Below are 57,671 nucleotides of genomic sequence, written 5' to 3'. Positions count from 1 at the left end.
TCGATAGAGGTAGTTCCCATCCCAGTCTGGATCAACCTTTAAGATGCGATCCACCAGCGGCGGGTGCGTCGCCATCATATTACTGAGTGAGCATATGGCTTGACCAAAAAAGAGGTGACTGACTTCGCTCCGGTGCGCATCATTGATCTCTGTGCCACTGCTATAGCCACCAATGATCTTTAACGCATTACCAATACTGTCTGGATTTCGCGTAAATTGGACGGCACTCGCATCCGCTAAAAACTCCCGTTGACGACTCACGGCTGCCTTAATTAAGTTGCCAAAAAAGGTCCCTAACCAACCGATGGCTAACAGCGCGATACCCAGTACCGCTATTCGATTATCAGAGCGGCGACTACTGCTACCCCGTATAAGCAGCTCACCCACCAAACCAATAAAAACGATACCATGTAATAGGGCGATCAAACGTAAATTTAATCTCATATCCCCATTGAGGATGTGACTAAATTCATGGGCGATCACCCCTTGTAACTCATCACGTTTAAACTGCTGTACGCAGCCCTTAGTAACACCGATAACCGCATCCGCAGGTCCATTACCGGCAGCAAAGGCATTAATACCCATCTCGTGTTCTAGTAGATAAACTGCGGGAACAGGCATCCCCGCCGCAAGCGCCATCTCTTCAACCACATTAAGTACTTGAAGTTGGTCCGGGTCATCGGTATTGGGATAAAGACGAACACCACCTAAGGACTCAGCTACCGCCTTACCGCCTGAGCTTAATTGCAGCCACTTATATAAAATGGCGCAACCAACCGCGCCGCCGACGGCCAAACTCACTAAACCAAATGTATTCCAGGAAAAAAGCGACGCGATCGTTTGAGTATTCGTGTGCGACACGACACTCAACCCCCGCTGCATGGTTTCTTCCTGGGTAACAAAAAAGAGAGTGAGTCCGATCAAGAGATTCGTCAGCGCAATGAGACCTACCACAGCGCATATAAACAGAACGACAAGCCATCCCGTATTGCGCCGCGCTTTATCTTGCTGTGTAAAAAAATCCATTTATCGTTTACCTAGCTACGTCTCTAACCCAAATGCTCGGAATTACCCTTGGCCGCTTAAAAACTCACTTTAGGCGCTGCTTGAATCTCAGCACTGTCTTCAAACTCTAGTAAGGTGGCATCTTTTGGATGACCAAACATAGACGCGAAGAAAACGGGTGGGAACGACTGACGATAAATGTTGTAAGCGGTAACCGCATCATTAAAGGCTTGACGGGAAAAGGCAACGCGGTTCTCTGTGGTCGTTAATTCTTCCGTCAGCTGCATCATGTTTTCACTTGCCTTAAGGTCAGGATAGTCCTCCATTACTATATTCATACGCCCCAAGGCGCTCTGTAGTGCATTTTCAGCCCCTGATAGCTGCTGTATAGCATCATCGGTTAGCGTGGCAGCAGCCCCCTTTAAAAGCGCTGAGGCTTCATTACGGGCGTTAATAACCGCTTCTAACGTTTCACGCTCATGGGCCATATAGCCTTTGGCCGTCTCAACCAAATTTGGTATTAAGTCATAACGACGTTTCAGCTGCACCTCTATCTGCGAAAATGCATTTTGATGTCTATTTTTAAGCGTAACCAGCTGGTTGTAGATACTCACTACATAAAAAACAGCACCTAGCACTATGACCAAAAAGACAATCGTACCTACTTCCATCATTCAGCTCCTTTGTTATGGGGTCGTATAAGCATTTGACTATAAATCAGAATAGACAGGGAAGAAACCTACTTATGCGTCAGGTTTAACAGAATGAATGGCGTTTAATTACCCTCTTTTTTACCCATAAAAGAACGAACCGCTTGCAGCCACAGCCCTTCATGCCGTTATGCTAATAAATACAGCTAATTCGGCACAATGAAGGGACCGATCACTCTCGGGTTTATTTACCTTGTTTACGTCTTTCGGTAATCACTTCCCCACCGACACCCCAGTTATCAGTATTCACTTCATCGATCACGACAACCGTGGTCGCTGGGTTTTTATTTAACACATCCACAAGCAGCTGAGTCGCGCCCTCAATTAGTTGCTTCTTCTGCTCAGCGGTCACGGCTTCGTCGGTGATTTTAATGTTTACATAAGGCATTATTGCGCTCCTCAAATCAGTTAATAACGTAAAAAAGCAGCTTATCTTGCCGCTTGTTGTAACACTAGAAAATTATAAAGAAGCGTCTATTCTCTTTTATAGAACAGTCGAGCAAAGGGCTATCGATAAATCAGCCGCCCCCCAAAAAATAAAATGAACGAACCCGATTACATGGGGTCAATCAAGCCATCACTTATGTAAAGTAGCTAACAATGACACGCCCAAAAATAGACACCCCTCGCTTTATTTATGTACTAGATCCCATGTGTAGCTGGTGCTGGGCCTTTAGCGCGGCCGTAGATACATTAAAACAACATTATGCATTTCCATGGACCCTGCTGATGGGAGGTCTCGCCCCCGATAGTGACGAGCCTATGGATAAAGCGATGCAGCAAAAACTACAAGCGATATGGCAACATATTGAGCAGCAAACAGGCACCCCTTTTAACTACGATTTTTGGTCGAATAACACACCAAGACGCAGCACCTACCTCAGCTGTCGAGCCGTCATTAGTGCGGAAACGTTAGCGCCAGAGCGCGGTTTCGACATGGTTCGTTTAATACAAAAAGCCTATTACCACGACGCAAAAAATCCTTCAGACCTCGATACGTTGGTGCAATTAGCACAACAGATGGGTTTAGACACGTCGCTCTTTACGAGCCTGATCAACAGCCCTGATACCCGGTCGAAGCTAGAAGCGCAAATCAGCGAAGCGCACAGGTTAGGCGCACAAGGTTTCCCCAGTCTATTTATTGAGACCGAAAGCGGGCTACATGCATTAAGTTATGGTTACACTGATGTAGAAAAACTGACACAGCGCGTAGAGGCTGCACTGCAAAGAAAGGAATAGGCGAGTTAAAACGTGGGCAAAAAAAACGGCGAGACTGAATCAATCAGCCTCGCCGCTCGTATTACAAGCTAGTCACGAACGACTGAAACGTCCTCAGCCTGTAACCCTTTATCGCTTTCACGTACGTGGAAACGTACTTTTTGGCCTTCCGCTAACGAACGGTGACCACGACCACGGATATTACGAAAATGAACAAAGACATCATCATCTTCACCGCGGGTAATGAAACCAAAACCTTTAGACACATTAAACCACTTTACTGTGCCCTGTTCACGATCATCATTCTCATCAATATACTCTTCTTCAGCACCGTTAAATGCCGAAGCCCCAGATTGAGTATTGTTACCAAGTGCAGCAAAGAAAGACGCAGCAAATGTCACAACGAACACAACTGCTAATGCAGCAATATTAGATAACTCAACTTCTATACCAGCTACCGAACCCAACAAAACAGGCACCAAAACAGCGGCGATAGCACTCACAATCAGACTACGAATCAACTGATTAACCCTCATTTATTATATTGTCATTTATCACATTAAAAGCACTTAACATTGGTAGTATAAATAATTATTTCTACCTGCTAAAGATGTATAGCTAATTTTGTGATTTTATTCAATAGCTTATGCAAATAAAGCGAATAAAATTCAAACGGCGTTTAATCTCAAGGCCTGATAAACTATGCTAAGAGACTAACGAATCAAGACCTATAAGCCTTATTAGATCGAACACGGTAACATTTAGTCATTTTTAAACAACGGAAACAGTCATGACAGAGCAGGAACGTATTGATGAACTGGAAACGCGCGTTGCTTTCCAAGAAGATACGCTAGATAAACTTAACAGTATTGTTTCTACTCAAGAGTTAGAAATACTCAAGTTGACCCGAATGATGAAAATCTTCAGCCAACAGGTAAAAAGCATAACCCTTGATCTACCTGCAAATAGACCTGAGGATGAGCCACCTCCTCCCCATTACTAAGGTAAGCGCACATGATCCCATTGCTCGAACGCGGCATACACGCCTTAGGCGGCCTCTTTATCAAGTTAGTCACGCGCCCGAAGCTAGTTAACCCGCAACTGCTGTTGCCACAACAGTCAGCGTCAGATCATGTGTATTACATACTGGAATCAAACAGGCTCAGTCATAAGCTTTTACTAAAAAACCTACTCCGTAAGCAGCAGCGTCACATCAAAGATGAGCAGATTCTGTTTGCCGATTCCAAAGGTCAAGCTCCCTTACGCGAAGCTTTAACTGATCTGGTCAATGCACAAAAAAGCAACGACAAACTCAACACACTGATTATACCTATTGCCATTTTCCATGGCCGCCTACCGAACAGAGAGAAATCTTGGTTCAACCTTTTGTACGCCGAAGCGTGGCATGAAGCGGGCCCTATCGGTAGCTTTTTTCAACTACTGATCAACGGCAGACAAACCTTAGTTCGAATAGATGAAGCACTCGCACTTAAACAACTGATTAATAAAAACGAAGACAGCGAAGCCACCGCCCGAAAAACAGCACGGGTACTGCGCACCCATTTCAGCATTACTCGCCGCTCAATTATTGGACCCGACCTCTCACATCGACGCACCTTAATTAACTTGGTCATCAAAAACCCATCCGTACAGCAAGCTATTGACCAACAAGCAAAGGAACGGGGCACCAGTCGGCACCGTATCGAACGTCATTGCGTGCGCACGCTCGATAATATAGCCGCGGATTTCAGCCCCATTACAACGCGCATACTCGACCCTCTTTTAAACTGGGTTTGGGGCCGTTTGTACCGAAAAGTCAGAATTGCCAATATTGACCGCGTACAAGAGATCGCTAAAACCCACCAGCTGATCTACTTACCCTGTCATCGCAGCCACATGGACTACCTGCTGTTATCTTGGGTGCTCTATCGCCACGGTTTAATGATCCCCCATGTTGCCGCGGGCGAAAACCTAAACATTCCAATCATAGGGCCTATTCTAAAACGTGGAGGTGCCATTTTTATGCGCCGACAGTTCCACGGAGACCCTCTCTATAGCTGTCTCTATAAAACCTATTTAGAACAGATGACCCATCGTGGCCATTCATTGGAATATTTCATTGAAGGGGGGCGTAGCCGAACAGGTCGCTTACTCGCGGCGAAAACAGGGCTACTATCCATGAGCATCGAGTCTTATCGTGACAACCCTCAAAAGCCCGTCGCGCTGATCCCAGTTTGGGTTGGTTATGACCGACTGGTCGAAAGTAAAAGCTACCAAAAAGAGCTTTCGGGCGAGAAAAAACAGCAGGAGTCGATCTCCACGTTGCTCGCCACCAGCAAAATACTCAGCCAACAGTTTGGCAACACTCTACTAAGCTTTGGCGAACCATTGCTGCTAGAAGAGCACACCCACTGTGAGAACCCTGCCAAAGACGATGTAAAACAGATTGCCGCTAAAGTCATGCGTAGCATCAACCAAGCGGCAGAGGTTACGCAGAGCAGTTTACTGGCTACCTGTTTGCTGGGAGGCAGTCCATCACAATCGGTCGCGGAGCTCAGCGATAAAAGTACGCGCCTACTTAATCTGCTAAAAACACTGCATCCTGAGTTGCAACTAATACCCGAAGGAAAACCTTCCGATTGGATCAATGAAGCCGCAAAAATGGGGCAGATTGATCAAAAACTCAATCTAATTAAGATCAACCAACACCAAGCCCAAGAGCTTTGTTTCTATCGAAATAATATCCAGCACATACTGATCTTACCCAGCATGTACCTGCTCCTCGCCCACAGGCTAGAGAGCGGCAAAGCCCTAAGCATTAACCGCACCATTAAAATGATCTACCCTTTTATTCAAGCGGAGCTTTTCTTGCAATGGGAACTATCGGATCTTACCGACCTTCTAAAACAGATACGGACCGTACTGGTTGAACAAAATCTGTTAGAAAGCAATGCCGAGGGTGGCTGGAAAACCACATCAAACCCGCTGGTCAACACCCTGATTCTGACAGCTGAGCCGATACTGTTACGTTACTATATTGTGTTACGCACCTTGGCGCGCTACAACGAAATAAGCGCAGAAGACCTGATAGAAAGCAGCCAAAAAATAGCGGAACTGATCCACAAAGAATATGGTTACAGCACACCTGAATACAAAGATAAGCGAGTGCTCGAATCGTTTATTGAGCAACTACACGCACTGGACTTTTTAACCAAAGTGGATGGGCGCTTAAGCAGTAACTTTGATACAAGTGCACTCTTTACCCAAGCGAAGAAGATTTTAAAACCCCATATGATTTCACTCGTAGACGCAAAGCTTGGCAACAACAGTAACAGTCCGCCACTACCGAAGATCTAAAGCACGAAGGGAGATAACTGACAGGTTATAGTTTTTTTAACGGGTAAATATCATAACGGCTAGATTTTCCCTCAAACTGAAGAGAGGGTTTACGACCAGCAAGAAAAGGTGCCTTTCGTGGGCGCTTAACAACGACTCGATTGTCAGCAATAGCCAAAGCGGCATCCAACAACTGGTCAGCGTCAAGGTCATCCCCCACAACAGGTCTAAAGCTACGCATCTCTTTTTTAACTAATGCGCTTTTTTCGCTATGGGGAAACATGGGATCGAGATACACAACCTGATAGCGCACCCCTTGATCGGCCTGTGTCTGCATCCACTCAATACTATTGGCATGATGAAGCCTCATGCGCTGAATAATATCGCTAACCTCCGGCGAATTCGCTGCACGCAACAACCCATCTTCAAGCAATAGATGGATAATAGGCGAACGCTCTAGCAGGGTCATTTCACAACCTAAGGTCGCCAAGACAAAGGCATCTTTACCTAATCCCGCCGTTGCATCTAATATCTGAGGCTTAACGCCGCCCTTAATACCAACCGCTTTCGCGATCATTTGACCTTTACCACCGCCAAATTGACGGCGATGAGCAACCGCACCTGACACAAAATCAGCGTAGGTCGCACCGGGTGCTTTTTTACCTGTGGGCTGCAATCGAATACCCGATTCAGCCACTTGTAACAGTAGGTCGAACCCCACCTCTGCTGACATTTCGACTAAAGGCAGTTTAAGCTGGGCAGCCAACTGTTCCGCTTGCGAACAGGAGGAGTCATCCAACGCAGTAACCGCAATAACACCCTCACTATATACGGCACCACCAGAAAGGTCAGATACAGACATATAAACCCACTATTCCAAACAAAGAGATTAACGCCCCATAAACCAAACAGCCAACAGGAACACCCCCAAGACCATACGGTAGATAACGAAGGGCTGCATGCCGATACGGTCTAACCATTTAAGGAAAAAGTGGATACAGCTAAAGGCACTAATGCCCGCTATTACGGTTCCCAATAGCACCATCAACCAAGGTGCACTTTCGCCTTGCGCATAAAGGTCCAAACCTTTAATCAACCCCGCCCCTAGAATAACGGGGATCGAGAGAAGAAAAGAAAAGCGGGCGGCAGCCTGACGCTCAAACCCCAACATCAAGGCTGTCGAAATAGTGATACCGCTGCGTGACGTCCCAGGAATTAACGCCAACGCCTGCGAACACCCTATATAAAGGGCATCCTTAACCGTCAACGTACTCAACTGACGGGTTTCAACTCGAAACAGATCCGCCCAACACAACACCGCACCAAATACCAACGTAGTACCCGCAATGACTAAAATAGAACGCAGGTTATGGTCAATAAAATCATTTAATAACAAGCCAACAATCAGCGCAGGAAAGGTGGCCAATATAGTTAACCAAGCTAAGTTTGCATCCTCACTACGACCACCGCTACAACTTGTGCACCACGCACAAAACATAGAGCTCAAGTCCTTGCGAAAATAAGCAACCACCGCCAACAAGGTACCCACATGCACACCCACATCAAAAGCCAACCCCTGATCGGGCCAGCCTAAAAGCTGCGAAGGCAAAATAAGATGAGCGGAGCTGCTGATCGGTAAAAATTCCGTCAATCCTTGAAGTAAGGCCAGTATAACGACCTGAAAGAGTTCCATTTATTGCTGATCCTTCTTTTTCCATGCGACTTGGTCGCGGAGATAAACTGGCAGGGCTAGCTCGGGTGAGACGCCCTTCCCTTGCGCCCACGCGTCGAGCGCAAGTACAAGCATACTTTTTGATGATGGATAATATGTTTCAGTGCTCAATTGAACCGCACGTTTAACTGACTCAGGCATCGCTTCAAAATAACGCCACCCACTCCCCACAGCGAGATACCCTTCAGCATCAACCGCAAACGTACTGGGTGCCGCAACTTGTTCGCGCAACTCCATCACAGGCAGCCCATTTTCGATACGGTAACTCGCCACATAGATCTCATCCATACGCGCATCTAACGCAGCCACAATGTTGTCCGCACCTTCAGCCTTTGCCGCCGATACAGCTAGCGACTCTAAGGTAGAGATAGGTAGAACAGGCAGATCTGCCCCATAGGCGAGACCTTGCGCAACCCCTGTTGCTATGCGAATACCCGCAAAAGACCCTGGCCCACGACCAAAAGCGATTGCATCTAACGCGGATATAGCAATGCCCGCATCCGCCAATATCGCTTCAATCATAGGTAAAAGCTGCTGAGTATGTTGACGAGGAATGATTCTAAAATCTTCTTTAATTTCGCCGTTACAACTCAGGGCTACAGAGCAAGCATCGGTGGACGTATCAAGTGCTAGAATGTTTGACATTAAATTGAATCACTTAAAATAAGAACAGGGTAGACATGCAAATATAAAAACTTGCGCGAATTCTACTCCGGTGAAGCGCCAATTTCATCTATGGTGACGCTCCCCCTTTGTTAAATTAAATCCTCGCCCCATTTAGGCAGTAGGTTTTGCTCAATATTAAGCTGATTCAAAATCCGTGCGACCACAAAATCAACCATATCTTCGATCGTTGTCGGGCGATTATAAAAACCGGGACTCGCAGGAATAATCACAACACCCATGCGTGTCAGCTTTAACATATGCTCTAAATGGATCTCGGAGTAAGGGGCTTCCCTTGGAACCAGAATCAATTGACGGCGCTCTTTCAGTGCCACATCGGCCGCACGCTCAATCAAATTATTACTCGCGCCCGTCGCAATCGAGGAGAGTGACCCCGTGCTGCAAGGACAGACAACCATTTTGCTCGGTGCCCCCGAGCCGGAAGCAACCGGAGCCATCCATTGCTCACGACCAAACACGGTTAACTGGTTTGGCTTCGCATCATACAGCTGGCTTAAATATGAGGTTTGTTCTGACGGTGTACCCGGCAATTTTAGGTCCGTCTCTGTACTGATGACCACTTGCGCCGCACGCGAGATCATAACAAACACGTGTTTATCGGCAGCCAATAAACACTGAAGTAGACGTAATCCATATTGAGCGCCTGAGGCGCCCGTTATAGCGACGGTAATAGTCTCTTGCGTATCCGCTCCCGCTGCCTTTAGATTTGCCATGATTACTGCCCCTTTAGCGCGGCTAATAAGCGCTGATGAATACCCTCAAAACCACCATTACTCATAATGACCACGTGACACCCTGGCTCTACCGCTTTGACCAGATCATTGATCAGCAGATCCGTATTTGAATAGACCGTAGATGGCACAGAGCTTTGTGCAGCAATACTATCCAAGGACCAGTCCATACCTTGTGGCTGAAACCAATAAACCGCATCCGCATTGGTAATAGATTCAGCCAGTAACGCTTGATGCGTACCTAAACGCATCGTATTTGAGCGCGGCTCAATCACCGCAATCACCTTGGCGTGTCCAACCTGCGCCCGCACCCCTTGCAGAGTGGTTTCAATGGCGGTGGGATGATGGGCAAAATCGTCATAGACTTTAACCCCATCAACCTCGCCTAACAGCTCCATTCTCCGCTTAACCCCAGCAAAGCAATTCAACGCCTCAATCGCATAACAGGGCTGAACGCCAACATTTCTCGCCGCAGCAATGGCCGCTAAACCATTACTCACACTGTGTTGACCTGTCATGCCCCATGAGACAACACCAACCACCTCTCCCTGATGCAACACTTCAAACTGCGTGCCATCATCCGTCAGCAAGCGAGCTTGCCACTCCACACTAGACGACTGTGAATCAGTACTGATAGCGGTTTGAGCCACCTCGGTCCATACCCCCATATCAACCACCTTTTGTAGTGCAGCTTCCTTTTGAGGAAAAATAACCTGGCCATTACTAGGCACAATTCTGACTAAATGATGGAACTGGGTTTGAATAGCGGCAAGGTTAGGAAAGATATCCGCATGATCGTACTCAAGATTATTCATCACCAAGGTACGGGGGTGATAGTGTACAAACTTAGAGCGCTTATCAAAAAAAGCGGTGTCATACTCATCGGCTTCAATGACAAAAAAAGGCGAGTCACTCAAGCGCGCAGATACGCCAAAATCTAAAGGCACACCACCAATTAAAAAGCCCGGCTTCATGCCCGCTTGATCTAATATCCACGCCAGCATGGTCGACGTGGTCGTTTTACCATGCGTACCTGCAACCGCTAAAACCCACTTATCTTTAAGCAAATGCTCTGAAAGCCACTGAGGCCCAGAGGTATAGTTAAGCCCTTTATCCAACATATACTCTATCGCAGGATTGCCTCGCGACATTGCATTACCCACCACAATCAAATCAGGTTCAGGAGTGAACTGGGCAGGATCAAAGCCTTGAATTAATTCAATACCTTGCGATTCAAGCTGTGTACTCATCGGTGGGTACACATTTTGATCCGACCCTGTCACTTTATGCCCCAACTGTTTGGCTAAAATTGCCAACGATCCCATAAAGGTCCCGCAGATGCCTAAAATGTGAATATGCAACGTCCAAACTCCGGCTAATAAATAATAAAAAATGAGCAAATATATCGGTCTATCATAACAGTTTTGCGGGCGCGGTAACTTGTCCACCAAACATTATCCGCGATCCAGCGGAAAATCTTATAATAAAGCGCCTAAAATGCGCCACAAACAATGCATTTCCTCTAAGTTTCACGTAAAATTCTCGCCCAACTTTTCAACTATTCTATCTGCGAGATAATACGAGAATGCTGCTCCTGAGCCAGTTCCTGAAACAACAGGAAACCGAAGACAAATTAGTCGATTTGATTGGCACGTTAATGCTTGCCTGTAAAGAGGTTGCCATCCAACTTCGTGAAGGCGAATTAGCCGGGGTTCTAGGATCAACGGATAACACTAACGTTCAGGGTGAAACCCAGAAAAAAATGGACGTTATAGCAAATGATCTGCTTAAAAAGTTTTTACTCGACAACGCGCTCGTGGCGGGTATTGCCTCTGAAGAGGAAGATCACCCCGTTGGCGGTAACCCGAACGGTAAATACCTTGTCATCTTCGACCCGTTAGATGGCTCGTCCAATATCGACATCAATGTTTCAGTAGGCACCATCTTCTCAGTACTCGAGATTGAAGAAGGCATGGACCCAACAAAAGATGAAGCATACCTGCAATGCGGTCGTAAGCAAGTTGCCGCAGGTTATGTACTTTACGGTCAATCATCTATCTTATCCCTATCAACCGGTCACGGCGTAAACTTCTTCACATTGGCCCATACAGGCGACTTCATCCTTACCCGCCAACAGGTCACCATTCCTAAAGAAACCAATGAGTTTGCCATCAACATGTCAAACCACCGTTTCTGGGAAGATGAGATGCGTAACTACATTGGCGACTTACTCCAAGGCGAGGAAGGCGCACGCGGCAAAAACTTCAATATGCGTTGGATCGCCTCCATGGTTGCAGAAGTGCATCGTGTATTAACCCGTGGTGGTATTTTTGCCTACCCATGGGATAGCCGTGATTCCAGCAAACCCGGAAAACTCCGCCTTATGTATGAAGGTAACCCGATGAGTATGCTTATCGAGCAAGCCGGTGGCGTTTCAAGCACATGCTATAAAAATATTCTCGACTTAGAGCCTAAACATATTCACCAACGCTGCTCTGTAGCATTGGGCTCAAGTAAAGAAGTTGAAACCTTGCTCACCTACCATTCTGAATCTAGCGATGGTCGTGCGGCAAAATTAAATACTTAAAACGACCCGTTTCAGCTTTAAGTAGTATTCTAAGCGTCCCATGCTGCGCTTATAATCCGACTTAGATATAACTTTTTTAAAACAGTTTACAGGAAGACAATTATGGGCTTCGCACAAGTACCCGCAGGTAAAGACCTACCGAACGATCTGTACGTTATTATTGAAATTCCGGCAGATAGCTCTCCGGTCAAATATGAGATTGAGAAAGAAGAAGACGCAATCTTCGTTGACCGCTTCATGGCGGCACCAATGTTCTACCCAGCAAACTACGGTTATATCAACAACACGCTTGCTGATGACGGCGATGCTGTAGATGTACTGGTTATGACACCTTACCCCGTTATTGCAGGCTCCGTGATTCGTTGTCGCCCAGTAGGCGTATTAAACATGACTGACGAAGCAGGCGAAGACGCTAAACTTATTGCTGTACCTCACGACAAGCTAACTAAAGCTTACCGTGACGTTAAGGATATCGAAGACCTTCCACAGCTTGAGCTAGACCGTATCAAACACTTCTTCGAAAACTACAAAGGCCTTGAAGAAGGCAAATGGGTTAAAGTTGAAGGCTGGGGCAATGCAGACGCTGCACGCGCCGCTATTGTTGAAGGCGTAAAAGCTTACGAAGCCGCTAAATAATTTAGCCCGCTTCAGTATAAAAAACCTCGCCATGGCGAGGTTTTTTTATGTCTACAACCGTAGCCACACTAGTCAACCACCACACGCCTCCCCAAGAACGCTTAAATCTCACCGTCAATCGTGCTTAATTTTAAGTTACCACTTCACGTATCAGTAAAAATAGATATACTTAGCCTAGCTGTCTCAGGGAAAATATAAAAATAGAGGTGAATAATGACACTTCCCAAACTTTGCATATGCGTTATTAGCCTTTTAATGTCCAGCATGGCCATAGCTGATAAGAATAGTTTATTCGTACAAAACTACCTTAATTCCTTTGCCAGCCGCGATGCTCAAGGCATATTCAATCTCATCAATTGGGAAGGCGTTGATAAAGAATCCCGCCGTTCGCTGCAAAAGTACATTAAATCAAATTTTAAAGGCAAACAGATCCGCCGTATCTACATCGACCCTATTGCTAAAAACACCCCACCCTCCTACGTTCAAGATGGCAAAAAATATGAGCTCAATTTAAAACCATCGGGTCAGCTCAACATTGTCTACATCAATAACAAAGGCAAACGCACAACAAGCACGCTCTTTGTCGGAGAACACCAAGGGAAGTTAAAAATAGGCAGCGCGGTCCCTGCAGCGGAAACACTCGCTTGTAGCGGCGATAAGGGCTGTTAAGAAAGCAATCACCCTGCACCTAAAGAGCAAACGAATATGCTAATAAACTTTAGGTGCAGCGGCATTATTCACACACTTGAGCCTGATTTATCCACAGCTCCAGCCAGCATGAATCAGGCAACAAATAATCACATTTCCTTGAAAAACTTTCTATTGCCCCACTTTATAATCCAATTAGAATCGAATATCCGTACTTTGATTTGGAAGCTCAATGGCTGAAATTATTATACTGGCAGTAAGCATCCCGCTCCTTGTAGTTTGGATACTAAGCCTACGCAAAAATACTGAAGATATCGAAAAGCAAAGCTAAAAAGGCAGACGCCAGATACCCGCCTTACTGCCCTTTTGATAAGTTAGATGATTAGCGTGATAACTCTTCAAACAAATCAATAAACTGAAGCGTTAATTTATGCTTTGGCGCCATATGAATCAGCGGCCGCGTTTCGTCATGTGATTCTTTCATTTTTACCGAGGCCGATATTTTCGCTTCAAGCACGGGAAGGTTGTCATCTAACAACTCTTCAACAATACGCTTTGGCAAGCCCGCACGCGGCTGGTACTGATTTACCACAATTCCCTCAACCTTAAGCTCCCCGTTATGATCCTCACGCGTCTCATGCACATTAGCTAATAAGCTGTACAACGCTTGTCGAGCAAACTCATCACAATCAAATGGAATCAAACAACGTTCCGATGCAACTAATGCGGACAATGAAAAGAAATTAAAGGCGGGCGGCGTATCGATATAAACAGCATCGTACTGCTCTGACAGCGCATCGATAGCATCTTTTAGCTTATAAATTTTATGCTTAGACTCTAACTTAGACTGCAAATCACCTAAGTCTGAGTTAGAGGGCATTACACTTAAATTTTCATATGGCGTTGCATGTATATAATGCTCCGGTCCATTAGGCTTCATTTGAAAGGTCAGCGCCTGCTCAAAAAAGTCCTTAATATCAGGTGTTATATCTTGATAACCTTCACCCAATAAGTAATGACTCGAGTTACATTGAGGATCAAGATCAATCACTAAGGTACGAAGACCTCGCGCCGCACTAATCGCTGCTAAATTCACCGCAATACTCGACTTGCCAACGCCGCCCTTCTGATTGAAAACTACGCGCTTAACTATCGCCATTATTTTTCTCCACCAATCCCACACAAAAAACACTGCTACTGCATTGCAATATCTATAATTATGAAGTGAACGTCAACAATCTTGATGGCAAAAGGGCAAAACCATAGCCAAAAGGATTAATATCAAGAAATTCTTATACACATCTGCAGCAAATATTCATTTTATATTCAGTCTTAGCTTTGATTAAGAAGACATTTTCGGTAAAAAAGCGCTAAAACAGCAAAAACTTGCTAAATTATAGACAAGAGAAAAAGACTACGGCAAACTATAGCGGTTGATTAAGCTGCTCTGTCCATTTTCAGGAATAAACCATGGCAAAAATCCTGTTATTAAACGGCCCAAATTTAAATTTATTGGGCACCCGTGAACCTGAAGTTTACGGTACTGAAACCCTGGACGATATTTGCCAAAAGCTGATACTGCAAGCACAAGATCAAGGCCACGAACTATTACATTGTCAAAGTAATCGAGAATACGTTTTGCTTGAGCGAATACACCAAGCTCAGCAGGAAGCGATTGCTTTTATCATTATTAATCCGGCCGCATTTACGCACACAAGCGTTGCTTTACGCGACGCCTTATTGGGAGTGAACATTCCATTTATTGAAGTTCACTTGTCCAATGTGCATGCCAGAGAAACATTTCGCCACCATTCATTCCTATCGGATGTGGCACAGGGTGTTATCTGTGGCTTTGGCGCCCAAGGATACGAATTTGCTTTGCAGTCTGTCATAAAACAGATTGCTTAAATCACTAATTATTGTTGCTTTAGAGAGACTGAGATCAGAATGGACATTCGCAAAGTCAAAAAACTGATTGAGTTGTTGGAAGAATCCAACATCAACGAAATTGAGATCAAAGAGGGCGAGGAATCCGTGCGCATAAGTCGTGGCGCGGCCCAACAAGTAGTTGCCCCATATCCTACAGCCCCTATGCCTGCACCTGTTGCAGCGGCTCCTGTTGCAGCGGCTCCTGTTGCGGCGGCTCCTGCCGAAGCAGTAAGTGACGCGCCTATCACTGCAGGCCACGTTGTACAGTCACCTATGGTTGGCACATTCTACAGCGCGCCATCACCTAGCTCTCCTGCATTTATCGAAGTAGGTAAAACAGTTAAAGCCGGTGACGTTATCTGTATCGTGGAAGCGATGAAGATGATGAACCAGATTGAAGCGGATAAGAGTGGTGTAATTGAAGCTATTCTTGTCGAGGATGGTCAGCCGGTTGAATACGATCAGCCTCTTGTAACTATCGTTTAAGCCAATAACGCATAAGCAAGGATCACTTTCGATGCTAGATAAAGTAGTCATAGCGAACCGAGGCGAAATTGCGCTTCGTATTCTGCGCGCTTGCAAAGAGTTGGATATCAAAACTGTTGCGATCCACTCTCAAGCAGACAAAGATCTCATGCACGTCCGCTTAGCTGATGAAGCTGTATGCATAGGTCCTGCATCATCAGCAAAAAGCTATCTGAATGTCCCCTCCATCATTGCGGCGGCTGAAGTTACCGATGCAGTTGGTATCCACCCTGGGTATGGATTCTTAGCGGAAAATGCTGATTTTGCTGAACAAGTTGAACGTTCAGGTTTCACATTTATCGGCCCAAGAGCGGAAACTATTCGCTTAATGGGTGATAAGGTTTCAGCCATCGAAGCGATGAAAGAAGCGGGTGTACCTACAGTTCCCGGCTCTGACGGCGCATTAGATAATGATACAGAGCAAACCTATAAAATTGCTGAACGCATTGGCTACCCGGTTATTATCAAAGCGGCAGCCGGTGGTGGCGGACGCGGTATGCGTGTTGTCCATTCCGAAGCATCACTTATTAACTCCATTCACGTGACACAATCCGAGGCCGCTGCGGCATTCGGTGATGACACGGTATATATGGAAAAATATCTCGAGAACCCACGCCACGTAGAAGTACAGGTTCTGGCTGACGGTCAAGGGAATGCGATCCACCTTTATGACCGTGATTGCTCAATGCAACGCCGTCACCAAAAAGTGGTCGAAGAAGCACCCGCACCTCACTTAGACCCAGAGGCTCGCGCACAAGTACTTAAAGCCTGTGTCGATGCTTGCATCAAAATTGGTTACCGTGGCGCAGGTACATTTGAGTTCTTATACGAAAATGGCGGCTTTTACTTTATTGAAATGAACACACGTGTTCAGGTTGAACACCCGGTTACAGAGATGATTACCGGTGTTGATATTGTAAAAGAGCAATTACGTATCGCGTCTGGATTACCGCTTTCCTTTAAACAGGAAGATATAAAAATACAGGGCCATTCGTTTGAGTGCCGTATCAACGCAGAAGATTCTAAAACGTTTCTTCCAAGCCCAGGTACGATCAAGCACTTTCATGCTCCAGGCGGTAACGGCATTCGTGTAGATTCACACATCTACAACGGTTATACCGTTCCGCCTCATTACGATTCACTGATCGCCAAACTTATCAGTTATGGTGAAGATCGTGAGACAGCATTGAAACGTATGACCATTGCGTTAGACGAGATGTTTGTTGACGGAATACGAAGCAATATAGCGCTTCAGCAAGAGATTGTAAGAGACTGTAGATTCCAAGAGGGTGGGGTTAATATCCACTACCTTGAGAAGAAACTCGGCTTATAATCTCCCATGCCAATAAAAAACCCGCTACCAAGCGGGTTTTTTATTGCTCCAGCACAACGTCTAACTATTCATCCAACCCTTGATCACTGATACTATTGCCCAGTCTAACTGTCCGATATGGAAGAATGAATCATGCCTTGGCTGCAAATAAAAATTAAAACTAATCCCGAGAACTCTGAAGCTTACGAAGATCTATTATTAAGCGCCGGATGTGCAGCCGTCACCTTTGAAGACAGTGAAGATCAACCTATATTCGAACCTGATTTAGGTACGACTCCCCTTTGGAGTAACACCACAATCACTGGCCTATTTGCCGCCGAGCATAACCTTGAGCAAACGCTTCGCTTTTTAACACAGGCCCATGCGCAGCTTTTCCCCGCGATATCAACGCCGCAAATCCATGCAGAGATATTGGAAGACAAGGATTGGGAACGTGAGTGGATGGATAACTACCACCCGATGCAGTTCGGTCGTCGCCTTTGGGTATGCCCAAGCTGGAAAGAGATTCCTGACCCCTCAGCGGTCAACCTTTTACTTGATCCAGGCTTAGCCTTTGGCACAGGTACACACCCAACAACTGCATTATGCTTAGAGTGGCTAGACGCACAAACATTAGATGGCCAATATATTATTGATTACGGTTGCGGCTCCGGTATTTTAGGCATTGCTGGCCTTCTGCTCGGTGCCAACAAAGCTATTGGCGTAGATATTGACCCACAAGCACTCCAAGCCACCAAAGATAACCTGTCTCGCAACCACTTAGCCGACGATATACTTCACGTCTTTTTACCAGAAAATGCACCGACAGACCTCGCCGATACACTGGTCGCCAACATTTTAGCTGGCCCGTTGGTTCAACTGGCCCCTACCCTTGCTAGCCTAATTAAACCGAAGGGAAAATTATGCCTCTCAGGCTTATTGAGCGCACAAGAGGAAGAGATCAGAGCCGCTTATTCAACATGGTTTGATCTTGACCCCGTCGCTGAAAAAGAGGGATGGATAAGAGTGACCGGAACAAAAAAAGGGTAATGCCAACGCCTTATGCTTAAAGACAGCATCATTACCACATGCCCCCACTGTAAAGCACAGTTTAAAGTGACCCATGGGCAACTAAAAATTGCCCATGGGCAGGTCCGGTGCGGGAACTGTCTAAACGTCTTTTCAGCTACCGAGCATGAAGAAAAAAGCGATCCTGTCAGCACGGCAATTCACCCATCAGATAAAGCACCCACTCACTCGGCAACTAACCCAGCGGAAGCGCAACAGAGCAGAACCATTCCGGCGCCCCCCGACACAGCACCTGCTCATCCCCACAACAACACAGCAGACGAAACAAACAACAAATTAACCGATCAGCAGCTCCACACAAAAAAACAACCGACTCAACGGTATGAAATCGCCATAAAAACAGCCGCTGAACCTAACACACCTATACCAACCTTAACCATCGAAAGGGAAGCGATTGTACTCTCATCCTCCCCTAAAAAAGCGCCACAAAAAAACCTACTCTGGTTGTTAACCCTACTACTGGCAATCATCGGAATCGTTGCACAATACGCATGGTTTAATCGCGCTGAACTTTACTGGCAAGCACCCTATCAAGACGTTTACCGCGTAGTGTGCCAGCAGATAGACTGTCATATCCCACCGCGCTTTAAACTGGATAAAATCCAAAACCAAAAATTAGTGATCGCCCCTCACGATAAAATAGAGGGCGCAATTAGTGCCAACTTAATTCTGCTGAACAGCGCCCCCTTTAAGCAATCCTTCCCCGCGCTTAAACTGACGTTCTCCGATCTAAAGGGACGGACCATCGCTCAGCGTACCTTTCAGCCCACCAGCTATCTCAATCTAATTGACGATAACGCCCCCTTAATGCCGATCAATCAACCAGTCCAGGTCTCACTTGAACTCATGCTACCCAGCACGCGTGCAATTAATTATACGGTCGAGCTACTAGCGCCTGAGCAATAAAAAATCAAGCTCGAATTGTACAAAAAATCATCAAAAAATCCTTGGAGACTTTGCTCCTTAGGAGTATGATTATCCGCCTCCCAGATACCTCTATTAACAGTGTCATTCGTGATACTGCGGGTGTTTTTTTAACCATTTTTTAAGGCACAGTATGTTTACTATTGGCCCATACACCATTGACAGCCAAGTAATTTTGGCACCAATGGCAGGCGTTACCGACCGGCCTTTCCGCCAGTTATGTAAACGCATGGGTGCAGGCCTAGTTGTGTCAGAAATGGTGACTTCAGATACCCGATTATGGAAATCACGTAAATCTGCTCACCGCTTAAACCATACCGGTGAAGTAGAACCTCGTTCTATTCAAATTGCAGGTGGAGATCCTGAAATGATGGCTGATGCAGCGATCATGAATGTTCAACGTGGCGCTCAAATTATTGATATTAATATGGGCTGCCCCGCTAAAAAAGTCTGCAACAAGGCGGCAGGGTCCGCGTTACTGAAAGATGAGCAACTCGTAAACGATATTCTCAACGCAGTAACCTCCGCCGTCGATGTACCTGTAACACTCAAAATACGAACCGGTTGGGATACAACAAATAAAAACGCCCTAACCGTGGCACGTATTGCTGAAGATGCAGGTATCCAAGCACTCGCTGTACATGGCCGTACGCGCAGCTGCGGATATAGAGGTGAAGCAGAGTACGACACCATCGCCAGTATTAGTGAAGCTATCTCGATGCCCGTTTTCGCAAACGGTGATATCACATCACCCGAAAAGGCATTGAAAGTACTTCAGCATACGGGCTGTTCTGCGGTCATGATTGGTCGAGCCGCTCAAGGTAAGCCTTGGTTGTTCAGAGAGATTGATCATTATTTAAGAACAGGTACAATTCTGCCCCCTCCCAAGCTGGAGGAGATCCGGGACATTCTGTTAGAGCACGTGCAAGAGTTACATGCTTTTTACGGTGAATACTTAGGTGTGCGCATTGCGCGTAAACACGTAGGTTGGTACTTGCAGGATACCGCTAACGGAAACAGCTTTCGTAAACAATTTAACATCATTGAAACAGCAGCAGATCAGGCCGCCTCTATCGAGGACTATTTCGATAGCGCTTTAAATAATGGCGTAGCCGCCTAATAGATTGGATAATAAGTACTGTGGAATATAAAGAGATTAAACAACCAACATTCGCTCCCAACTCAACTGAAGCTGCGAATCATACTTTACGCGATAATGTAGAGCAGTCATTAAACAGCTATTTCCGTCAACTTGATGGACAGCCTGTAACCGATGTTTATCAGATGGTGCTTTCTGAAATTGAAGCCCCTCTTTTTGAAACGGTAATGACATACACTAAAGATAATCAGACTAAAGCATCCCAGTTACTGGGTCTAAACCGCGGTACGCTTCGTAAAAAGCTGAAGCAGTACGGCTTGCTTTAATCCCCCATTTTTTTGACTACTCGGAATCCAGACACAATGGCAGAGAACATCACTCCCGTTCGCCGTGCTTTGATCAGCGTATCAGACAAATCAGGTATCGTTGAATTCGCACAAGCCCTAAACGCTCGCGGCGTTGAGATCCTTTCGACAGGTGGCACTTATAAGCTACTAAAAGAAAATGATATCCCCGCAGTTGAAGTATCCGATTACACAGGCTTTCCTGAAATGATGGATGGCCGCGTAAAGACTCTGCACCCTAAAGTGCATGGCGGTATCTTAGGTCGTCGCGGACAAGATGATGGCATCATGTCCGAACACGATATTCAGCCTATCGATATGGTAATTGTGAACCTTTACCCTTTTGCAGCCACCATTGCTCGTCCAGATTGCGACCTGCCTATGGCGATTGAAAACATCGACATTGGTGGTCCAACAATGGTGCGTTCCGCTGCGAAAAACCATAAAGATGTTGCGATTGTCGTCAATGCGTCTGATTACGATGCTATCGTAACTGAATTAGATGAACAGCAAGGCCTATCCCATGCAACACGCTTTGACCTTGCCGTTAAAGCGTTCGAGCATACAGCAGGATACGACGGCATGATCGCAAACTATTTAGGCGCGATCGTTGAAAGTGAAGAGGACAAACCCGCTGTTTTCCCTCGCACGTTCAATACACAGTTTATCAAAGCACAAGATATGCGTTACGGTGAGAACCCTCACCAGCGTGCGGCATTCTACGTTGAAGCAGATCCGGCAGAAGCGTCCGTTGCAACCGCTCGCCAGCTACAAGGCAAAGCGCTATCTTTCAATAACGTAGCAGATACAGATGCAGCACTCGAATGTGTAAAACCATTTAATGAACCGGCCTGCGTTATCGTTAAACATGCTAACCCATGTGGTGTTGCTATAGGTAAAGACATTCTGGAAGCCTATAACCGTGCTTTTCAGACTGACCCAACCTCAGCATTTGGCGGCATTATTGCGTTCAACCGCGAGCTAGATGCAGCAACCGCCAGTGCGATCGTTGAGCGTCAATTTGTAGAGGTAATTATTGCCCCTACCGTGACCCAAGAAGCATCAGATATTATTTCGACTAAACCAAACGTGCGCTTACTCCAGTGCGGCGAATGGTCCGCAGATCGCGCACACAGCTTCGATTACAAACGCGTTAACGGTGGACTGCTTGTCCAAGATCGCGATCTTGGCCGTGTTGATGCATCTGAACTTAAAGTCGTAACCCAAGTTCAACCAACAGAAAAAGAGATCCGTGATCTACTTTTCTGCTGGGAAGTTGCGAAAGCGGTTAAATCCAACGCCATTGTTTATGCTAAAGACGGTCAGACAATCGGTATTGGCGCAGGCCAGATGAGCCGCGTTTACAGCGCGAAGATTGCAGGTATTAAAGCCGCTGATGAAGGGTTAGAAGTTAAAGGTTCCGTGATGGCATCTGACGCTTTCTTCCCATTCCGCGACGGCATTGATTCAGCCGCAGCAGCAGGCATCAAAGCCGTCATCCAACCTGGTGGCTCTATGCGTGACCAAGAAGTGATTGATGCAGCGAACGAACATGGCATGGCTATGGTCTTCACTGGCATGCGCCACTTCCGTCACTAAGTACATTTTGCAATAGGCCTACTCGGTAGGCTAAACCCTAGCCACGTAAACCCTAGGTAAGCTTATTGCCAAAAACCCCGGTCTGAAAAAATCAGACGCGGGGTTTACTGTTTAGGAATTAATGAAAATGAACATACTCATTATTGGCTCAGGTGGCCGCGAACACGCGTTAGCATGGTCTGTTTCCCAGGACTCAAATGTAGATCATGTTTTTGTCGCACCGGGTAATGCCGCTACAGCACAAGAAGCTAAGATGCAAAACGTTGCTCTCGACGTAATGGATCTTGAAGGCCTATCTGCTTTTGCTAAAGATAACCGCATCGACTTAAGCATCGTCGGACCTGAAGCACCGCTTGTGGCAGGCATCGTTGACCATTTCCAAAACGAAGGTCTACGCATCTTTGGCCCGACCCAAGGCGCCGCTCAACTGGAAGGCTCTAAAGCATTCACTAAAGATTTCCTCGCCCGTCAAAACATTCCGACGGCTGAATATGAAAACTTTACAGAGATAGAACCAGCCCTAGCGTATGTTCGCGAAAAAGGCGCACCAATCGTTGTCAAAGCGGATGGGTTAGCGGCAGGTAAAGGCGTTATCGTAGCGATGACACTGCAAGAAGCCGAAGATGCCATCAAAGATATGCTAGCGGGCAACGCCTTTGGTGAAGCTGGTAGCCGAGTCGTTATTGAAGAGTTCCTTGAAGGTGAAGAAGCCTCCTACATCGTTATTGTCGATGGTGACCATGTGCTACCGATGGCAACCAGCCAAGATCATAAACGTGTAGGCAATGGTGATACAGGACCTAATACCGGCGGTATGGGCGCTTACTCCCCTGCCCCAGTAGTCACACCTGAGATTGATCAACGCATCATGGATGAAGTGATCATGCCGACCGTAAATGGCATGAAAGCTGAAGGCAATGAGTACACTGGCTTTTTATATGCAGGCCTCATGATTCAAGCGGATGGTACACCGAAAGTTATCGAATATAACTGCCGTTTTGGTGACCCTGAAACACAACCGATTATGTTGCGTTTAAAATCTAGCCTCGTCGATATGTGTAATGCAGCGCTCGACAAGAAGCTTGATCAAACAACTGCTGATTGGGATGACCGTAAAGCCGTAGGTGTCGTTATGGCGGCCGGCGGCTATCCGGGTGATTATGGTAAAGGTGATGTAATCAGCTTTCCTAGCCACTACCCTGAAGGAACGAAAGTGTTCCATGCTGGCACCCAGCTAGTCGATGGCAACGTCGTTACTGCTGGCGGTCGCGTTCTATGTGTGACAGCACTCGGTGATACGGTCACTGATGCGCAACAGCGCGCCTATGAACTCTTAAAGCAGGTCAACTGGGAAGGTGCTTACTTCCGGACAGATATCGCTTACCGCGCTATTGCCCGCGAGCAAAATAGTTAAGCATTAAACATGCTCATATAAGGCCTCAGTTAATCTGGGGCTTTTTTATACCTACACAAAAATCCAATACCCGCCCAAACATTAAGATAACACTCATCGAACTAATACCCGCCAACATCGGCATGATGCTTAACCAGTACCCAAATGATAACAACCAAACCGGCACACTCAGCAACAGTAATAACATACTCAGGCCGAGCAACCGCAAGTCTAAAGGCAAGCGCGCCAAGACCATACTCCAGCATAATGTTGCCAAAACACCTAATGTCACAGCCCACACTGATAGGGAGGGAGATAAGGTATAACCTCGGTTTAATGTGCTAAAAAGAAATGCATGGACCTCTGTGGAGAAAAACGCATCCGTTGACGAGACCTGTAACCTATCCTCAACCGTTGGCGCATTAAGTCCGACAAACACCGCTTTATTACGGATTCTTTCAACCGGGATCTTACCCTCCAGCAAAGCCCACAACGGGTAACGTAACACCCGATCGCTAAACGAAGCTAAACCAAAGGGTAAAAGTAGCTCGTAATCACGGCTCCATAATTTAGAAAAGCCAACGTGCAGATAGGGTGTTCTTAAGCCCGAAAAATCATCTGCTTTGACGGGGGCATAAATATAGAGGGACGCTAGGGATAAACTAGGCCAACGGGGGAAACCCAAGCCCGCATAAAGGTAGTGACGTCGAAGATGGGCATCCTCATCCAAAGAGAGGTCCGCATGACCCAGAATAGCCCCCGGCAGCTCAGGCTTATCTAGAGGCTTTAACTCCTGATTATTTTCCGCAATCAACGGTAATACAACACGCCCGCTCCGCTTAATCGCATCCATCAACTGCTCATCACCAGCGCCCAGAGTTCCACGGGCACCCACAAACGCAACATTGTACGTAATCGATGAAACATCCGCCGAGTTAAGCGCGTCTATCGCCCTTGCGTGAACACTACGATCAAACGGCCAGCCCGAAAAACGATCAATACTCGCTTGGTCAATATCAATTAACACCACGTCAGACGCCGCATAGTTAACAGATGCGTAGTACTGATTAAGCACGTCATAAGCGACCCGATCAAACCAAACCGTTAATGAGGAAGAGCCAACTAAAATCACAATCACTAACGACAAGATCGATAGGGCTAAAAACCGGACGCCCTCTCGCATTACAACATCAACAGTAACGTTGCCGCACCGGAGAAGATCAATGGCCACCAATTTTCAATAGGCTGTTCAACCTGTTGCGGCGCCGTCCACTCCCCTGCGTAATCATCTGCATCAAACGCTCTAACACGTATGTAGTAGGTGCCAGGCTGCGGCTTATCAATCGCTAATTCAGCACGCTCTGTGGTTTCGTCAACCTGTATATCATTGAAGGCCTGATCGTTAGCAAGTTGCAGTTGGTAGTACGCAATATCCTGCTCTGCATTCCAGCTAAAGAACATTTCATCCTCACTACTCACCGGTGCTTGCAACTCAGGTTTAGCCGGAACAGGCTTCACCGTAAACTCACCAGCCAAACCGAGAGGACCCACTTTGCCTTGCGATGTCACACTGGTTACTCGCCAATAGTAATGACCAGGCTCCATAATCGTGGCAGTAAACCGCGTATCAGATATTTCCTCTTCGTGCAGGGTCACCGTTTCAAAACGCTGATCAGTGGCGATATCCATTTGGAAGCGTTCAGCCATTTCCGGACGTGACCAGATAAACTCAACCTCGCCTGAATAGATAGCATCCGATGGACGCGGCGCTTGGCGAACCGGAGGGAAAGGACGGGCATCAACCGTTATTTTCTGTACAGAAGACAAGCCCTGTAACCCCTCTTCACCAATTGCGCTCACCCTGAGCCAGTAGGTTTTATCTTGAAGCGATGCCGGTAAACCCATTTTTGGCTGATTAGATATTGAGTCATAGGTAATCGAGGTAAGCAGCTGATCAGGGGATATCTGCCCTCTGTATTTAGCCGCTCCCTCTAACTCATTCCACACCAATTTACCTGGGAGGTAATGAATCGGTGCACTTAAATCAGGTAACTCCGGCGCAGGAAGAAGCTTTTTCGGCTTAGCGGGCGGCTGGTTCGCTTTAGCTAAGGTTCCATACCCTTGACCTACCGTTGTGCCACCTAACCTATTTTCTACACCGATCTTACCTTCGATAACCTCTGCAGCCGTACTCGCTTCTTTTGCACGTACACGGTATGTGGTGCCTTTAGTTGTCGCAAACGCAACTGGCGTATCAATTAAAAACTGCGAACCGGGCACTTTAGCTGGATTCGCTCTAATCTCTGCCTCACCCTCTTCAAGGAAGACCTTGATATCCACAACCTTACGTTTACTGCCAACCACCGTCGCTTGCTTGATTTTAAGTAAACTATTTTCAAGAATTAAAACCTGCGTACCATCATCAAACTCTAATAACACCGATGATTGAGGTGAGGTTTTAATCTGGTCGCCTTGGCCTAAACTCTGGCCTCGAACAAGGGGTAAATGGGCTTTAACCGAGCCGTCATTCATCACAACTTGGGCAGTCACCGTACCACTTACATCAAGAATGGTAATGTCTGACTGGCGCTCTCTAATTAACGAGCGCGGTATTTTAAGCACCGTGCCCGGTAACATCTGTCGATCATTACTAATATTATTGAGGCGTTCGATGGTTTTCCATTCTCGCCAATCCGTCAGCAGTTCATGGGCAATGCTCCACACCGACTCACCGGGCTGCATTGGATAACCCCATTCGCCTTCTGTTTCTGACAGTACCGTCCCAGAAAACATGAGCATGATGAGCAATGCTAAACTTTGTTTCACTTTTATCACTGAATAGCGTCCTGTATTCATCTATTAAATTAGTCGGCCAGTTACGCCTTAAGAACCTAGATACAACCCTTAACGTCGCAGATCAAACGCTTTCGTAGGTTCTCTCTATAACTTAGCATTTTCCCATTAATTCAACTATCTAACCAGTATGGAAAAATGCCATTTTAAAATATGACATGCCTATCTATATGGGTATAATCATCCCCTAAATCATCATTTGACACGCCTTAATCCATGCAGATATTCGAACTAGACATCAAAAACAAACGACTCCGCACAGCGATTAGCGCTATTATTTCAGCCTCCATTCTAACGGGCTGCGGAGCACTTACACAAAAAACCGCTGTTAAGTCATCCGATACCGGCTTTTGTTATAACGGTGGCCGCACTAATGAATATAGCTGCGACCCAGAAAAAGCGACAGCACAAGCCGACATGCGTACGGCAGATATTGATGATGAATGGATGAACAGCAAGCTGTCAGAGATACATGCATGGCTCGCTGAAGAAAAAGAAAACCGAGTCAACGGCACGCCCTCCTCTACAGATGAGGCCAACAAACCGCCGCAAGATTACATTACAACCGTCAGTATTAGCACACCAACACCTCAGCAAACATCGCCTGAGATTGCTAACATTCTAAAGCTAAGCCAACAGGGACAACATAAAGCAGCGCTCTCAGGCATCGATAAACTGATCGCTGACAACCCTAATATGGCAGCTGCTAAGCTGACGAAAGGTATCATTACTAATCAGATGGGAGATAAAGCGTCCGCTAAAGCTATTTTCCAAAACCTAATGACCACCTATCCTGACCGACCGGAAGCGTTTAACAATCTAGCGGTTATTTATGCTGAAGAGGGTAATTTCCCTAAAGCGATCGAAACATTACAGCAGGCTTTCCAGACGCACCCTAGTTATGCACAAGTGCATAGCAACTTAAAAGAGCTTTACGCAACACTCGCCTCTCAGGCCTATAGTAAAGCATTGGATCTGGGCAGCGTATCTACAGGCCCTGAACTGACAATGATTGACCGTGTACCTAGCGATCTATCGGGCAATAGCGCTGACCAGTTACTCCTCGTTAGCAACCCAACCGCAAGCACACCTATACAACTTTCAGCGGCAAAGGTAGAGCAAAAGCCTCACCTGCCTGACACAACAAAAGAACCCGCTAAAGCGATTAAAGTAGCGCAAGCCACAGCTCAAGTGGCTGTTGTAGCACCGCCTAGCCAAAACACGACTGTATCCCCTAAGACACCCATCGCGTCACCAAGCAGCGTCGTTGAAACCGCAGGTCAAAGCCAACAGGTCTCTCGACCTGTTGCGAAAGCACTGCCTAGTGATGCGCAAGACACGCTTGAGCAGCAAGTAACCCAACACTTACAAAACTGGGCCAGCGCATGGAGCAACAAAGATCATCAGGGCTATATTAATGCGTATACCGACGTCTATCGCCCGAATGCAAAACTAAACCATAACCAATGGGTTACACAGCGCCAACAACGCATATCCAAACCCGCCTTTATCCGCGTTGATGTGAGTAATATCACTATCAAACGTCTCAGCCCTAACTTGGTCGAAGCACGCTTTGAGCAACGCTACCAGTCTGATACCTATAAAGATGCGGTCAAAAAACGCGTCCTCATGGTGAATACATCCGGCCAGTGGAAAATCAGCTTAGAAAGAAGTCTCGGGTTGATACACTAAGGCCTTAGCAAACACCCACTTAAACGACACATAAAAAAACGCTCTTTAGGAGCGTTTTTTTATGACAGCAAGAATGAATAAACCTAAAACGATTAGAGAGCTGGGCCTGGACGTTTGAGTACCACCGTTCCATTAGCTGCTTCTGATGCGATTCTCCAACCCTCGGCGGTTAACTGTAACTCCAACCGTTTTGTTGTCTCATCTGCATACCCCGGCTTTTCAAAACGCTGATAAAACTCAACCCGGTACCAGTGACTGTTTAAACGTGTAAATGTCGGTGTCCCAAATGTCAGTTTAATCCACTCAGGTGATAATAAGCGCTGCTTCCGAAATCGACGCCACTCATCAACAGGGAGGTCCACACCATAAGGCGCCATATTTTGAATATAACTATCAATGTATAGATCCCAATTTTGGGACTGCCACGCCTGATGCCAGCGCCCAAAGACCTTCCTAACCTCCTCTTCATTATTGAAGGCCGTCACCGTGTTAGCCCTCGCTTCTGAGGAGGTAGATTCTAACAACGGAGGATGGCTAGACGGTTTACCGGACGTCGTCGAAACAACTTTAAGTATATCTCGCCCCACCAACGCCTGTTTAGCGATTACTGATTCAGAGGTACGCGCCGAAGAGGCCGCGGCCAATGACGTTGTTTCCTCCATCTCATAAGGCTTATCCGCATTCACCACAGAAGCACTATGACCTTCTACCGTTTCAGTATCAGTGTTTAAGCCACTTTTTGCCTGCTTCACAACCGCAATCAGATCCGCAACCAATGCCGGATCCGCATCGATCTCTTCCGGAGTGATCACCCTTAAAGGACTGCGATCCTGAGTTTTTACCACAGGGGCTGGCTCAGTTATCTCTGCGATGATCTCAGCCGTTTCGTCCACGTCCAAGCCAGCATCGACGGCTTTGTTGACCGCAGGCAGATCTACCGCCGCGTCACCACTAACCTCGATCACGCCATTTCCCGGTGACACCGCCCTATCGGTGGCCGTAGCAACCGGTGTCTCTGCTGTAAAATCGTCGCCGATGCCATACCACGTCGCGGCACCGACCCCCAACACAATCAAACCCGCGAGGACCTTTTGCTTAACACTAAACCCCACTGATACCGCACTATCAAAGTGTTCCTGATAGTAACCATCGAGCTTCGCGGCTAATGCAGAGTGGGATTTTAAGACGGAGACCAACTGAGGTGTACTGACCAAAACAATAATGACCGCAACACCCTGCTCATCACAAATGGAGGGTAAACCAAGGAGGTAGGTTAACGCTTGCGCATCCACGCTATCGCACTGCACGGTAATAAGCAGCTTTTTACCGGTCGCCAAGCGCGTTTTTAAGGCTTGTAAAATAAGCGAGGCACTGGGTTCTACAGCGAGGTATTCAGCCAACGCTGACTGTAACCCCTGTAACTCAAGCTCACCATGACAGTGAAGGTGTTCAGGGTAATAGTGCTGAACTTGCTCAACTAGCTTAGCAACCCAAGCAGGTCCGCCATCAACGCGCACAACTTGGTGCTCATCAATATTTTGCAGTAAAAGTTCAGACGCATTCATAAAGTATAGGGCCGGATTCAGTCATGGGGACTAGGGTTTACCTGACGAGGGTTTACCTTCATAGGCAATACGCCAACGACCATCCTTAAAGTTCCAATACTGACGCTTGATTGACTCACCCTGAAGGTTACTACTTTTATAGTCTTGCCGAAACGTCGCGACAACTAGATCAGGGTTATCGGGGTAGCGATATAAGCTTAAATCATTAATGTTTATATCGATGAATTTTTTACTGCTATTAACCCGTTGCTTATAGCGGGAGAACGCCTCAAAATCTCTTTTTCCATCGGTATAGTTGGCCCCATAGTTTTGAATATAGCGCCCATGATCCAAACTTTCCCAATCGGCGGCCCAACGTTCAATTAAGCCATTAAACCGTTCGCTTTGCGCTAACCAGTCCTGCTTCTTAATCCAACGAATATTGTGTCCAACCAGTACAGGTGTGTCTTTAAAATCAATTTTCTGATCTAACTCGATAAAATCGGGGTTGGTTAGGGAGATACAGCCTTCACTTGCTTTAGGTGGGCGGCTGTAGGTTTCAACGGGGGAACCATGCAACCATATTCCGTTGCCAGTACGACCCAACCGCTCATCCCAAACATTGGGATAATTAAGAGGTAGCGCGCCTGAACCATAACGTGAAGGGAGGTTTTCATCCTCTAAACGACCCGTTATAAAATAAACGCCTAACGGTGTTTTCAGATCCCCTCTTTTTTCTTTGCCGACGCCCCCACGCCCATAAGACGCATAAAAATCGTTAACTAAAACAGGGACACCCTCGTGATTTTCAAAGAGGAACAATCGAGAAAGTCGCGTATCAACAACCACCGCGTACTTCTGATTTTCTGACATTTTCAACATATCAGCAGGCAACATATCTGCCGATGGTTTTTCCATCTCCATCAATAAGCGCACTTTCGCCTCAGAGATTAAACCATCGATTTTCTGTTTATCACTATGACTACCTGAACTGCTTAACGGTGCCCCTTGTGCCTGAGCAGATAAGATATCCGCATAGACAAGCTGTGCAAGACGAAAATCAGGACGACGTTCAGTCAACTGCTTAAGATCAGTTAACGCAGAATCTAGCTCATGACTACTCAGATTTTTTAAACCGCTTAATAAAAGCGCTTCATTTCCCTCTGATAAGCCATAGGGAGCGTCAGATAGCTCACCGGAAACCGCACTGGTAACAGAAAAACATGTCACTAAAGCTACTAGAGAACAGATCAATCCTTTCGTCATCTACCCAAACAACCCTACTATCAATTTAGCCATTGATTATAACTACATTCACCACTAATTGGACTTAATTTATCGGCATAATTCAGTAAATTCAAAGAAACATCTGCCAAAAAATACATTTTATAGCACCTATATCAACGTTTTTGGCAGAAGCCTACCAGTTTAAGGCTTTTATCGTTTTTTAAAACCAACTTACCGCCACATTGATTTACATTAATCCCGATGGATCTAGGGAATAAAAGGAGGAGCATTCCACCGTAGTCCTCAATAGCAACAGGCCTTTCAAAGGATAATGCCGTTGCCCCCCCAACGGCACATACAGAGCACAGCACAACCTACGGGGCAGCAATAAAGCGCTATTGTTTAACATCAACGAATCTCGCTATACTGCTAGAAAAGCTTTATCGAGAGAGAAACATGGACTGCCTTTTTTGCAAAATCATCAATAAAGAGATACCGGCACAGATCGTTTATGAGGATGAACACGTCGTTGCTTTTAATGACATCAATCCCCAAGCGCCCACGCATCTGCTCATTATTCCGCGCACACACATATCAACGCTCAATGATATCAGTGAAACGCAAACCTCTTTGATTGGTCATATGGTCAAAAGTGCTGCCACCATTGCTAAACAGATGGGTTTTGATGAAAGCGGTTACCGTACTGTGTTTAACTGCAATGAAGATGGTGGCCAAACGGTTTACCATATACATCTACACTTGCTCGGTGGCAAAGCGATGGGCTGGCCGCCCTATCAAGACACATTAAAAACAGCGATTGAGCAGTAAGCTCATTGGCAACCTGCTCTACCGCCGTTAAGAGTAGAGCAGTTAACACACTCTGTAATTGGAAGTCGTATCCAAAAGGAATATAATTGCAGCTAACTTATACATATAAAATGTAATCGAGATTAGCCTTAATCATGCTACAGGAAAATCAGCTTCATGCTGAGAGTAACAACGGATCAGATAATAGCGCGCACCCTGTAACCACCCCGTATCGACATAGGGGTTACAAGAAAGCGCTTTATGCTTTGCGTGACGCTCTCGACAACCACGGTGCAGTTATCCTTAAAGGGGTAGAAGGCACAGGTAAAACAACACTCGTTTCTGAGCTAATTAGCGACTACCAACATAAAGGGGTGCCTGTTGTACGACTCGACACTGCACTCACAAAACCCTCTCAGTTTTATGCCGAGCTAGCCGAGTGCCTCCAGGTCCCCAAACAGAAAAAAGACCTGATTCAAGCACTACGTGATACAAAAGCCGCCGGACAATATTGCTTAGTCGTCATTGATCAAGAAGCGATAGATTCATCTGTCGATGTAGCTGACGCACTCAAACAACTTTGCTTAACATCAGAAACAACCGCCGGCGCCATAAAGCTGATCGTTGTTCGCAAAGATTATTTAGTGATTCACACAGGTAAGACGCCAGAAGCTGATTTTCATAACTGGATTAAAACCGAAGTCACCCTAGATCCTCTTCAAACAGATGATATCGAAGGATATATATACTACCTATCTGCGATCAAAGGCCTACCACCCACGCCTTACGAGATAGGCACTGATTTCCTAATGATCGAACAAACAGAGGGCCGTATTAGTCGCCTTAAAGCGTTGCTGCCACCTCTGATCCATAAAGATGTTATTACTCGCAAAGACTTTGTGAGCAGTGAACACGGCAACAAGCCTTTACATGCCAATCACTCAGGTATGATTGCCCTCGCATTTGCTCTCATTTTGGCCTTAGGGGTAGGTATAAACCACTTCTTGTTTCAAAATGAACCCGCTGAAGCGGTGGCAGCCTCAACGACGACCTCCTCCGTTTTTGCTGAAGCCGCACCTACAGCGTCAGGAACCGCAGCCCCTAACGATGTCAGCGTTACACCGCCTAGCGTGTCAAAAGATGCGCCTAAAGCCAGCAACACAATCGCTGCAACCAGCGACGTCACAGACACATCGCCAAACACCCCTGCTGAAACCATCGCAGCGAAACCGGCAGCGCCTATACCCGCAGACGCATTCCAGACTGAAGTTAAGATAAAACTACTACAACTAGAAACAGAATTAACAGAAGCGAAAATAGAGAACAATCGCCTACAGATGGCATTGATCGAAGCCCAAAAGCAACAAGCAACACCCAAAACGCAGGCAGTACCAGCTAAGGCTGACGATAAATTTGTCGAGGCCGTTATGACGGCTGAAGCGCAAAACGCAGTGAAGAATGTCGAAGCCTCTAGCGCCGAAGACAGATCAACACAAGACACTCAAACAGTCGCCAGCAATGCCACACCCGCCCCTACGCTAGCCGAAACACCACAGACCGGCGATGTACAGCAAGAACAGCAAGCGCCCGCACCTTCAGCGGCTCAAAACAAGACGGCCACCGTTGCTGTTGAACAGTCTCCCCTGACTGAGGCTACAGCGTTAATTGATCGGTGGCAGCATGCATGGCAAGCCCAGAACCACGAAGATTATATATTCACCTATACCGCAACCTTCAATGGTGCATATAAGACCCATCAGCGCTGGCTAAAACAGAGACACACCGCGTTAACAACGCCCGAATGGATTAAGTTAGAGCGCGGCCCATTTATGAATATCCAACAAACCGACTCAATGGTGAGTGTTGATTTCTGGATCAGCTATGAAGCGGCGAACGGCTACAAAGATAAAACCCGCAAACGTCTTATCATTAAAAATGTAGATGGCGAATGGCTGATCAGCAAAGAGCGTAACCTCGAGGTTCAACCCCTTCTTTAAGTGGTGACCTCGATGACCGTTGTGGGCCAGTTACTAGAATAGCTGGACACCGATTGCGTACCCATGAGGCTGTTGTGTTTTATAGATCAGTTAACAAGGGTACGAGGGAAAATCCGCAGCGTATTTACCAATCCACTCTTCTGCTGCGGCTTCAGAGCTCAAGTCTCGCCCCTCTTCAATCAGTATCTGCTTACGATACTCTTCAATATGGCATACCTGCTCGACCATTCTGACCGAATACGCGGTCGCGAAGTCAGAAAAGCCAATACCCACAAGATAGCCAGATCCCTGTCCTTTACACCATAGAACATGGCCAATGGTTTTAAAGGATGGGTTATTTAACCAGATTTCCACCTCTACAGCCTGCCCTGCATTCATGATTTCGGGTGATTCACAAGAAAGCCCACCCACACTAATATCATTCGTTTGCACACGATGAGCATCGCAGTTGGATCTATGTTCAGGTAGGTCGGCATTGCAATTAGGTATAGAGATCTGAATAGGTATCCCCGTAGGGTGCCTGATAAAACGGCGTGGCATAATCCTCCCCCTTTGCCATTATTATCATTCAGTGTAGCCCTAATACAAAAAAAGAGAGCAAAAGCTCTCTTATTTGGTCAACAAAATCGATCTAAACGCTTAGCCGCGCGATAAAAGCTCACGCAAATCGATAATTGAAGCATTCGCACGGGAAATATAGTTCGCCATCACTAAAGAGTGATTTGCAAAAAGGCCAAATCCCCCCCCATTAAGGATCATAGGGCTCCATACTGTATCTTGCGTGGCTTCCAGCTCACGTATAATTTGTCGCAAGCTCACACGGGCATTTTTCTTATCTAAAACACCCCCAAAATCATGTTCGATCGCTTTCAGAATATGTAATAAAGCCCATGCGGATCCCCGCGCCTCAAAGAAGACATCATCGATCTCTAGCCATGCGGTTTTAATTTCGGTCTCACTCGCGACTACCGTTGATTGTTCCGCCTCGGCATCCCCAGCTAAATCGGTATTCAAACGCTTCTGACCTACACTGGCACTCAAGCGTTGAGATAAGCTTCCCAAACGCGTTTGTACATCACCCAGCCAGTTATTAAGATTATCTGCTCGGGCAAAAAACTGCGCTTCAGTTTCCTCAGTACTCGCTAACGCCAGCTGATAACTTAACAACGCGTCTAAACCCTCTTTATATTGTGATTCAGACGAAGGGATTAGCCAGCTATTGGCATCAAAGTTGAGTTGCGGTTCAGCCACTGTCAGCGCTAAATACTCTACAGATTGAGATTGGGAGCGGCTAAAATCTTTACGCATCGCCCTCGCTAAATCACGAGACTGCACCAACACGCCATATTCCCAGTTACTTATATTATCTAGCCACAGCCCCGGAGGTGTTACATCATTGCTAATGTACCCACCCGGCTTATGAAGTAAGGTATCAACCAAGCGATACAACGTAAAAACCGTGGTATAACCCGTCGTGGATTCAAGCCCTCGTTCCTGTGCATCCGCTTTTGCTTCAGCAATAGGATCAAACGCCGCAGGCGTAAAGCTCCAATAAACCCCCAAAGGCATAGAGAGGATAACCACAAGCGTCACTACCGAAAAACACGCGCGGCTTATTTTCCCACCGGGCATATTATCCCAAAAATCCAAAAACCAATCGATCAAAAATCCCATGAACGTTCCTCACCCCATAAAGCGCAATCGTTGCAGCCTGAAAGCCCGATACAGCACATTATACCGCATCTGCTTTAACTATAACCTATTCTACCTCCTATCCTAGCAGCTCACACCGATAGAAGTGTACATAAAGCGATGAATCAATTATTGGCCTGTTGAGCCTTTCGCACAAGGAGAAAGCCCATGCCAATCACGTCTATTAGCATGATAGTCGTAAAGACCTTGCCTTTATAAACGCTATTTTTTGAAACCTTCAACTTAAAATGATATATATCAGTAGAACTAATGCTGCAGTGCGTCATAATTAAGTCATTGGCTTAGTATATTCTAGTGTTAATACACCGCATTAAAAGGGATATTAGCATGTTACTTTTTGATAAAGTTCCTGAGGTCTCAATGGTTATTCAAGAGAAACCGCCCCTGCATGATCAGCTAGAGTTTTTTATAAAACAAGCTGAAAAAGCACGCCCAATTCGTACAGTTGTTGCCCACCCTGTTGATAGTAACAGTCTTATTGGTGCTGTTGAGGCAGCAGAACATAATTTGATTATCCCTACGCTTGTAGGCCCAGAAAACAAAATTCGCGCCGTTGCTGAGGAGCAAAACCTCAACATCAACGACTTTGAACTTATCAATACTGAACACAGCCATGCCGCTGCCGAAATAGCCTGCGAGATCGTCAAACGCGGTGAAGCAGAAGCATTAATGAAAGGCCATTTAGGCACAGCCGAGTTATTACGCGCGGTGGTACACAAAATAAAAGGTATTCGTACTGAACGACGTTTAAGTCATGTGTTTGTGTTCGATATCCCTAATTACCATAAACCGCTGATTATTACGGATGCGGCAATTAACATAGTGCCAGACCTCTACTGCAAAGCCGACATCACGCAAAATGCGATCGATTTCTGCCACGCCTTAGGCGTTGATGTACCTAAAGTGGCCATTCTTTCAGCCGTTGAAAAAGTAAAACCTAATATTCAAAGCACCATTGATGCTGCAGCGCTGTGTAAAATGTCTGATCGCGGACAGATTACAGGCGGTTTATTGGATGGACCGTTAGCGTTTGATAATGCCATCTCCCAACAAGCCGCCATCGATAAACATATCGTCTCTGATGTATCAGGTGATGCCGATATTCTTCTGGCTCCCGATCTAGAGGCGGCAAACATGATCGCTAAACAGCTTATTTATTTAGCGAATGCCAAATCTGCAGGCATAGCATTGGGCGCTAAAGTACCCATCATCCTTACCAGTCGTGCTGATAAAACATTAGCCCGTTTAGCATCCTGCGCACTTGCGTCCCATATGGTTCATCACAAGAATTCTAATTATGAAGACAATTCTGACCGTTAATGGTGGCTCTTCTAGCTTAAAGTGCGCCCTTTTTGAATTAAAAAATGGGGCGCTTACCTTATTGTATGGCTTTAAGTTAGGGAATATTTTAAATACCCCCCGCTTTAGAGTTAAAGATGCAAGCGGCGCGACACTTGAGCAAAGCTCGCCAGATTACCTATCGGTACCGAAGGAAGAGCGCCACCAAGCATGTTTACAAACAATTTTAAACTGGCTGAATCAGCACCTACCTGAAAGTAGCTTAGTCGCCATAGGTCATCGTGTTGTACATGGCGGAAGCGATTTTAGCGAACCTTGCGTAATCAGTGACGAGATTAAAGCGCAATTAAGCGCACTTATTCCTCTTGCGCCGTTACATCAGCCATACAACCTTCGTCTGATTGAAGCCTGTGAAGCACTTGCCCCTAATCTGCCGCAAGTTGCCTGTTTCGATACGATGTTTCATAGTAAACAAAGTAACTTAGAAAAAAACTACGCCCTGCCTCGGCAATACACAGACGAAGGCGTTCGGCGTTATGGTTTTCATGGTTTATCGTACGAATTTATTCAGCGCCAACTTAATCAACGCCAGAGTCCATCACTGAATACGGTTGTCTGTCATTTAGGTGCCGGTGCAAGCATGTGTGCGATTAAACAAGGCATTTCAGTTGCGTCCTCTATGGGCTTTACTGCCGTGGACGGCTTACCTATGGGCAGTCGATGCGGCAACATTGACCCGGGCGTGCTGCTTTACCTCCAACGTCAGCACCAAATGGATGCCGATGAGCTAGAAGCACTGATCTATAAAAAAAGCGGTTGGTTAGGTGTTTCAGGGATCAGCTCCGATATGCTCGAACTTCATCGCGCGGAGCAACCGGAAGCCGAAGAAGCCATTGAGATGTTCTGCTATCGCGCCGCCTTAGAAATTGGCCGTTTAGCTGCCGCACTAGAAGGCTTAGAACAGATCGTCTTTACCGGCGGTGTGGGTGAAAATGATGCCGATGTGCGCCAAAGAATCTTAACCCGTTGCCATTGGCTGGGGGTTAAATTTTCTAACGAGGCGAACAGCAAAGGGGACAGCGTGATTAGCTTAAGCGAATCGGCGGTTACCATACGCGTTATACCTACCAACGAGGAAGCAATGATTGCAACCCACGTGTTGGAACTTATCGCTTAGCCTAACGATTCACGGCTATGGGCGACGCTATTATGCATAATAACGTCGTCCTATTTTATCCCACTCATTTGCTGCTAGGCGGCAATCAACTTAACGCTTAGCCTTACGCGGTGCTTTCTTTTTCGCACCCGTGTCTTTCTTCTTTTTCTTACTGCTGGCAGCTTTACCTGAGGCTTTGAGTTTTTTCGGGCCTTTATAATTACCCACTAACCCTTCTATCAATTTACGTCTAAAACGGGTTTTTAGATAACGCTCGATAGAGGACATCAGATTCCACTCAGTCGCATCGACTAACGACACCGCCTCACCCTCAGCACCTGCGCGCCCCGTTCGGCCAATACGATGTAGATAAACATCGCCTTTACGCGGCATCTCAAAGTTAATCACCAGATCAACATCCTCAACATCTAACCCACGGGATGCAAGATCGGTTGTTACCAGTACGGTTGTTGTGCCTTTACGAAACCCCTCAATGGTGGCAAAGCGCCCCTTTTGCTGTACATCACCATGTAAAAGCGCCGCTTTTAATTTATGGTAACGAAGAAAACCATCTAAACGACGTGCTTGGGTTTTACTATTACAAAACACAATCGCTTTAGTGTATTCCTCATTTTTTAGCATGGCGCATAGCTGCTTATCTTTATGCCCCACATCATCAGACAACATAATATATTGCCTAATGCCTTCAGCCGCTTCGCGCTTTTGACCGACTTGTACCCACTCAGGTTCATCTAAGATATCCCCCGCAAGCGAACGTACCGTGCTTGGCAGCGTAGCTGAGATCAACAAGGTTTGGCGAGCATCAGGGCAAACGGACAGAATCTGCTGCAAACTCTCCTTAAACCCGGTTTCCAACATACGGTCCGCTTCATCCAACACAAGAAAATCTAAGCTATCAAACTCAATAGATTGGTTTTCGATATGCGGCAGTAAACGACCAGGGGTTGCGATCACTAAATCCGCTGACGCTAAACGTTTTTCTTGTACTTTAAAGTCCTCCCCCCCAACCACAGAAACCGCAGAAAGCTCTGTATTCTGCGCTAATTTACTAAACTGCTGGAGTATCTGATCCGCTAGCTCACGTACTGGCACTAAAACTAACGCACGTGGCTGTTTAGTCGGCGACTGTTGCCCAATCATGCTTTGAATTAACGGAATCAAAAACGCCGCCGTTTTACCACTGCCGGTTGGTGCACTGACCAGTAAATCCATCCCTTCCAATAATAAAGGAACAGCGCGTGTCTGGACTTCAGTGGCTTCCAAATAACCTGCCGCTTTCAAATTACTCTCAAGTTCAGGATGCAATGCGATATCGGTAAACATAGGTGTACTCATTAACAACAAAAGCGATGAGCTGGGTAGTAAAACCCAACCTCACCGCCTTCAAAAAATGATGCACGTCGATATTAACGTACAAAAAAGTAGTCACGCGGAAAGACCGCTAAAAAGAGATAAGTATTACAAATCAAACCACTACAAAGAAATGGGCGTAGTTTGATCGCTTACATGAAAGATCATTACCCATTTTAACAGAATAAACCCTTTTCACATGACTTCTGTGTAAATTGGGGTAAATGTACTCGGAGGTTACAACAATGAAACGGACAGCAGAATTAAGAGATATACGGCTAACTCAAAAACACCGAATACCTCCCAATAAACACTTAAAACCATCAATCAGCCACTTGAAGTAAAAAAAAAGCCTAACTGCAAAACCTGTAACTAAGAAATGAAGGAGGCTTTCTTTAAGAGTGCATGTCCCTGCTTATTCTGCCTGCTTATTCGCCAAGCTTGAATAATATTATTCATTTGACCGGTTTCATAAATTGAGACTTGATACGGAGGAATCTGTTCGGTCTTCATAAATGCTGCGCTATAGGTAAAGTAAATAGCAGTATAACGCTTAAAACAAAAAGGCCAGTGAAAACTCTGGCCTCAATTTTAATGAGTATCTTCCTATTTATTCTGGCTAGCCATGCCACACGGCCAGATTCAATCGAGTCTGACCCCATTGGTTTTAGTCGACCAATGAATTCAATCGAGCCTGAATCCATTAGCTCACAATACAAGGCCTGATCCGGTGATTGTAGAGTTTTCTTATCTACTCTCAAGTTCTCTATATTCAAGCTCTACTTTTTGCCTTACAACATCAACTCTTAAACCATAGTATTGCCTCCATAGGAGGCGCCTTTCTCCAAAATCATACGATAACATATACGGTATACTTTCTTTTGATAAGTATTTTTCGTATAAGCTTAAATGTATATCATTTAAGATCACTAATTCTTCTAAATGATCTGGGTTTTCCATTAACCCATAATCAATTACCCTCTCCGCTCCTAGAACTTCTGCTAATTGCTCAAGCGGATACCGTATGACACCTCGATCATCAATACTATATTTAACACCTCTTTTTTCTAACTCACGGATCATACTATCTAGCTTGAATTGCCCAGAATAACTAATACCCCTATCACTTAATCTATTAGAATTATTTTCCTGATCACATCCAGTGATGAGAATGATACACAATAATGCATAGACCTTGATCAAGGGCATACAAGACCTCCTAACAGACAAGATCTTGTTTGAACCTCTTTCCTAGTTTTCGTGTTCAAGTTTAAATCAACGGTCTTACCCGTATCTACCCCTTTGGAATAAAGCATAAGATTTTTAACTTCCCCATTAACTAGATCATACACACCTTCAAAGTCATATATCTTGTATGTTTGTCTATTCCCATACTCAACCGATCTAGACTCATCTACTGTGAAAGAAATCACTTTTAATACTTGAGCTAATTTCTTAGCTGGGACCAAATCAGTAACATCTACGTGAGAAGAGGTATACGGTATCCATTCACCCTCATGGTACATTGCAGCAAGGGCAGCAAGGGGACAGGCACCCTTAAATTCTGCGCGATGACAAACGCGGTGCGATATCAGCACACCTATCGCCCATATCAGCAGCAAGGGACAGACACCCTTAAATTGACAATACCCTTACTCACTCCTAAGATCAAAACCAAGCATTATTCATCGCATCGATAAAAGGATTTACCGATGACTCGCCCCAGAAAAGAACTTGTATCCGTCCAAGATACGCCCTATTACCATATTGTTTCTCGATGTGTTCGCCGCTCGTTTTTATGTGGCTTGGATCACTCAACAGGCAAAGACTACGAACATAGACGCCAATGGATCGAAGACCGAATACGCATTCTATCTTCACTCTTCTCCATTGATATCTGCGCCTATGCTGTGATGTCAAACCATCTTCACATCGTGATTAAACTCTGTCCTGCTCAAGCACAAAGCTGGTCAAATACTGAAGTTATCGAACGCTGGCTAAGTTTATTCAAAGGCCCCTTACTGATTCAGCAATGGCAAGCAGGTGAGTCTCTCAGCAAAGCTCAGCTCGATACAGTGAGTGATATGATAGAAGTCTACCGAGAACGCTTAGCTAGCCTTAGTTGGTTTATGAAATGTCTAAATGAACCCATTGCTCGCCAAGCAAATCAAGAAGACAAGTGCACCGGCCACTTCTGGGAATCACGTTATAAATCGCAAGCCCTACTAACCGAAGAAGCATTACTGTCTTGCATGGCCTATGTGGATTTAAATCCTGTAAGAGCAGGAATGGCCGCAACGCCTGAAGAGTCCGATCACACAAGTATCAAAGAGCGCATAAAACCACAATTCGATTTAACATCCGCTATCGAGTCTCAGAAAGCACTACTCGCACTCCAGCACTTTAAATTACCGGTGAAGCCTTTCGCGAAGTTTGAAGGAAGTATTCGAAACGAAGAGCAGCAGGGTATTCTATTCAGCCTAGAGGATTATCTAACCTTAGTCGACATGACAGGTCGAATCCTACGCGATGACAAACGCGGTGCAATATCCGCACACTTACCACCTATACTAGAAAGATTAGAAATAAACCAAGAAGAATGGCTGAATAACGCCACTCAGTTTGAAAGGCTTTATCACAAAAAATTCGCTCGAAAGCGAAGGCATAACCAAGCGGCCTAACTTCACCCATTCTTATCTACAACCGATAAAATATCAGCTCAATCGCTGAGAGATACCGCTATCTCAAAAATACCGAATACCTCCCAATAAACACTTAAAACCATCAATCAGCCACTTGAAGCAAAAACAAAGCCTAACTGCAAAACCGATAACGAAGAAATGAAGGGGCCTTTCTTTAAGGTGCATGTCCCTGCTTATCCCTTTCCTTGCTTATCCTTTTACTTGTCATAAAGAACACTCCTTCAGGGCTCTATTGTCCCTTATTAAAAGTGTCCGTTAAACTGTAGCAGGTTCATTTCGTCCCCATTTATTCTTATTAATTTACTATTATTTCCAGCACAAAGCAGGCAATACAGGACCAGCTAGATAAGTTAAAGCTCCTTCTAGAGCTTAATACTAATTCTCCCAAAGCCCTTATTTTAGGGTAACTAGTTAAATGTTTACCTTCATCTAAAAAACAATCTATTAATTCAGTATTATGAAATGTAAATGTATATAAACCTTTCGGTCTACCAAGAGAAATCCAAGCATCACGATCTAAAATGCTCAAGCTAATAGCTAACTTCCTACCAAAATACAGATAAAACAATGTTGAAAAAATCACAATCACAACACTAAACTTAAAAAAATAATCAATTATAATTTCCACAATAGAAGCCTTTAAAAAAGTTAATATCAACCTGGGGCAAGCTTAATCACAATTGTCTCCATTTTTGTAGACTCTGCCTTAAATGCCCCTCCCCCTAAGCCTCTACGAGCTGCGGCAGCTGAAATTTCACCACCTGGATTACGACTTATAGAACCAGACGCCCCCCATAACCCTTTATTTTTTAAAACATTTGTAGGTATAGAAACACCAATAGAGGCAGCATCAAGGGACAGGCACCCTGAAATTGTTATTCTCTTTAGCTGTCAATTTACTTTACTTTTAATGGGGTACGTCCCCATTTATTTCTTAATTCAGGTGAGTAGGTTGGGCGTTTTTTCATAGTCTGTACCTTTTTCGTTGGTAGGTATTTTATCCCATCAAGGTGTACAGAATCATTAAGCCACTACACCCTTCTCCTCATTCACAAAGCATTTTTTCAAAACGATAGAAGGATTTTTCAGCTCCAGCGAAAGTAATAAAATAATTATACCCTTCCTCTTTATAAACTGAGAGGATACTGCTGCCGTAAGTTTTCAAAATAAAATTTGAAGCGCAACTGCTTCGAACAACTTCAGAGGGAGCGAAGGTGTTATATTGTGAACTTAACTGTTTGGGGTTTACCAATGGAGAAATTATTACATTACCAGAGCATGAATGGCTTTGGCATGCCCTATCTATACGTATACTCAAAGTATCCCGTTCACTCTCATTCATCTCATAAGGGTTATAAAACTCCCCGTCACTAAATATCACAAACTTCCCAAATAAATTAATACCTCCGGCCACAGAGACTGTACAGTATAGAAAAAAAAATAAAGCCAAAACCTGTTTCATTGATCTGAAGCTCCTATCGTATTATCGATTGCTCCGTATAAGTTAACTGCGTTGTTGGACACCCCCATACCTACAAGTACCCTTTCAACAAACATTTTCGTAGCACCAATTCCAACTTGGGAAATGTCTTTCCATTGTGTAAATATATAGTCCTTTCGTATTTCAGAGCCCAGCAAACCGACTGCAGTTCCTGTCATTCCAGGTATATCCGCTTCCAGCGTAGAAATTAAACTATCATGACCAAAAGCACGTGCTATAAAGACTCTTTCCTCAGGAGTCATATTAGCAACAAGCAAACCCTTAGTGGCATGCAATCTGATAGCTACAGACAAAGCCCCCGTAACAATTTTTATTTCATTTGGAGCCACCTTCGTCATTTTACTAAGCTCAGCTGTAGTTGATTTTAGTAACGCAACTTGCTTTCTTATTTCTTTATTAGAAAGGCTCTGATTAACCGCATAAGCCAAAGCCGCCCTAACAGCCCCATTCGCAAACTTCCCGCCACCAATAACCGAAGCCGCCCCTCCAATAACACCTGCTACCACCGACTGCCCAAGATCACCCAATTTCAAATTTTAATAATTGGTAATAATTGGTAATAATTGGTAATAATTGGTAATAATTGGTAATAATTGGTAATAATTGGTAATAATTGGGGTCAGAGTACATTTTTCTTATAATAATTGGGGTCAGAGTACATTTTTCTTAGGCCTTCCCCTATGTCTTTCTTTTAAGCGCCTTCCGCTCAGATTCTCCATCTCATCCACAAAACGATCATTCCCCAAAACCAACCCTTTGTTCGATGCCTTTCTTATATTATCCAGTAACTCATCTTCAACATGAGTGCTGAACAATGTTCTGTAGCTCTCTAGTCGCTCAGCAGTGTTAAGGCCTAATTGTTGATAAAGCTCATGCGGGCTTAATAAAATACTTTGCTTACCCAATCCGTTGCATTGATAGCTTGACCATATGTAGTCTGCCGGATCATCCACCATCATAGCGCGTACAGGATTCAACTCGATGTAACGCTACAGATGAAACAGGTACTCTGGTGCATTGACCAGACATGATTTGAAACGACCTTCCCATAACGTCCCTGTTCGCTGATAGGTGTAATTGAAATAGCGGACATAGCTCCTGCCTAGAGACTGCATCACCTTAGATAACCCATCAACTGACCACGGGGTGCAGAGTAGATGCACATGATTGGTCATTAGCACCCAAGCATGTACTGATACTCCATACTTCTTGCTGTATTGCTTCAACCAATGAAGGTACGCCTTGAAGTCTTCCTCTGATCCAAAACAGATCTGGCGGTTATTTCCACGCTGAATAACATGCTGAGGTACACCCTCAGGAGAGAAACGGGCCTTCCTTGCCATGACCAATCCTCACATCCTTGTGAAAACGTTAACTTTAAATATTGGAATCAAAAAAACGACTCTGACCCCAATTATCAATTGTAGAGCACCAAACGAGGGTTAATAACAATAAATCTACGCTGGCCTCCTTTATTCTAAACAGCCATACCCCTATTGATGTTCGATCAACCAGATATTCCTTCAGCAGATTCCAGTTCAAGGTTGTCAGGTAAGCTACTTATTTTTAACTGTCCATCACTGACAAACAGAAGTAGAAGCGGCATACCAATTTCGTCATCTTCACAAGTAATTGCTCCAACATAGCCAATTGAAGAACTAATTGTTGCAAGCCAGCAAGCAAATGGAAGTTCGCTAAGTGCGCCTTCCAATTTATGGCTAGGCAGATATAAATTTACACCATAATTCATTTGACCATCAGCAGCGCAACCTGGGGAGTACACCGATTGCCAGAACTCAGAGCGCCAACCTCCTACTGGAAACTCCTTGTATGATTGCCAGTAAAAATATTTAGGCAAACCGTTAGAAAAAAAGGCGTGATTTGGTAAATCGGTCGGAGGGGTGCCATTACCATTAAGAATATAGTCTAATACGGTAATTTCTGTAGCCGTTAAATTGCGTTTAAGTTTTAAATTCAACGTAAAAGTGTAGTGGTTCGACATAGTATTATTTATGGTCTAACGCTGAGTACTAAGCGCATTGTTAATTGAAAACCTGAATATACCATCGGGGGGTGATGCGCCCGAAGTCTTGGCGGACATTTGATTTCAGTGCCTTTTTAGAATCCAACACTTTTGCCTCACTACCCTCTCGGACAAACACCACCCAATGCCAATAAGGCTTGTTCTGTTTCATTCGCCATTTGATTGCCATAAGTGCCTTGTCCGGTAAACGCTCCCATGATTCAAAAGGCACTTCTTTGGAAGACACAGCGATACCTAATGCTTGAAGAAGTTTCAGAACATGATCGGTTTCTGACCAAAGACTCTTATCAGAGGCATAAATACCTAAGGCGTTTGCTATTCGCTTAGCCTCAAGATAACTGATGCCCGCGAGAGCAGCACTCGCTGCAATACCACAGCCTGTACTTTCTTCCTGAATGACGGCTTCCATGTAGTTACTCATTAACCCTTTACTCCACGGGGGAGCACTATGCAGAGGAACACCCTTAGGTATCAAACGTTCTTTCCTTGCTATTACTCACATCCTTGTGAAAAGTCACCGTAGAAAAAATGATCTTAAACAACTTATTCTGGCCTTATTTAACCCAATTTCGCTCACGGAGTGAGCGCCTACAGTAGGAGGCCAACCTTTGGCCGAAGCCAGCCTGCCACAATGAACCATCATGCGGTTAATATTGCCTAACCTTGTCTCTGCCTAACCGCTTCAAACAGGCAGATACCTGTCGCCACAGATACGTTTAAACTGCTCACTTCGCCCGCCATCGGGATTTTAACCAGTTGATCGCAATGTTCGCGGGTTAAACGGCGCATACCTTGTCCTTCTGCGCCCATAATCAGTGCCATTGGCCCGGTCAGGTTGGCTTTGTAAACATCCAGATCAGTTTCGCCTGCGGTACCGGTTGTCCAGATGCCACGCTGCTGTAGGCTTTTTAGCGTTCTGGCTAGGTTAGTCACCAGCACGTATGGAACCACTTCTGCAGCGCCACAGGCGACCTTTGAAGCGGTTGCATTGAGGGGGGCTGACTTATCTTTTGGTGCAATCACGGCGTGAACACCCGCCGCATCGGCAGTTCGTAAGCACGCGCCTAGGTTATGCGGGTCCGTTACGCCGTCGAGTACTAACAGAAATGCGGGCTCATCTAAATTATCGAGTAGTTGCTCAAGGTACTTTTCAGTCCGGGTTGGAATCGGTTTACAGAAAGCCACAACGCCTTGATGTACGCCTCCCTCAACCAGCTCTTCCAGCTCACGCTTGCTGACTTGCTCAACTTGAATCTTATGACTCATGGCCGTTTCAAATAGGCTGTGCATCCGCTCGTCATTACGACCTTTTAAGATCAGAATGCGGTGTACACGTTTAGGATCGCGTTTTAAAACAGTATTGATCGCGTGGATACCAAATAGGTGTTCATACTGCATGTTTAACGCTCTCCTACCCAATCGCCCGCTTGTTCTTTTACCAAGGCAGCCAAGAGGTCTATAAAACTGGCCTGCGCATTCAATGCAGGAATATAATCATACTGTTCGCCGCCCGCTTCGAGAAACACATCACGGTTTTCTATCGCAATCTCTTCTAGGGTTTCTAGGCAGTCTGCGGAAAAAGCAGGACAGGTAATATGCAGTGTTTTAACCCCTTTTTCTGGCAGTGCTTCAAGGGTTTTATCGGTATAGGGCTGCATCCACTCAGCAGGGCCAAAGCGCGATTGAAAGGTAGTTATCCATTCATTATCGGCAAGCCCCATTTTAGCGGCAAGTAGTTTTGAGGTTTCATGGCACTGTACAGGGTACGGGTCACCTTTATCCGCATATTCCTTAGGAATACCGTGATAGGAGAGCAATAACTTATCTGCGGCGCCGTTTTGCTCTTTAAACTGCTGTATGTGGTTCGCCAATGCGCTGATATAAGCAGGATGGCTGTAGTAGGAATTAACAATACGTATATCCAGCACGCAGCGCTGCGTTAACTGATACTTCGCCACTTGGTCATAGATAGGCGCTGTCGTTGTCGCGGAGTATTGCGGGTACATAGGTACGATAAGGACTTTTTTATAACCGCTCTCAGAGAGTTTACCTAAGCGTGCTGTTAGATTAGGTAAGCCGTAGGTCATGGCTGCAAATACATCGGGAGCGCTATCTCCATACTGTTTTTGCAGCAGGAGGTGTAGCTCAGCAACCTGTTTATCTAGGATTTTACGCATGGGCGAGTCATCTTCCCAAATACTAGCGTAAGCTTTAGCAACCTTTTTCGGCCGGAGGTTCAAAATAATGCCATTTAAGACACTTAGCCAAAGCAGACGGCGTAGCCCTTTACCCTCAACAACCCGTGAATCAGATAAAAACTCTTTTAAGTAGCGACGCACTGCACCCGGTTCCGCTTTATCCGGTGTGCCTAGGTTAACTAAAACGACTGCAGTTTTTTCAGATTGACTCATTCAACGATATTCCTTCTACTTTGGCCGATTATTATCCCCAAACTATACGCAAAAGCCTATTAAAACGATCATTTGAGCATAAAAAAACCGCCCCCTTTCAGGTGCGGTTTTTAAATAACGAAAGATTCGAGGATTAGACGCTGGCTAAGCCTTCAAATACTTTGTCACGAATATCATCTACAGAACCAACACCCGCTACATAAACATAGGCAGGAGCTGTTGCGGCATTCGTTTCACCCCAACCTTTGTAGTAATTAATTAATGGTGCAGTTTGATCATGGTAAACGTTTAGACGATCACGAACAGTATCTTCCGCATCATCAGCACGTTGAACAAGGTCTTCACCTGTCACATCATCTTTACCTTCCACTTTTGGTGGATTGAAGATGACGTGGTAAGTACGACCGGAACCCGGATGTACGCGACGGCCAGCCATACGTTTAACGATCTCTTCGTCAGCAACGTCGATCTCTACAACCGCATCAATCTTAACGCCCGCATCTTTCAATGCATCGGCTTGAGGAAGCGTACGTGGGAAACCATCAAACAAAAAACCTTTTGCACAATCGGCTTCAGCAATACGTTCTTTAACCAGACCGATGATAATATCATCAGATACAAGCTGGCCTGCATCCATGACTTCTTTGGCCTTCACGCCCAGTGGGGTACCCGCTTTTACTGCAGCGCGCAACATATCACCTGTAGAGATCTGTGGAATGCCATATTTCTCTGTGATGTACTGTGCCTGAGTACCTTTACCTGCGCCTGGTGCGCCCAGAAGGATAATACGCATACAGGAAACTCCTAACTTAAAAGTTTAAAAAAATAGAAAAATGGTTATGTTCCCGACCAATAGAAGCTATCGAAAACAAAAAAATTCGTTGCTGTAAAAAACGCTGACCACGGACAATACCACGCCTCAAATGTCGAACAATTCGACATTAGCACTACCAACCCTAAACTAAAGTCCGGAAAACGAACAATCGTTGCAAAAATAAACAGCATTTTGGCCGCACCCCTATGCGTGCGGCCGACTACTTTACCTTATTAACCCGTGTTACGCATCCCCGCTGAAATACCGGCCATGGTAACCATTAACGCTTGTTCAAGGCGTTGATCCGGTTCATTACGGTCACGGTTCAGTAATTCCGCTTGTAAAAAATGCAGTGGATCGATGTATGGGTTACGCACATCAATGGATTGTCTAATCACCGGATTGCCCTGTAATAGGTAATCTTGCTCTTTAATGGTGTTAATCAACATAACGATATTCAACAAGCGGCTACGTAGGCTAGAACCCAGCGCGCACAGCTCTTGTGATACTAAGCGTTTATCATAATAGGCCGTGATATTGGTATCACTCTTGGCCAGCACCATTTCAAGCATATCGATGGTTGAACGAAAGAACGGCCACTGTTGATACATTTGTTTGACCAGTCCGGCACTACTACCGTTTAAGGCCTCACCTAACGCGGTATCACTGCCTAGCCATGCCGGTAACATCAAACGAATCTGGGTCCAGGCAAAGATCCAGGGAATGGCACGTAAACTTTCTACTCCACCATCTTGACGACGTTTAGCCGGCCTTGAGCCTAATGGCAGCTTCGCCAGTTCTTGCTCTGGGGTTGCGGCGCGGAAATAAGGCACAAAACTAGGGTCATCACGCACAATAGCACGGTAATCCGTTAACCCTTTTTTCGCCATACTCTCCATCTGAACCCGCCACGATTCTTCAGGACCCGGCGCAGGCGTAAGCGTCGCTTCTAGGACCGCCCCTGTGCATAACTCTAAGTTACGAACAGCAAGGTCAGGCATGCCGTATTTAAAGCGGATCATTTCGCCCTGTTCAGTTAAACGCAAGCTGTGATCAACAGAACCCGGCGGTTGTGCCAGTATTGCCGTATGGCTTGGACCACCGCCTCGCCCGACGGTGCCCCCTCGACCGTGGAACAAGGTCAGATGAACATCATGCTCTTTGCATAGCTGAGTTAACGCTTCTTGTGCCTTAAATTGTCCCCACGCTGCGGCGAGTTGCCCTGCATCTTTCGACGAATCAGAATAGCCGATCATCACCTCTTGATGACCTTCAGTATAGGCCTTATACCAATCCACTTTTAGCAATGCATCAATACAATCCCGCGCACTTTCTAGATCATCTAAGGTTTCAAAAAGCGGCACAACGCGCATATTGTGGCTAATGCCCATCTCCCGTAGCAGTAAGATCACTGCCAACACATCGGAAGGTGTACTTGCCATAGAGATAACATAAGAACCCAGCGCATTCGGCTCGGCTTGCGCGACCACACGGCAGGTATCGATGACTTCCTGCACCTCTGGCGACGGCGTCCAGCCATTAGGGAGCAATGGGCGGCGACTTTGTAACTCTTTTAACAAAAAGTTCTGACGCCCCTCTTCACTCCAGCCATTATAGGACCCTAAACCATAAAATTGAGAGAGCTCTTCAAACACTTGCGCATGACGATCTGAGCTCTGGCGAATATCGAGTTTAACCAGTGTTAAACCAAAGCAGGCGATACGACGAATAATATCCTCTAACGCACTCTCAGCGATGACCCCCATGCCACACTCTTGTAGTGACCGATAGCAGAGCATCAACGGTTCTAATAAGGCGTCTTCATGAACAAGAATTTCACTTTCTTTGTCTGTTTTACCATTGAGCTGTCGGGCAACCCAGTTTTTAGTGGCCGCGAGTTTTTCACGTACTTCACCTAAAAGCTTACGATACGGCTCGGCGCAGTCACCAACACGCTCACGTAACTCTTTATTGGCACGGTACATAGAGAGTTCAGCGCGTAAAACATCAATATCATTCAGGTAGAGATCGGCCGCCATCCAACGGGATAACAGTAGAACCTCTTCTGTAACTTTAGCGGTCACATTCGGGTTGCCATCGCGATCGCCCCCCATCCATGACGCAAAACGTATAGGCGAACAATTGAGTGGAAGCCTTTCGCCTAATGTTTCATGCAGCTGGGAATCAAGACGCCGCAAAAATTTAGGTACGGCGGTCCAAAGGGAGTTTTCGATAACCGCAAACCCCCACTTAGCCTCATCGACCGGTGTGGGGCGCTGCTTTCGAATCTCATCGGTATGCCAAATTTGGCGTATAAGCTCATCGAGACGATGTTGAGCATCTTCGTCTCCGCGATCTAAGCGGCGTAGACACTCAGCGATATCATCGTATTTTTGAATCAGGGTTCGACGATTAACCTCTGTCGGGTGGGCCGTCAACACGAGATCGATCTGCATTTTACTGAAGGCGCCTGATACCTGCTGTGGTGAAAAGCCTTTCTGACGTAATTGCGAGAACAAGGTACAGAGTGAATCCGGCGTACAGACATCCGTCACTTCAAGGTGACGGCGTACCCGGTGGTGCTCTTCGGCGATATTGGCAAGGTTCAAAAACTGTGTAAAGGCCCGAGACAGCGGTAAAACATCGTCTTCACTTAAGTCTTTTAAGGCGCGCAAGAGCTCTTCGTGCTCAGATTCCGCCGTATTTCGCCCCTCTTTTGCGAGCTGGCGTACCGCTTCTATCTTTTCAAATAGCGCTTCACCTAAATGAGCTTTTATCGTCTCACCTAAGCTCGTACCCAGCATTCGAACATCATCACGTAACGCTTCGTGCAGATCGGTCATATACCCCTCCTGACGCAGAAAAATAGCATCTGATTAACTCGATGCTACCCCATTAAAAAGAATAAAAATACTGGCTTTTCAGGGGATTACTCTTATTTAACACGAGGTTGTGAGAATGAATACCACACAGGGAGATAGAAAATGAATAGGAAATGCGTAAAGATCACACCCCTTAGAGGAGTAGAGGTGTGCATGGTGCAGTGCTTCGGTAAACGAGACGCGTGACCGCTTTTACGCAGAAACCCCGTAACTGGGGCCATGTGAAATAAAAAGCGTTTTATAACCCCAGCGCTTTGGCTTGATCCCAAAACTGATCCAGTTGGTCGAGGGAGAAGTCAGACCACGCTTTACCGGATGCGCGTACTTGGTCCTCTACAAAACCAAAACGACGTTCAAATTTTTGATTGGTCCCCCGCACCGCCTCTTCAGGATGAACCCCTAGATGCCGGGCTAAATTCACTTGAGCAAAAATAACATCGCCCATCTCATCGGCCACGGCGGCCTGATTACCCGATTGAATCGCTTCACGCAGCTCCGCCAGCTCTTCTTCAATTTTATCCAGCACTAATTCTGCATCGTTCCAATCAAAACCAACCTGAGACGCACGTTTTTGCAACTTAACCGCGCGCGTTAGCCCTGGTAACGCTTGAGGAATATCATCAAGCACACGACTCTCACCGCGCGCTTCTTTACCGTCACGTTCCTTCTGTTTAATCGTTTCCCAGTTTTGCTTGATCTCATCGTCCGTCAAGGCCCGCTCAGCAGGAGGCGAGAGCAATGTGCCATCAGGAAAAACATGAGGGTGGCGGCGGACTAACTTAGTCACCAGATTCGACACAATGGTGGAGAAATCAAACCGTTCTGTTTCGTGTCCTAATTGGGCATAAAAGATCACTTGAAACAGTAGATCACCTAGCTCATCGTTTAGATGTGTCCAGTCTTGACGCTCAATCGCATCAGCGACTTCATAGGCTTCTTCAAGCGTATGGGGAACAATCGAAGCAAAGCTCTGTTTAAGGTCCCAAGGGCAGCCATGCTTAGGGTCCCGTAACCGAGACATAAGGTAAGTCAGATCATCAATTGTATACGTGTTTGACATGAAAAACGGCCCTATTGATCCAGACAGCGTAAAGCGGGTTAACGAATAACACCGCTACGCTGACGATGAACTTCCATCACGTTAGAGACTTGGTTAACTTTATCCATAACTCGCCCTAACAGATCTAAGCTGGATATTTCGACAGTTAATGTCAATCTGGCTATATTTTCCCGCTTATCCGACAGCGTATTCGCGGCAATTATGTTGACATTTTCGGCCGCCATAATCAGCATCACATCACGCAAAAGACCCGGACGGTCAAACGCTTCAATAAAGATATCCACAGGGTAAGTGGTTTCACCTGACTCGCCCCAATCTACTTCAATAATGCGTTCCGGCTCTTTTTCCTGCAACTGGATAAAATTACTGCAATCCTCTCGGTGTACAGAGATTCCGCGGCCTTGTGTAATGTAACCGGCAATCTGATCGCCAAGTACAGGTTTACAGCAACTCGCCATTGTTGATAGCAAATTACCCACACCGCGTACTTTTAAGCCTTCAGGCCTTATTTCCGCGTCATGTAAGACCGGCAAGGCCAGATCAAGCTGCTCATCCGCTTCATCGGCAAGAATCTGACTTTGTGCCGAGTTAATAATTTGAGAGAGTCGAAGATCGCCTGCACCTAAAGCGGCATACATATCTTCGATCGTTTTATAATTAACATCGTCGCAGATTTTAGCAAAGTTCAAATCATCCAGATCGATCGCTAAACGCTTGAACTCTTTAATAACCATGGCGCGGCCAGCGTCGGCATTCTGCTCTTTCGCCTGAAACTTAAACCAGTGTGCAACCTTAGCCCGCGCTCGCGGTGTAGTGACAAAGCCCAAGTTCATATTAAGCCAATCACGACGGGGGCGCTCTTCACTGCCAGTCATAATTTCAACTTGATCACCGGTATGTAGACGCCTATTCAATGGCACTATACGGCCATTAATTTTGGCACCACGGCAACGGTGACCAATTTCGGTATGCACACGGTAAGCAAAATCGATTGGCGTTGCCCCTTTAGGCATATCGATAACATGACCATCCGGTGTAAAGATATATAAGCGATCTTGCACAACATCGCCGCGTAGCATTTCACCAAAACCTTCGCTTTCACCAAGGTCATCATGCCACTCTAATACCTGGCGCAACCATGCAATCTTATCTTCGTACGCATCGCTGTTAGATTTAGTATCAGTACCTTTGTAAAGGTGGTGGGCGCATACGCCTAACTCCGCCTCCTCATGCATATCAAAGGTACGGATCTGAATTTCTAATACTTTTCCGTCTAAACCAAACACCGCCGTATGTAATGAACGGTAGCCATTAGGTTTAGGAGACGCGATATAATCATCAAATTCATGGGGAATATTGCGCCATAAACTATGTACAATCCCAAGCGCCGCATAACAGTCACGACTTTCTGGCACTAAAATACGTACCGCACGCACGTCATAAACTTGGCTAAACTCAATATTTTTACGCTGCATCTTTCGCCAGATACTGTAAATATGCTTAGCGCGGCCGTTTACTTCACCATCGATATTTGCGTTTTCAAGCTCACTCTCTAAACGCACCACAATTTGATCAATATAATCTTGACGATCCAGCCTTTTTTCATCCAGCAGGTTCGCTATATGTTTATAATCATTGGGTTTTAGATAGCGGAACGAAAGGTCTTCCAGTTCCCATTTAATATGACCTATGCCCAAGCGATGTGCGAGCGGGGCATAGATATCAAATACTTCCCGTGCAACTAAATAACGCTTACGACGAGAGCCATTTTTAACCCCTCGAATGGCACAGGTACGCTCAGCAATTTTGATCAACGCAACACGCACGTCATCAATCATGGCCACCAGCATTTTACGCAGGTTGTCCATCTGGGTCGTATCACTACCCAATACATTGTCATCTATACGCGGATTTTTACGGCTACCAATGGCCGCCATCTGAAGGACACCCATGATCAGTTGGGCAATAGGCTTACCAAACTGCTTACGTACACGCTCCATCGGCAACTTCCGTTCGCGCACGGCCCGATAAAGAATAGCAGCAATAATAGACTCTTGATCTTGATGAAGGTCGGCAAGAATTTGCGCCATTTCTAGACCGGTTCGGAAGCAACCTTCCGTATTTTCAGCCCAAATATCTTCTACTTCATCAGTATTTTTTTGTGCCTGTTTTGACATATCACAGGCACGACGAACAGCATCAATATCATCAATGTCAGTTAAGTCTTGAAGGCGTTCTAACCATAATTCTACATCTACTGACCCATCATCTCTAATGGGTTGATCTTGGCGAACTTTAACCATGATGAACCTGCGCCATGAAAACCTCTACTCCCAAAAATTTAAGCCGCACTACTTTTTTATTATTTTTATTAGACAAGAAAATATGGGCTCTTCCCTGTTATTCAACCCCTATCCTTTGGGGGGACATTCTATTCTTTATGCAATCAAAGCGCGAATTTGTTTCCCGCCTGTCACCCAAAACAAACAATAAGCATGATCTATACCTATAAAAACGATACGCATAAAAAAAGCCCCAAAGGGCTTTTAAATAACATCGAGGGTGGATCAACGGTTAACTAAAGACACCGGTAGATAAGTAACGATCACCCCGATCACAAATAATACACACGATCACCGCGTTCTCGACCTCTTGGGCTAAGCGCAACGCCCCTGCCACCGAGCCTCCAGAAGAGACACCGCAAAAGATCCCCTCCTGCTGAGCCAGAGCTCGCATTGTAGATTCCGCTTCATCTTGACCAATATCCAACAGTAGATCGACTCGGCTTTTATCAAAAATCTTAGGCAAATAAGCTTCGGGCCAACGACGAATACCGGGGATTTGCGCACCTTCACTTGGCTGAAGACCCACCACTTGAACCGCCTCATTTTGCTCTTTTAAGTAGCGTGATGTGCCCATGATCGTGCCGGTTGTCCCCATCGCACTGACAAAATGCGTTATCTTTCCCCCAGTTTGCTGCCAAATTTCAGGGCCCGTACCTTGATAATGCGCCTCGGGGTTATCCATATTAGAAAACTGATCCAACACAATCCCTTCGCCCCTTGCCTGCATAGCTAACGCCAGGTCTCTGGCGCCTTCCATTCCCTGCTCTTTAGAGACGGAAATTAACTCAGCACCGTAGGCCGTCATCGACGCTTTACGCTCGGCACTGGAGTTATCAGGCATAATCAATTTCATCTTATAACCCTTGATCGCCGCTGCCATCGCTAAAGCAATGCCGGTGTTCCCCGACGTTGCTTCAATCAATGTGTCGCCTGGCTTAATTTGGCCACGGGCTTCAGCGTGCTGAATCATACTTAATGCGGGACGGTCTTTAACCGATCCTGCAGGGTTATTCCCCTCCAGCTTACACAGAATTACATTGCCTCTACCCTGCCCTATACGCTGTAAACGTACTAAGGGGGTCTGCCCAATATAATCTTCAATGGTAGGGAATTGAGCTTGCATAAATTAATCACCCGTCAGACAAAAACTAACAAAAGGGCATAAAAAATTATTTTTTATGCCCTATAAAAGGACTCGGAATTCTACCGATGGTTCCCTGAAAGCTCAAGAAATCTACTTTTTCATTAAAATCGTCGATTAATGCGGTAGTGTCGTTATCAAACCAGTACCGTCACTATGTTTATCTTACCTTCTAATGTCCGATGTACCGGGCAACGATCAGCGATTTCTAACAAGCGCTGACGCTGCTCATCAGTTAAGTCCCCTGTTAACGTGATCTCACGCATAAACTGATCGACCTTACCTCGCGTCTGCTCACAGCCTGAACAATCTTCTGCATGCACTTTGCTGTGATTAACGTCCACTTGAACATGGTCTAAAGGAATCTCCTTTTTTCGTGCATACATACGAATCGTCATCGATGTACAAGCGCCAAGCCCAGCAGCTACCAGCTGATAAGGGCTGGGGCCAAGGTAATTACCGCCATAGCTGACGGGCTCATCCGCTATAAGATGATGCCCCGCAACACTAATATCTTGTGTAAAGCTATTCGGGTCCGCTTCGCTGACCCGCGTTACCCCTTCCGGTGCATTCATTAATTTTGGTAGCAATGTGACATCGATATAACGCTGCACCCAAACAGAGATTAACTCTGCTGCATATTCTGCATCTTCTGCGCGTGACAGTAGGTGATCCGCATCATCTAACGTCACAAAGCTTTTCGGGTGCTTCGCCATTTTGAATAAGCGGGCCGCATTATCTAAGCTGACGGTTTCATCAAGCGGCGCATGCATAACTAGCAATGCCTTTTTAAGATGGCTAACCCCCTGCTCTAGCAAGGTGCCCGATATATCATCGACAAAAGAGCGCTTAATGGTAAATACTCGGCCACCTAAACTGACTTCCGCCTGTCCCTCAGAACAGATATCACTGATATGGTGGCCAAAGTTATGTAACACATGATCGGGTTCTGCCGGAGCGCCAATCGTCACGACTGCTTTAGCTTCGGGGACATGCCCAGCGGCAACAAGCATTGCGGCCCCACCTAACGAGTGACCGATTAATAACTGGGGTGCCTCGTAGTGTTCACGTAAGAAATTAACCGCTTGCAGCAGATCTTCCACATTTGAGCTAAATCCCGTATTCGCAAACTCCCCCCCAGAGTGCCCCAATCCGGTAAAATCAAACCTTAAAACAGCAATGCCTAAGGAGGCTAAACGCTGTGCAATACGCCGAGCAGCAGGTATATCTTTAGAGCAGGTAAAACAGTGAGCAAATAAAGCGAATGCAGCAGGTTTACCGACAGGCAAATCCAGCCTCGCCGCTAATGTAGACCCATCATGGCCAATAAACTCTAAGCGCTCCGTTTTCATTTCTTATCTCTCCGCATGACGTATTTAGACGTGGTGTAACCCCATTTGGTACTTAGGTCCAGTATCAACTAATAGGTGATTTTCGACTATTTATAAATAACTATAGATAAAATAGAGTAGCTTTATGACAACAAAACGCTCAACGGTCTGGAGAGAAAAAAGCCGAACCTCATAAAGATAGGCGACTAACACAGAAAGGGAATGTTTAATGTAAGGACAAGTCCAAAGCGAGTTCCGAAAACTGCGCTAACGGCAACGG

Annotated in this window: 55 protein-coding genes (2 of these 55 running past the window's edge); 21 read left to right on the top strand and 34 right to left on the bottom strand. The window is 45.8% G+C overall.

Annotated features, from left to right (window positions below; translation table 11 throughout):
* The 3 genes from A3773_RS03640 to A3773_RS03630 all read right to left on the bottom strand — a co-directional run.
* Positions 1–1,026, bottom strand: partial view of a M48 family metallopeptidase gene (locus tag A3773_RS03640; protein WP_067983191.1) — the 5' portion only. 927 nt of this gene lie to the left of the window's left edge; the window shows 1,026 of its 1,953 coding nt (coding positions 1–1,026); its start codon is at positions 1,024–1,026; the stop codon falls past the left edge of the window.
* Positions 1,027–1,082: 56 nt separating this feature from the next.
* On the bottom strand, positions 1,083–1,676 hold the full coding sequence (locus A3773_RS03635; RefSeq protein ID WP_067983189.1) for a LemA family protein: 594 nt from the start codon (positions 1,674–1,676) through the stop codon (positions 1,083–1,085).
* A gap of 223 nt (positions 1,677–1,899) precedes the next feature.
* Complete coding sequence (locus tag A3773_RS03630) at positions 1,900–2,103, bottom strand: 2-hydroxymuconate tautomerase family protein (RefSeq protein WP_067862089.1); 204 nt, start codon at positions 2,101–2,103, stop codon at positions 1,900–1,902.
* Between the two features lie 212 nt (positions 2,104–2,315).
* Here A3773_RS03630 and A3773_RS03625 point away from each other — a divergent pair, with 212 nt between their 5' ends.
* Complete coding sequence (locus tag A3773_RS03625; RefSeq protein ID WP_067983185.1) at positions 2,316–2,954, top strand: DsbA family protein; 639 nt, start codon at positions 2,316–2,318, stop codon at positions 2,952–2,954.
* A gap of 68 nt (positions 2,955–3,022) precedes the next feature.
* On the opposite strand, the gene A3773_RS18505 is transcribed toward A3773_RS03625, so the two are convergent.
* Entirely contained in the window at positions 3,023–3,469 is a 447-nt protein-coding gene (locus A3773_RS18505) for a cold-shock protein (protein WP_067983183.1), read from the bottom strand.
* Positions 3,470–3,723: 254 nt separating this feature from the next.
* Here A3773_RS18505 and A3773_RS03615 point away from each other — a divergent pair, with 254 nt between their 5' ends.
* A complete protein-coding gene (locus A3773_RS03615) occupies positions 3,724–3,936 on the top strand; it encodes a SlyX family protein (protein ID WP_067983180.1) in 213 nt (70 codons plus the stop codon).
* 11 nt (positions 3,937–3,947) lie between these two features.
* Positions 3,948–6,290, top strand: coding sequence for a glycerol-3-phosphate 1-O-acyltransferase PlsB (gene plsB, locus A3773_RS03610; protein WP_067983178.1), 2,343 nt, complete (start codon positions 3,948–3,950; stop codon positions 6,288–6,290).
* A gap of 25 nt (positions 6,291–6,315) precedes the next feature.
* On the opposite strand, the gene A3773_RS03605 is transcribed toward plsB, so the two are convergent.
* The 5 genes from A3773_RS03605 to mpl all read right to left on the bottom strand — a co-directional run bounded on the left by A3773_RS03605 (position 6,316) and on the right by mpl (position 10,777).
* Entirely contained in the window at positions 6,316–7,131 is an 816-nt protein-coding gene (locus A3773_RS03605; RefSeq protein WP_067983176.1) for a class I SAM-dependent methyltransferase, read from the bottom strand.
* 27 nt (positions 7,132–7,158) lie between these two features.
* Positions 7,159–7,962: an undecaprenyl-diphosphate phosphatase gene (locus A3773_RS03600; protein WP_067983175.1), complete on the bottom strand. Its 804-nt coding sequence runs from the start codon at positions 7,960–7,962 to the stop codon at positions 7,159–7,161.
* Positions 7,963–8,646, bottom strand: a complete 684-nt coding sequence (gene tsaB / locus A3773_RS03595; RefSeq protein WP_067983174.1) for a tRNA (adenosine(37)-N6)-threonylcarbamoyltransferase complex dimerization subunit type 1 TsaB — start codon at positions 8,644–8,646, stop codon at positions 7,963–7,965.
* 110 nt (positions 8,647–8,756) lie between these two features.
* Complete coding sequence (locus A3773_RS03590; RefSeq protein ID WP_067983173.1) at positions 8,757–9,398, bottom strand: flavin prenyltransferase UbiX; 642 nt, start codon at positions 9,396–9,398, stop codon at positions 8,757–8,759.
* Positions 9,399–9,400: 2 nt separating this feature from the next.
* Complete coding sequence (gene mpl, locus A3773_RS03585) at positions 9,401–10,777, bottom strand: UDP-N-acetylmuramate:L-alanyl-gamma-D-glutamyl-meso-diaminopimelate ligase (protein ID WP_067983547.1); 1,377 nt, start codon at positions 10,775–10,777, stop codon at positions 9,401–9,403.
* Between the two features lie 224 nt (positions 10,778–11,001).
* On the opposite strand from mpl, the gene A3773_RS03580 reads away from it, so the two are divergent.
* From A3773_RS03580 to A3773_RS03570, 3 genes are all read left to right on the top strand, one after another.
* Entirely contained in the window at positions 11,002–12,003 is a 1,002-nt protein-coding gene (locus A3773_RS03580) for a class 1 fructose-bisphosphatase (RefSeq protein ID WP_067983172.1), read from the top strand.
* Positions 12,004–12,105: 102 nt separating this feature from the next.
* A complete protein-coding gene (gene ppa / locus A3773_RS03575; protein WP_067983170.1) occupies positions 12,106–12,639 on the top strand; it encodes an inorganic diphosphatase in 534 nt (177 codons plus the stop codon).
* 213 nt (positions 12,640–12,852) lie between these two features.
* Entirely contained in the window at positions 12,853–13,308 is a 456-nt protein-coding gene (locus tag A3773_RS03570; RefSeq protein ID WP_156473430.1) for a hypothetical protein, read from the top strand.
* Between the two features lie 361 nt (positions 13,309–13,669).
* Here the strand turns inward: A3773_RS03570 and A3773_RS03565 are convergent, their stop codons facing one another.
* Positions 13,670–14,446: a ParA family protein gene (locus A3773_RS03565; RefSeq protein WP_067983167.1), complete on the bottom strand. Its 777-nt coding sequence runs from the start codon at positions 14,444–14,446 to the stop codon at positions 13,670–13,672.
* Positions 14,447–14,757: 311 nt separating this feature from the next.
* Between A3773_RS03565 and aroQ the strand changes: the two genes are divergently transcribed.
* From aroQ to purD, 9 genes are all read left to right on the top strand, one after another.
* Positions 14,758–15,195 carry a type II 3-dehydroquinate dehydratase gene (gene aroQ / locus A3773_RS03560; protein WP_067983165.1) on the top strand — a complete coding sequence of 146 codons (438 nt, stop codon included), beginning with the start codon at positions 14,758–14,760 and terminating at the stop codon, positions 15,193–15,195.
* A 39-nt stretch (positions 15,196–15,234) separates the two neighbouring features.
* Complete coding sequence (gene accB / locus A3773_RS03555) at positions 15,235–15,702, top strand: acetyl-CoA carboxylase biotin carboxyl carrier protein (RefSeq protein ID WP_067983163.1); 468 nt, start codon at positions 15,235–15,237, stop codon at positions 15,700–15,702.
* Positions 15,703–15,733: 31 nt separating this feature from the next.
* The gene (accC, locus tag A3773_RS03550; RefSeq protein ID WP_067983161.1) at positions 15,734–17,074 is read left to right on the top strand and encodes an acetyl-CoA carboxylase biotin carboxylase subunit; all 1,341 of its coding nucleotides are present in this window, start codon (positions 15,734–15,736) and stop codon (positions 17,072–17,074) included.
* 132 nt (positions 17,075–17,206) lie between these two features.
* A complete protein-coding gene (prmA, locus tag A3773_RS03545; protein ID WP_067983156.1) occupies positions 17,207–18,103 on the top strand; it encodes a 50S ribosomal protein L11 methyltransferase in 897 nt (298 codons plus the stop codon).
* A gap of 12 nt (positions 18,104–18,115) precedes the next feature.
* Positions 18,116–19,048: a DUF3426 domain-containing protein gene (locus A3773_RS03540; RefSeq protein WP_067983154.1), complete on the top strand. Its 933-nt coding sequence runs from the start codon at positions 18,116–18,118 to the stop codon at positions 19,046–19,048.
* Between the two features lie 151 nt (positions 19,049–19,199).
* Positions 19,200–20,186 (top strand): tRNA dihydrouridine synthase DusB, encoded by a 987-nt coding sequence (dusB, locus tag A3773_RS03535; RefSeq protein WP_067983152.1) that lies wholly within the window; start codon positions 19,200–19,202, stop codon positions 20,184–20,186.
* A gap of 20 nt (positions 20,187–20,206) precedes the next feature.
* A complete protein-coding gene (gene fis, locus A3773_RS03530) occupies positions 20,207–20,491 on the top strand; it encodes a DNA-binding transcriptional regulator Fis (protein ID WP_067862124.1) in 285 nt (94 codons plus the stop codon).
* Positions 20,492–20,527: 36 nt separating this feature from the next.
* On the top strand, positions 20,528–22,108 hold the full coding sequence (gene purH / locus A3773_RS03525) for a bifunctional phosphoribosylaminoimidazolecarboxamide formyltransferase/IMP cyclohydrolase (RefSeq protein ID WP_067983150.1): 1,581 nt from the start codon (positions 20,528–20,530) through the stop codon (positions 22,106–22,108).
* Between the two features lie 127 nt (positions 22,109–22,235).
* Positions 22,236–23,522 (top strand): phosphoribosylamine--glycine ligase, encoded by a 1,287-nt coding sequence (gene purD / locus A3773_RS03520; protein ID WP_067983148.1) that lies wholly within the window; start codon positions 22,236–22,238, stop codon positions 23,520–23,522.
* Between the two features lie 25 nt (positions 23,523–23,547).
* On the opposite strand, the gene A3773_RS03515 is transcribed toward purD, so the two are convergent.
* The gene (locus tag A3773_RS03515) at positions 23,548–24,732 is read right to left on the bottom strand and encodes a CHASE2 domain-containing protein (RefSeq protein ID WP_156473429.1); all 1,185 of its coding nucleotides are present in this window, start codon (positions 24,730–24,732) and stop codon (positions 23,548–23,550) included.
* Positions 24,684–26,327: a FecR domain-containing protein gene (locus tag A3773_RS03510; protein ID WP_197462719.1), complete on the bottom strand. Its 1,644-nt coding sequence runs from the start codon at positions 26,325–26,327 to the stop codon at positions 24,684–24,686. Before A3773_RS03510 ends, A3773_RS03515 begins: the two co-directional genes overlap by 49 nt.
* A 243-nt stretch (positions 26,328–26,570) precedes the next feature.
* On the opposite strand from A3773_RS03510, the gene A3773_RS03505 reads away from it, so the two are divergent.
* On the top strand, positions 26,571–28,046 hold the full coding sequence (locus A3773_RS03505; RefSeq protein ID WP_067983143.1) for a L,D-transpeptidase Cds6 family protein: 1,476 nt from the start codon (positions 26,571–26,573) through the stop codon (positions 28,044–28,046).
* A 92-nt stretch (positions 28,047–28,138) separates the two neighbouring features.
* Here the strand turns inward: A3773_RS03505 and A3773_RS03500 are convergent, their stop codons facing one another.
* Entirely contained in the window at positions 28,139–29,611 is a 1,473-nt protein-coding gene (locus A3773_RS03500; protein WP_067983142.1) for a L,D-transpeptidase Cds6 family protein, read from the bottom strand.
* A 30-nt stretch (positions 29,612–29,641) separates the two neighbouring features.
* Positions 29,642–30,856: a L,D-transpeptidase family protein gene (locus tag A3773_RS03495; RefSeq protein WP_067983141.1), complete on the bottom strand. Its 1,215-nt coding sequence runs from the start codon at positions 30,854–30,856 to the stop codon at positions 29,642–29,644.
* A gap of 417 nt (positions 30,857–31,273) precedes the next feature.
* Between A3773_RS03495 and A3773_RS03490 the strand changes: the two genes are divergently transcribed.
* Positions 31,274–31,645: a histidine triad nucleotide-binding protein gene (locus A3773_RS03490; protein WP_067983139.1), complete on the top strand. Its 372-nt coding sequence runs from the start codon at positions 31,274–31,276 to the stop codon at positions 31,643–31,645.
* Positions 31,646–31,779: 134 nt separating this feature from the next.
* Positions 31,780–33,621, top strand: a complete 1,842-nt coding sequence (locus A3773_RS03485) for a L,D-transpeptidase Cds6 family protein (RefSeq protein WP_067983137.1) — start codon at positions 31,780–31,782, stop codon at positions 33,619–33,621.
* Positions 33,622–33,711: 90 nt separating this feature from the next.
* On the opposite strand, the gene A3773_RS03480 is transcribed toward A3773_RS03485, so the two are convergent.
* Both A3773_RS03480 and A3773_RS03475 read right to left on the bottom strand, forming a co-directional pair.
* Complete coding sequence (locus tag A3773_RS03480; RefSeq protein ID WP_067983135.1) at positions 33,712–34,161, bottom strand: PilZ domain-containing protein; 450 nt, start codon at positions 34,159–34,161, stop codon at positions 33,712–33,714.
* 99 nt (positions 34,162–34,260) lie between these two features.
* Entirely contained in the window at positions 34,261–35,295 is a 1,035-nt protein-coding gene (locus A3773_RS03475) for a DUF2333 family protein (RefSeq protein WP_067983133.1), read from the bottom strand.
* Between the two features lie 366 nt (positions 35,296–35,661).
* On the opposite strand from A3773_RS03475, the gene A3773_RS03470 reads away from it, so the two are divergent.
* Positions 35,662–36,654 carry a bifunctional enoyl-CoA hydratase/phosphate acetyltransferase gene (locus A3773_RS03470; protein WP_082800536.1) on the top strand — a complete coding sequence of 331 codons (993 nt, stop codon included), beginning with the start codon at positions 35,662–35,664 and terminating at the stop codon, positions 36,652–36,654.
* Entirely contained in the window at positions 36,632–37,810 is a 1,179-nt protein-coding gene (locus tag A3773_RS03465) for an acetate/propionate family kinase (protein WP_067983131.1), read from the top strand. Before A3773_RS03470 ends, A3773_RS03465 begins: the two co-directional genes overlap by 23 nt.
* A 90-nt stretch (positions 37,811–37,900) precedes the next feature.
* Here the strand turns inward: A3773_RS03465 and A3773_RS03460 are convergent, their stop codons facing one another.
* Entirely contained in the window at positions 37,901–39,133 is a 1,233-nt protein-coding gene (locus A3773_RS03460; protein ID WP_067983129.1) for a DEAD/DEAH box helicase, read from the bottom strand.
* Positions 39,134–39,907: 774 nt separating this feature from the next.
* On the bottom strand, positions 39,908–40,369 hold the full coding sequence (locus A3773_RS03450) for a hypothetical protein (protein WP_067983125.1): 462 nt from the start codon (positions 40,367–40,369) through the stop codon (positions 39,908–39,910).
* Positions 40,370–40,872: 503 nt separating this feature from the next.
* Between A3773_RS03450 and A3773_RS03440 the strand changes: the two genes are divergently transcribed.
* Positions 40,873–41,841, top strand: a complete 969-nt coding sequence (locus A3773_RS03440) for a transposase (RefSeq protein WP_067983117.1) — start codon at positions 40,873–40,875, stop codon at positions 41,839–41,841.
* Positions 41,842–42,157: 316 nt separating this feature from the next.
* On the opposite strand, the gene A3773_RS03435 is transcribed toward A3773_RS03440, so the two are convergent.
* The 16 genes from A3773_RS03435 to A3773_RS03360 all read right to left on the bottom strand — a co-directional run.
* Positions 42,158–42,490, bottom strand: a complete 333-nt coding sequence (locus tag A3773_RS03435; protein WP_067983114.1) for a hypothetical protein — start codon at positions 42,488–42,490, stop codon at positions 42,158–42,160.
* Between the two features lie 417 nt (positions 42,491–42,907).
* Positions 42,908–43,324, bottom strand: coding sequence for a hypothetical protein (locus tag A3773_RS03430; RefSeq protein WP_067983113.1), 417 nt, complete (start codon positions 43,322–43,324; stop codon positions 42,908–42,910).
* Positions 43,321–43,869, bottom strand: a complete 549-nt coding sequence (locus tag A3773_RS03425; RefSeq protein ID WP_067983112.1) for a hypothetical protein — start codon at positions 43,867–43,869, stop codon at positions 43,321–43,323. The genes A3773_RS03430 and A3773_RS03425 overlap by 4 nt, the downstream gene beginning before the upstream one ends.
* Positions 43,870–44,013: 144 nt before the next feature.
* On the bottom strand, positions 44,014–44,340 hold the full coding sequence (locus A3773_RS18315) for a hypothetical protein (protein WP_231902135.1): 327 nt from the start codon (positions 44,338–44,340) through the stop codon (positions 44,014–44,016).
* Between the two features lie 12 nt (positions 44,341–44,352).
* On the bottom strand, positions 44,353–44,706 hold the full coding sequence (locus A3773_RS18310; RefSeq protein ID WP_231902134.1) for a transposase: 354 nt from the start codon (positions 44,704–44,706) through the stop codon (positions 44,353–44,355).
* A gap of 164 nt (positions 44,707–44,870) precedes the next feature.
* Positions 44,871–45,365: a hypothetical protein gene (locus A3773_RS03415; protein WP_067983106.1), complete on the bottom strand. Its 495-nt coding sequence runs from the start codon at positions 45,363–45,365 to the stop codon at positions 44,871–44,873.
* 40 nt (positions 45,366–45,405) lie between these two features.
* Entirely contained in the window at positions 45,406–45,828 is a 423-nt protein-coding gene (locus tag A3773_RS03410) for a hypothetical protein (protein ID WP_231902133.1), read from the bottom strand.
* A gap of 236 nt (positions 45,829–46,064) precedes the next feature.
* Positions 46,065–46,805 carry a 23S rRNA (guanosine(2251)-2'-O)-methyltransferase RlmB gene (rlmB, locus tag A3773_RS03405; RefSeq protein ID WP_067983102.1) on the bottom strand — a complete coding sequence of 247 codons (741 nt, stop codon included), beginning with the start codon at positions 46,803–46,805 and terminating at the stop codon, positions 46,065–46,067.
* Positions 46,806–46,807: 2 nt separating this feature from the next.
* Positions 46,808–47,818, bottom strand: a complete 1,011-nt coding sequence (gene hemH, locus A3773_RS03400; RefSeq protein ID WP_067983100.1) for a ferrochelatase — start codon at positions 47,816–47,818, stop codon at positions 46,808–46,810.
* A 133-nt stretch (positions 47,819–47,951) separates the two neighbouring features.
* Positions 47,952–48,611 carry an adenylate kinase gene (adk, locus tag A3773_RS03395; RefSeq protein WP_067983098.1) on the bottom strand — a complete coding sequence of 220 codons (660 nt, stop codon included), beginning with the start codon at positions 48,609–48,611 and terminating at the stop codon, positions 47,952–47,954.
* 254 nt (positions 48,612–48,865) lie between these two features.
* A complete protein-coding gene (gene ppc, locus A3773_RS03390; protein WP_067983096.1) occupies positions 48,866–51,475 on the bottom strand; it encodes a phosphoenolpyruvate carboxylase in 2,610 nt (869 codons plus the stop codon).
* Between the two features lie 277 nt (positions 51,476–51,752).
* Complete coding sequence (mazG, locus tag A3773_RS03385) at positions 51,753–52,574, bottom strand: nucleoside triphosphate pyrophosphohydrolase (RefSeq protein ID WP_067983094.1); 822 nt, start codon at positions 52,572–52,574, stop codon at positions 51,753–51,755.
* A gap of 38 nt (positions 52,575–52,612) precedes the next feature.
* Complete coding sequence (relA, locus tag A3773_RS03380) at positions 52,613–54,877, bottom strand: GTP diphosphokinase (protein ID WP_067983093.1); 2,265 nt, start codon at positions 54,875–54,877, stop codon at positions 52,613–52,615.
* Between the two features lie 271 nt (positions 54,878–55,148).
* Positions 55,149–56,042, bottom strand: coding sequence for a cysteine synthase CysM (gene cysM / locus A3773_RS03370; RefSeq protein ID WP_067983090.1), 894 nt, complete (start codon positions 56,040–56,042; stop codon positions 55,149–55,151).
* Between the two features lie 155 nt (positions 56,043–56,197).
* Positions 56,198–57,412: a bifunctional alpha/beta hydrolase/OsmC family protein gene (locus tag A3773_RS03365; protein WP_067983089.1), complete on the bottom strand. Its 1,215-nt coding sequence runs from the start codon at positions 57,410–57,412 to the stop codon at positions 56,198–56,200.
* Positions 57,413–57,617: 205 nt separating this feature from the next.
* A protein-coding gene (locus tag A3773_RS03360; protein ID WP_067983088.1) for a putative bifunctional diguanylate cyclase/phosphodiesterase crosses the window boundary here: on the bottom strand, positions 57,618–57,671 show its 3' end. Its footprint extends 2,208 nt past the window's final position; 54 of the gene's 2,262 nt are visible here — the last part of the coding sequence; its start codon lies off the right edge, out of view; it ends in the stop codon at positions 57,618–57,620.

The organism is Neptuniibacter pectenicola (assembly GCF_001597735.1).
GTDB lineage: Bacteria > Pseudomonadota > Gammaproteobacteria > Pseudomonadales > Balneatricaceae > Neptuniibacter > Neptuniibacter pectenicola.
Note: the sequence above shows the minus strand (reverse complement) of the source record. Positions and strands in the feature narration are given on the sequence as shown.

Bases quoted from the DNA above. Each gene is read 5' to 3' on its own strand.
- A3773_RS03430 (WP_067983113.1), bottom strand. From the start codon at position 43,324: ATGAAACAGGTTTTGGCTTTATTTTTTTTTCTATACTGTACAGTCTCT.
- A3773_RS03410 (WP_231902133.1), bottom strand. From the start codon at position 45,828: ATGAGTAACTACATGGAAGCCGTCATTCAGGAAGAAAGTACAGGCTGT.
- A3773_RS18505 (WP_067983183.1), bottom strand. From the start codon at position 3,469: ATGAGGGTTAATCAGTTGATTCGTAGTCTGATTGTGAGTGCTATCGCC.
- A3773_RS03505 (WP_067983143.1), top strand. From the start codon at position 26,571: ATGCAGATATTCGAACTAGACATCAAAAACAAACGACTCCGCACAGCG.
- A3773_RS03540 (WP_067983154.1), top strand. From the start codon at position 18,116: ATGCTTAAAGACAGCATCATTACCACATGCCCCCACTGTAAAGCACAG.
- A3773_RS03415 (WP_067983106.1), bottom strand. From the start codon at position 45,365: ATGTCGAACCACTACACTTTTACGTTGAATTTAAAACTTAAACGCAAT.
- A3773_RS03635 (WP_067983189.1), bottom strand. From the start codon at position 1,676: ATGGAAGTAGGTACGATTGTCTTTTTGGTCATAGTGCTAGGTGCTGTT.
- hemH (WP_067983100.1), bottom strand. From the start codon at position 47,818: ATGAGTCAATCTGAAAAAACTGCAGTCGTTTTAGTTAACCTAGGCACA.
- A3773_RS03485 (WP_067983137.1), top strand. From the start codon at position 31,780: ATGCTACAGGAAAATCAGCTTCATGCTGAGAGTAACAACGGATCAGAT.
- A3773_RS03465 (WP_067983131.1), top strand. From the start codon at position 36,632: ATGAAGACAATTCTGACCGTTAATGGTGGCTCTTCTAGCTTAAAGTGC.
- dusB (WP_067983152.1), top strand. From the start codon at position 19,200: ATGTTTACTATTGGCCCATACACCATTGACAGCCAAGTAATTTTGGCA.
- A3773_RS03475 (WP_067983133.1), bottom strand. From the start codon at position 35,295: ATGGGATTTTTGATCGATTGGTTTTTGGATTTTTGGGATAATATGCCC.
- A3773_RS03480 (WP_067983135.1), bottom strand. From the start codon at position 34,161: ATGCCACGCCGTTTTATCAGGCACCCTACGGGGATACCTATTCAGATC.
- A3773_RS03490 (WP_067983139.1), top strand. From the start codon at position 31,274: ATGGACTGCCTTTTTTGCAAAATCATCAATAAAGAGATACCGGCACAG.
- A3773_RS03460 (WP_067983129.1), bottom strand. From the start codon at position 39,133: ATGTTTACCGATATCGCATTGCATCCTGAACTTGAGAGTAATTTGAAA.
- accB (WP_067983163.1), top strand. From the start codon at position 15,235: ATGGACATTCGCAAAGTCAAAAAACTGATTGAGTTGTTGGAAGAATCC.
- A3773_RS03450 (WP_067983125.1), bottom strand. From the start codon at position 40,369: ATGCCCTTGATCAAGGTCTATGCATTATTGTGTATCATTCTCATCACT.
- A3773_RS03570 (WP_156473430.1), top strand. From the start codon at position 12,853: ATGACACTTCCCAAACTTTGCATATGCGTTATTAGCCTTTTAATGTCC.
- ppa (WP_067983170.1), top strand. From the start codon at position 12,106: ATGGGCTTCGCACAAGTACCCGCAGGTAAAGACCTACCGAACGATCTG.
- A3773_RS03470 (WP_082800536.1), top strand. From the start codon at position 35,662: ATGTTACTTTTTGATAAAGTTCCTGAGGTCTCAATGGTTATTCAAGAG.
- rlmB (WP_067983102.1), bottom strand. From the start codon at position 46,805: ATGCAGTATGAACACCTATTTGGTATCCACGCGATCAATACTGTTTTA.
- A3773_RS03500 (WP_067983142.1), bottom strand. From the start codon at position 29,611: ATGAATGCGTCTGAACTTTTACTGCAAAATATTGATGAGCACCAAGTT.
- purH (WP_067983150.1), top strand. From the start codon at position 20,528: ATGGCAGAGAACATCACTCCCGTTCGCCGTGCTTTGATCAGCGTATCA.
- cysM (WP_067983090.1), bottom strand. From the start codon at position 56,042: ATGCAAGCTCAATTCCCTACCATTGAAGATTATATTGGGCAGACCCCC.
- A3773_RS03630 (WP_067862089.1), bottom strand. From the start codon at position 2,103: ATGCCTTATGTAAACATTAAAATCACCGACGAAGCCGTGACCGCTGAG.
- A3773_RS03615 (WP_067983180.1), top strand. From the start codon at position 3,724: ATGACAGAGCAGGAACGTATTGATGAACTGGAAACGCGCGTTGCTTTC.
- prmA (WP_067983156.1), top strand. From the start codon at position 17,207: ATGCCTTGGCTGCAAATAAAAATTAAAACTAATCCCGAGAACTCTGAA.
- accC (WP_067983161.1), top strand. From the start codon at position 15,734: ATGCTAGATAAAGTAGTCATAGCGAACCGAGGCGAAATTGCGCTTCGT.
- A3773_RS03365 (WP_067983089.1), bottom strand. From the start codon at position 57,412: ATGAAAACGGAGCGCTTAGAGTTTATTGGCCATGATGGGTCTACATTA.
- plsB (WP_067983178.1), top strand. From the start codon at position 3,948: ATGATCCCATTGCTCGAACGCGGCATACACGCCTTAGGCGGCCTCTTT.
- A3773_RS03625 (WP_067983185.1), top strand. From the start codon at position 2,316: ATGACACGCCCAAAAATAGACACCCCTCGCTTTATTTATGTACTAGAT.
- adk (WP_067983098.1), bottom strand. From the start codon at position 48,611: ATGCGTATTATCCTTCTGGGCGCACCAGGCGCAGGTAAAGGTACTCAG.
- A3773_RS03440 (WP_067983117.1), top strand. From the start codon at position 40,873: ATGACTCGCCCCAGAAAAGAACTTGTATCCGTCCAAGATACGCCCTAT.
- tsaB (WP_067983174.1), bottom strand. From the start codon at position 8,646: ATGTCAAACATTCTAGCACTTGATACGTCCACCGATGCTTGCTCTGTA.
- ppc (WP_067983096.1), bottom strand. From the start codon at position 51,475: ATGACCGATCTGCACGAAGCGTTACGTGATGATGTTCGAATGCTGGGT.
- A3773_RS03605 (WP_067983176.1), bottom strand. From the start codon at position 7,131: ATGTCTGTATCTGACCTTTCTGGTGGTGCCGTATATAGTGAGGGTGTT.
- purD (WP_067983148.1), top strand. From the start codon at position 22,236: ATGAACATACTCATTATTGGCTCAGGTGGCCGCGAACACGCGTTAGCA.
- A3773_RS03590 (WP_067983173.1), bottom strand. From the start codon at position 9,398: ATGGCAAATCTAAAGGCAGCGGGAGCGGATACGCAAGAGACTATTACC.
- mazG (WP_067983094.1), bottom strand. From the start codon at position 52,574: ATGTCAAACACGTATACAATTGATGATCTGACTTACCTTATGTCTCGG.
- A3773_RS03565 (WP_067983167.1), bottom strand. From the start codon at position 14,446: ATGGCGATAGTTAAGCGCGTAGTTTTCAATCAGAAGGGCGGCGTTGGC.
- A3773_RS03580 (WP_067983172.1), top strand. From the start codon at position 11,002: ATGCTGCTCCTGAGCCAGTTCCTGAAACAACAGGAAACCGAAGACAAA.
- A3773_RS03495 (WP_067983141.1), bottom strand. From the start codon at position 30,856: ATGACGAAAGGATTGATCTGTTCTCTAGTAGCTTTAGTGACATGTTTT.
- relA (WP_067983093.1), bottom strand. From the start codon at position 54,877: ATGGTTAAAGTTCGCCAAGATCAACCCATTAGAGATGATGGGTCAGTA.
- A3773_RS18310 (WP_231902134.1), bottom strand. From the start codon at position 44,706: ATGGCAAGGAAGGCCCGTTTCTCTCCTGAGGGTGTACCTCAGCATGTT.
- aroQ (WP_067983165.1), top strand. From the start codon at position 14,758: ATGGCAAAAATCCTGTTATTAAACGGCCCAAATTTAAATTTATTGGGC.
- A3773_RS03600 (WP_067983175.1), bottom strand. From the start codon at position 7,962: ATGGAACTCTTTCAGGTCGTTATACTGGCCTTACTTCAAGGATTGACG.